The following is a 54,347-nucleotide window of genomic DNA, read 5'->3' as shown; positions in this document are numbered from 1 at the left end:
GCGCGAGAACGAACAGCGCATCGCGAGCGGCTCGGGCGGGACGCGCGACAAGGCGATGAAGCAGTACGAGCGCCAGGAGACGGAGTTCCTCACCAAGGGCGGTTACGCCGCCGAGGCCGAGGCCTCCACCATCGCCGCCGCGCTCAGCCTCCCCGACCGGGTGCTCGGCCAGCCCCTCCATACGCTCTCCGGTGGCCAGCGCCGCCGCGTCGAGCTGGCCCGCATCCTCTTCTCGGACGCCGACACCCTGCTCCTCGACGAGCCGACGAACCACCTCGATGCCGACTCCATCGTCTGGCTGCGGGACTACCTCAAGTCCTACCGCGGCGGCTTCATCGTGATCTCCCACGACGTCGACCTGGTCGAGACGGTCGTCAACAAGGTCTTCTATCTGGACGCCAACCGCGCCCAGATCGACGTCTACAACATGGGCTGGAGGCTCTACCAGCAGCAGCGCGAGTCCGACGAGAAGCGCCGCAAGCGCGAGCGTCAGAACGCCGAGAAGAAGGCCAGCCAGCTCCACTCGCAGGCCGACAAGATGCGCGCCAAGGCCACCAAGACCGTCGCCGCCCAGAACATGGCCAAGCGCGCCGACAAGCTCCTCGCCGGTCTTGACGAGGTCCGCCAGAGCGACAAGGTCGCCAAGCTGCGCTTCCCGGACCCCTCGCCCTGCGGCAAGACCCCGCTGATGGCCGAGGGACTCTCCAAGTCGTACGGCTCCCTGGAGATCTTCACGGACGTCGACCTCGCCATCGACAAGGGCTCACGCGTCGTCATCCTCGGCCTCAACGGCGCGGGCAAGACCACGCTCCTGCGCCTCCTCGGTGCCGCCGAGAAGCCCGACACCGGCCAGGTCATCGAGGGCCACGGCCTCAAGCTCGGCTACTACGCGCAGGAGCACGAGACCCTCGACCCGGAGCGCACGGTCCTGGAGAACATGCGCTCGGCCGCCCCCGACCTCGATCTCGTGGCGGTCCGCAAGACGCTGGGTTCGTTCCTCTTCTCCGGCGACGACGTCGACAAGCCGGCGGGCGTCCTCTCCGGCGGCGAGAAGACCCGGCTCGCGCTCGCGACCCTGGTCGTCTCCTCCGCCAACGTCCTGCTCCTGGACGAGCCCACGAACAACCTCGACCCGGCGAGCCGCGAGGAGATCCTCGGCGCCCTTCGCACCTACAAGGGCGCGGTCGTCCTCGTCACGCACGACGAGGGCGCGGTGGAGGCCCTCCAGCCGGAGCGGATCATCCTGCTGCCCGACGGCGTCGAGGACCTGTGGGGCCAGGACTACGCGGATCTGGTGGCGCTCGCCTGATCCGGGGCGCGCCCACGGCCCTGCCGTGGGGCGTCCACACTGGTTGATCGAATAACTGATCCACTGCGTATGGATCATTCGGCCGAGCCGTGATCCTTCATCTGTGTGAGGTCTCCTCGTACCGAAGTGTGGGATACACGGATTTCCTTGGCGGCAGCGGCCGCGTACCCCATCCTCATCTGTCACCGCGCTGACCTGGCACTTCGGCCCGCAACCCATTCAGCGGTATGGAATTCGACGAGCGGAATCGCCAATTCCGCTCGTGGTGTCGCCTTCTCCGGCGGGAAAGCTCGTCGTACGGACCTTGCCGAATGGGTGGCCAGGAAGCCCAGGAGGGGTGATCATGAGAAGTCCAGAGCGCACTTCCCACGAGGAGGCACGGGTGGCCGAGACTCTGAAGAAGGGCAGCCGGGTAACCGGCGCCGCGCGCGACAAGCTCGCGGCAGACCTGAAGAAAAAGTACGACGGCGGTGCGAGCATCCGGGCGTTGGCCGAGGAGACCGGCCGTTCGTACGGGTTTGTGCACCGCATGCTCAGCGAGTCCGGAGTCACGCTGCGGGGACGCGGCGGGGCGACGCGAGGCAAGAAGGCCGCAGCCGGCTGACGGCTGCGGGCGGCACACCGGCTCCGACGGTGGCCACCCGGTCGATCGCCTGATCGACCGGGTGGTTACTGTGCAGTCACTTACGGGCGTGTACGTGCGCCCCGACCGACCGCACACCACCATCGGAGGCCCCCATGGTTTCGCCCGGCAGTGAACTCGGCGGATCCGCACCGGTACTCGACAAGGACGGCGTACGCCTGACTGTCGACGAGGCCGTCGCCACGGTGACGCTGGCCAACCCGGCCAAGCGCAACGCCCAATCTCCCGCGCTGTGGAGGGCGTTGGCCGAGGCAGGCCGGATGTTGCCGGGCAGTGTCCGTGTCGTCGTGCTCCGCGGTGAGGGCAAGTCCTTCTCCGCGGGCCTCGACCGGCAGGCGTTCACGCCAGAGGGCTTCGACGGTGAGCCGTCCTTCATCGACTTGGCGCGCGGCGACGACGGCGTCCTCGATGCCACGATCGCCGAATACCAGGAGGCGTTCACCTGGTGGCGGCGCAGCGACATCGTGTCCATCGCCGCCGTCCAGGGGCATGCCATCGGCGCGGGCTTCCAGCTCGCGCTCGCCTGTGACCTGCGGATCGCCGCGGACGACGTGCAGTTCGCCATGCGCGAGACCAGCCTTGGCCTGGTGCCCGACCTCACCGGCACACACCCCCTCGTGGGGCTTGTCGGCTACGCCCGCGCGCTGGAGATCTGCGCCACCGGGCGGTTCGTCCACGCGCCCGAGGCCGAGCGGGTGGGCCTCGCCAACCTTGTCGTGCCCGTGGACCAGCTCGACGCTTCCGTGCGCGACCTGGCGGCGGCGCTCCTTGCCGCGCCGCGTGACGCGGTCATCGAGACCAAGGCGCTTTTGCAGGGCGTGTCCGGTCGTACGTACGAGGAACAGCGCACCGCCGAGCGTGCAGCGCAGGGACGCCGGCTGCGGGATCTCGCGGGGCTCGGCGACTGAGAGCAGCTCCTCGGCCAAGCGGACGCCTACTCGACCGCGGTGATCAGAACAGCCACCGACGGACGCTCCGGAAGCGCGCCGCCCACCGCCGTGCGGACCGCGAGCGCCACGTCCAGGGCGCGGTGTTCGCGGTCCGCCGCCAGTTCCACGCGGACGTGACGGCGCGGCAGCGTGGCGTCCGCCGCGGCGCGCTCCTCGATGTGCACGGCGCGGCCGAGACCGCCGAGTGCGCCGGTCAGCCGCCGTACGCCCGGCACTGCAAGGGCGGCGCTCGCCACCTTGGCCTCGTCACCGTCACCGTCCCCGGCCGCCGGTCGCGCCTCGTCGGGGGCTGTCTCCGTGTCCTGCGGTACGTCCCCGGGGTCCGGCCCGTCGTCGAGCAGCGCCGTCACGCCGAGGTCCACCTCCGCCACCGCCAGGCCCAGCTTCTCCTCGGCGGCGGCGAACAGGGCCGCCCGGAGCCGGGCCGCCGCCGCGGGGATCGGCTCGGCCGCCACGGCCGCGAACTCCGCGGTGATCCGCAGCGGACCCGGCGGCAGCGCGCTCGGCGGTGACGGCACGGCGGGGACGCCGGCCTCCGAGGGGTCGGCGAGCGCCACCCGCAGACCGTCGAGCCGCACACCGCTCACCCCCTTCGCCGCCCGGCGCAGCACTCTTTCCGCGGCCGACTCCGTCAGCCAGGAGCCGTCACGCGGTCCGCCAAGGGGCAGCACCCGGCCCAGGCCGAGCTGCCGCCGTACCGCATCGGTCCATCCGTCACCCGTCATTGCCCCAGCCTGCCGTATCCCTGGAGCGGGACCACGTAACCCGACTTAGTGTGGTCAAAAGGAGTAGATCCCCTTCCGAAAGGGACGGACGGCGATGACCGACACCGGAGAGCGGAACCGGCCTCAGGGAACCCTGACCAAGGGTTCACCCGACGAGGCAGGCAGCAGCGGATCGACCAGGAAGGGCGGCGGCGATCCGGCCACCCGTGGGCGCACCACCATCGCCGACGGCGTGGTCGAGAAGATCGCCGGACTCGCCGCCCGCGACGTCGACGGCGTGCACGCGATGGGCGGCGGACTCGCAAGGACCTTCGGGGCCGTACGCGACCGGGTGCCCGGCGGCTCGGGCTCCAAGTCCGTCTCGCGCGGCGTGAAGGCCGAGGTCGGCGAGGTGCAGACAGCACTCGACCTGGAGATCGTCGTCGAGTACGGCGTATCGATCGCCGACGTCGCACGCGACGTGCGGGAGAACGTCATCGGGGCGGTCGAGCGCATGACCGGACTCGAAGTCGTCGAGGTCAACATCGCGGTGAGCGATGTGAAACTCCCGGACGAGGAAGACGATGAGCCGCAAGGCCGCCTGCAGTGACAGCACTCCCGCAGGGGAGTACGCACATGTACGGGGATACGCACGCGTACATGAGATGGACAAGCCCCGCCTCAGCCGCGTCTTGCTAAGGAGCGCACGATGAGCATGGCCGTAATCGGCATGGTGGCCGGAATGGCGCTCGGCTTCGCCGGGTACTTCGGCGGATTCGGGGCTTTCCTGCTGGTGGCCGCGTTGGGCGCCATAGGGTTCGTCGCGGGCCGGTTCCTCGAGGGGGACCTGGACCCCGGCGACTTCTTCCGTAGCCGTGGCGACGACCGGCGGCGGTGAGCCGTGGCGGCACAGGTCGCGCCCGGGCAGCGCGGGGCGACCCGGATCGCCGACCGGGTCGTCGCGAAGATCGCCGCGCAGGCGGCGCGTGAGGCACTGACGGCGGTGCCCGTGGACGGTTCACCGCCGCACGCGACCGTCACCATTCGCCACGAAGTGGCCCGCGTCCGGGTCAGCGTCGAGCTCGACTACCCTTCCGACATCGGCGGGCAGTGCGGTGCCGTGCGTCGCCAAGTCACGGAGCGGGTAAAGGCGTTGGCGGGGATGGAAGTGCCCGAGGTCGCGGTCCAGGTCGAGCGGCTGCACTCGGCACAGGCGCGCGCCGCGGCGCAGGGGAGGACGCGATGAGCCAGGCTCAGGAGCCGGACGGCGGTGGCGGCACACAGCCGCTGCCCGTCATCGAACGGGCCGAGGGCGACCTCGACCAGTCCGCGTCCGCCGCGTCCTACGATCCGCCGCCCACGCTGGCCGACGACACCAAGGCGACCCGTTTCTGGTCACCGCGGCGAGTGCCCGCCGCGGTCGTGGCGCTGCTGGCACTCGGCGGCGCGGGGCTCGTGCTGTACGACATCGCCGCCGTGCGGGCCGGGCACGACGCCATGGGGTGGCGGGGCTCCCTCGCGGGTGAACTCGCCGAGCGGCCCCTGAAGGACACGGCGGTCCTCATCGGCGCCGGGGTGGCCGTGGCCGCCGGACTCTGGCTGATCGTGCTCGCCGCGACGCCCGGTCTGCGGGCGATCCTCGCGATGCGGCGCGGGGACGCCGACGTACGGGCGGGGCTGCAGCGCGGCGCCGCGGCGATGGTGCTGCGGGACCGGGCGATGGACGTGTCCGGCGTGCAGTCGGCACGGGTCCGCGTGAAGCGCTCCAAGGTGGATGTCCGCGCCGTCTCGCACTTCCGTGAACTCGACGACGTACGAAGCGACTTGGACGCCACGCTGGCCGACGGCATCCGGGATCTGGGCCTGGCCCGGACCCCCGCGCTCTCGGTCCGGGTGGCACGACCTGGCAGGAAGGGCTGAGCTCGCGATGCTGAAGACGGTCAACCGTGTGGTGCTCGGCCTGATCGGCCTGGTGCTCGTCCTCGGAGGCGGCTCGGTCCTCGCGGTCGGGCTCGGCGCATCGCCGCCGTCGTGGTGGGTGCACGACGGGAAGAATGACGTCCTGCTCAGCGACGCCGACCGGGCACGGTGGCGTGATGACGACTGGTTCTGGCCCGTCGTGATCGCCGCGCTCGCGGTGTGCGTACTGCTCGCCCTGTGGTGGCTCGTGGCGCAGCTGCGCCGGCGGAGGCTGGCCGAAGTCCTTGTCGAGACGGGCGACGGAGAGGGAGCGCTGCTCCGGGGCCGCGCCCTGGAGAGCGTGCTCGTGGGGGAGGCGGAGGCGCTGGAAGGCGTACAGCGGGCCGCGGTCTCCCTGACGGGCCGCCGCAACGCGCCCGAGGCGAAGGTGTCCCTGCTCCTGGAGCCGCACGCCACGCCCGATGAGGCCTTGCACCAGCTCTCCGCGGAGGCGCTGGCGCACGCCCGGGACTCCGCGGGGCTGGCCCGGCTGCCCGCGGTGGTGCAGCTGCGGGCGGTCAAGCACCGGGCCGAGCGCGTCAGTTGACGGCAGGGGCGCCGACCGTGCGGGCGGCGCCCCTGGCTCAGGGACAGGCCGGGATCAGAACCCGTGCCGCGCCCCGCCGTCCACCGGCAGCATGATCCCCGTCAGATACGAGGCCGCGGGCGACAGCAGGAACGCCGCCGCGTTGCCGAACTCCTCGGGGGCGCCGTAGCGCCGCAGCGGAATCCGCGTCTCGTTCGCCGCGCGCGTCGCCTCGGGGTCGGCGGAGAGCCCGTCGAGCTGCCGCACGCGATCGGTGTCGATCCGCGCCGGAAGCAGCCCGACCACGCGGATGCCACGCGGCCCGAGCTCGACCGAGAGCGACTTGGCGAAGCCCGCGAGGCCGGGCCGCAGGCCGTTGGAGATCGTCAGTCCCGGCACCGGCTCGTGCACGGAGGACGAGAGGACGAAGCCGATGACGCCGCCCTCGCCGAGTTCCGCCGCCGCGGCGCGGGCAAGGCGCACCGCACCGAGGAAGACCGACTCGAACGCCGACTCCCACTGCTCGTCCGTGTTGTCGGCGACGAAGCCGGGCGCCGGGCCCCCGACGCTGATCAGCACACCGTCGAAGCGCCCGAACCGCTCACGCGCGGCGGCGATCAGCCGGCCGGCGGCGGCGGGGTCGGCGTTGTCCGCCGCGAGACCGAGCGCGTCGGGGCCGAGTTCGGCCGCCGCATCGGCTGCCTTCTTCTCGTCCCGCCCGGTGATCACTACCTTCGCGCCGTCCGCGACCAGCGCACGCGCGGCGGCGTTGCCCAGGCCACGGGTGGCGCCGGTGACGACGTAGACACGGTCCTTCAATCCAAGATCCATGGCCCCCATCCTGCCGCGTCGCGGCGGCGGAACGCGAGGGCGCTGCCGCTACACCCCGGCGGGCGTCGCCTCAGGGGCGGGCGCCTGCGCGGCGGCCGCACGGTCCTTCCGCTCCCTGCGCACCAGGATCACCCAGCCGATGGGCACGCCGGTGCAGAACAGCCACCACTGGACGGCGTACGCCATGTGGGGACCGATGTCGTCGTGCTCGGGCTCACCGATCAGCTGGGGGGAGCCCCCGGGGGGCTCGGGCGAGGTCAGCTCGACGTAGCCGCCGAGCACCTCCTTGCCGAGGCTGTGCGCCTGCTGGCCGCTGCTGATCAGCATGATCTGACGGTCCGGCAGCCCCTGGACGTCCTTGATGCCGCTCTCCGCGGACGTCTCGTCGGCCATCAGGCGCCCGGTGACGGTGATCTCGCCCTTGGGTGCCGCGGGGACCTTCGGGAACGCGGTCTGCGGTCCGTTCGCCGGGATCCAGCCCCGGTTGACCAGCAGGACCTTGCCGTCGTCGAGGACGAACGGGGTCAGGACGTGGAAGCCGATCTCGTCGTCGGAGTTCGTCCGGCGCCGCACGACGACCTCGTCCTTGGTGTCGTACGTCCCCTGGGCGCTCACCCGGCGGTAGCGCTCGGCGTCTGTGACGGAGTGCCCGGGGGAGGTCAGCCGCTCGGCCGGCACCGGCTCGGCCTTCAGCGCCTTGGAGATCTCCGCGTTCTGCTTGACGCGGTGCTCGTGGCGGTGCAGCTGCCAGAAGCCCAGCTCGATCATCGTGGGGATGAGGACGAGCGCGATGAGGGTGAGGATCACCCACTGCCGGGTCAACAGGAAGCGGTACACCCCACGACGGTACAACTCGGTCGTGGGGTGCCTGGTGGTGGGGTCACACCCGGTCGACGATGCCCACCTGCCCCTCCGCCCGCGAGCAGTGCGCACCGCAGTACCACCGTCCGTCGGCCTCCACTCCCTGGCCGATGATCCGGCACCGGCAGTGCTCACAGATGGGCGCCATGCGGTGAATGGCGCAGGAGAAGCAGTCGAAGACGTGCACGGCGCCTTGCGCGTGCACTTCAAAGGACATGCCGTAGTCGTTTCCGCAGACCTCGCAACGTGCCATGCGCCACAGGGTGGGACGCGCGGCGCCCGCATGCGAGCGGGCAGGCGGGAGGCGGCCCGACAATCACCCGTCTGACACCCGCGGGTGGCTCAGCCCTCCGCCGCCGGAGCGACGTCCTGGAGGAGCTGGCCGAACGCGGCCTCGTCGATGACCGGCGTGCCGAAGGACCGCGCCTTGGTCGTCTTGGAGGTGCCCGAGTCCGGGTCGTTCGTGACGAGCAGGCTGGTCAGCCGCGACACGCTCGTCGCGATGTGCAGCCCGGCCTCGACGGCGCGGTCCTCCAGGAGCTCGCGCTCGACGGAGGTGTCCCCGGAGAACGCGACACGCATGCCCTGTTGGAGTGGTTTGCCCGGTTCGTACCGCCCGGGGTTGGGATAGGGGCACGCGGGGCGCTTGCGCGAGGGGCGCCAACTCGAAGGGCCGTACGACGAGTACGAGGAGGAGGCCGACCCCGGGCCCGTCGGCTGGCGGACGACGCGGGCCGGGCCGTCGGACCACTCGGTGAGCGGACGGCACTCCAGGAGCGGCAGCCGCACCCCGCCACCGGCCGCCGCCTTGAGGCTGGGCCTGAACGCCTCGGCGAGCACGCGCGCGTCGTCGAGGGCGTTGTGCGCGTTGCGCTGCTCGACCCCGAAGTGCGCGGCGAGGGACTCCAGCTTGTGGTTGGGCAGCGGGAGCCGCAGCTCCTTGGAGAGGGCGATGGTGCACAGGCGCTGGCGCACGGGGGCGGTGAGCTCCGCGCGTGCGTACTCCCTGGCGATCATCGACCAGTCGAAGACGGCGTTGTGCGCGACCAGGACGCGGTCCGCGAGGCGCGCGGCGAACTCCTCGGCGATGTCCTTGAAGAGCGGCGCACCGGCGAGCAGCTCGGTGGTGAGGCCGTGGATCCATACGGGTCCCGGATCGCGCTCGGGGTTGACCAGCGTGTACCAGTGGTCCTCCACCTCGCCCTGGGCGTCCACGCGGTAGACGGCAGCCGACACTATGCGGTCGTCGCGGGCGAGGCCTGTGGTCTCGACGTCGACGACCGCGTACCCCGTTGGGTACGCGACCGGCCAGGTGGCTGCGGGCGCTGCGGTCGTCTGGTCTTCGAGCATGGTCCCTGAGGATACGGGCCGCGACTGACAGTCAGGTCCCTGGGCCGTTCCCCCGGCCGAGGAGTCCGGACACCAGTGCCCTGACCGAAGTGGTGAACAGCGCCTCGGGATCGACCGGCCGGGCAAGGGCGCGGGCGAGCGCCGGGTCCTGTTCCGCCGTCCGCCCGCTCCACAGCTCCTCCTCGCCGGGCCGTTGCACCGGCGCGCGTTCGCGGTTGCGTTCGACCAGGACGTGGCCGACGACATGGACCTGGACGGCGCGTACGGCGTCGGCGGCGCGCGCGCCGCGCAGGCCCGCCGCGTGCACCTCGTGCACGAGGACCTGCTGGGCGGGCAGGAACATCCGCTCGGTGAGGCCGCGTTCGTGCACCATCGCGACGAGGTGCGGGTGCTCGCGCAGCTGGCGGCGCAGTGAGCGGGCCACGGAGACGACGCGCTGCTCGGGCGTGTGTCCTGTGGGGTGGATCTCGCCGAGGTCGGCGACGGTGCGTTCGACGAGCGCGTCCAGGAGCGACTCGCGGTTGCCGACGTGCCAGTAGATCGAGGTGACGGCGGTGCCGAGCTCGGCGGCGAGCTTCCGCATCGTCAGGGCCTGCGGGCCGTGCTGCTTCACGAGGGCGGTGGCGGCGGCGAGGACCTGTTCGCGATTCAGATGCGTACGCGTCTCTTCACTCTTCACGCCTCCTGTTGTAACTGTGTTACAGAACCGCCCGCAAGACCTCCGGTAGTCCTGACGAAGGGTGGTACGACATGGCACGCGTACGGTACGGAGCGCGCACCGAGGCGGAGATCGCCGCGGCGCGCACCGCGAGTTCGAAGCTGCCCGACATCTGGTCCACGGGCGTGGTGGCCGTCTGGGAGAGCGACCCGGACGCGGTGGCGGCCGTCCTGCCGCCCCCGCTCAAGCCCACGCAGCGGCCCCTGGTGCGGGCCAACATCAGCAAGGTCGACCTGCCCGGCTATCCGCTCGGCGCGGGCTCGGTGGCGGTCGCCGCCGAGCACGGCGGAGTTCAGGGCTGGTATCCGCTGGTCATGCCGATGACCCATGAGCGCGCGCTGATCGGCGGGCGTGAGGTCTTCGGGGAGCCGAAGAAGCTCGGCGAGGTCGAGGTGGAGCGCGACGGCCTGGTGGTCCGCGCCTCGCTGGCCAGGCACGGCATCGCCTTCGTCGAGGTGCGCGGCGCGGTCAGCGGCGCGCTGCCGCTCCCGGAGCCGGTCCAGAAGACCGACTTCTACTTCAAGTTCCTTCCCGCGGTGGACGGTTCGGGCTTCGACGCGGATCCGGTGCTCGTGCACTGCGTGCGCAACGAGAAGGTGCGCAAGCTGGAGGGCATCACCGGGGACGTCGTCCTGCGCGAGTCGATGTACGACCCGGTCGCCGACCTTCCCGTACGCCGGGTCGTCGAGATCACCATCGGCGAGAAGACGACCGACCAGCGGGGCCGGGTGGCCGAGCGCGTGAGCGCGCAGGCGCTGCTGCCCTACATCCACCAGCGCTACGACGACCCGCAGCAGATCCTCGACGGCCCGCCCGAGGGGAGCGTCTGAGATGGAGTTGCGGGAAGGGCAGGTCGCCGTCGTCACGGGCGCGGCGAGCGGTATCGGCCTCGCCATGGCACGGCGTTTCGCGGCGGACGGACTGAAGGTGGTCCTCGCGGACGTCGAGGAGGGCGCCCTGGAGAAGGCCGCCGCCTCCTTGCGCGGGGACGGGGCGAGCGTGCACGCGCGCGTGGTCGACGTCGGTTCGCGCGAGCAGGTCTTCGCGCTGGCCGACGCGGCGTACGAGACGTTCGGCGCCGTCCATGTGCTGTGCAACAACGCGGGTGTCGGCTCGGGAGCCGAGGGCCGCATGTGGGAGCACGAGCCGAACGACTGGAAGTGGGCCTTCGAGGTCAATGTGTGGGGCGTCTTCCACGGCATCCAGGCCTTCGTGCCCCGGATGCTCGCGGGCGGTGAGCCCGGCCATGTCGTCAACACCTCGTCCGGGGACGGCGGCATCGCGCCCCTGCCGACGGCGTCGGTGTACGCGGTCACGAAGGCGGCCGTGGTGACGATGACCGAGTCCCTGTACGCGCACCTGAAGGCGGACCGCGCGCGCGTGGGCGCCTCCGTGCTCTTCCCGGGGCCGCACATGCTGCGCACCGGGCTGTGGGAGTCGCACCGCAACCGCCCCGACCGGTACGCCAAGTCCCGCCCCCGCAAGGCTCCTTACCGCTCCCTCGACCAGTGGGAGTCCGCGATGAAGGACGCGGGCCAGGAGGTGGAGTTCACGCCCGTCGAACAGGTCGCGGACTTCGTGGCGGAGGGCATCGCGGACGGCCGCTTCTGGCTGCTTCCCGAGAGCGAGCACAGCGACCGGCAGATCAAGGCCAGGTCGCGGTCGATGCTGGAGCGCGCGAACCCGGCGTATCTGGAGAGCTTCATTCTTGACTGAAGGGCACGTGATGACCGACCAGGACCCCTACCTGATCATCTCCTCCGACTGCCATGCCGGGCTTCCCACCGAGGAGTACCGGCCTTATCTCGACAGCCGTTTCCACCACGAGTTCGACCGTTTCCTCGGCGAGCGCGACGTCCGTCGTGCGGAGGCGACCCGGCTCGGCATCCGCAACGACGCGTTCGCCGCCAAGTGGTTCCAGGACAACGAGGAGGGCTTGCGCGGCGGCTGGGACAGCGCGCAGCGCCTCAAGGAGCTCGACGGTGACGGAGTGGCCGCCGAGGTCGTCTTCCCCGACGCGGACGCCGTCGACAGCCAGACGGCCGCCCCCTTCGGGGTAGGTCTCGGCCTCTCCGGCGACCAGGACCCCGAGCTCGGCATGGCGGGCGCTCAGGCGCACAACCGCTGGCTCGCCGAGTTCGTCTCCCAGAACCCCGAACGGCACTGCGGTGTCGCCCTGCTGCCCATCACCGGAGAGGTCGACCGGGTCGTCGCCGAGGTCCACCGGGCCAAGGAGTCCGGGCTCGGCGCGCTGATGATCCCCTCCATGTGGGTCGACAAGGCGCCCTACCACGACCGGCGTTACGACCCCGTGTGGGCGGCGGCGGCCGAGTGCGCGATGCCCGTGGTGACGCACTCCGGGGCGGCGCCCCGCCACGAGTACGGGGACCACCTGGGGATCTACGTCTCCGAAGTGACCTGGTGGCCCGCGCGGCCCCTGTGGTTCATGCTCTGGTCGGGCGTCTTCGAGCGCCACCCGGGGCTGAGGTTCGGCGTCGCGGAGTCGGGTTGCTGGTGGCTGCCGAACCTCCTGTGGTTCATGGACCGCCTCTACCTGGGCGCGCACGGCGGCAAGAAGCTCTCCCCGTTCGCCGAGCTCAAGCGGCCCCCGCACGAGTACCTGGACCGCCAGCTCTTCGTCTGCGCCACCAACACCAAGCGCCGCGAGCTGGCCCAGCGCTACGAGATCGGCGTCGACAACATCCTCTGGGGCAGCGATTTCCCGCACCCCGAGGGGACCTGGCCCGACACGCGCGCGTGGCTGAAGAAGACCTTCCATGACATCCCGGTGGGGGAGAGCCGCAGGATGCTGGGTCTTGCGGCGGCGGACGTCTTCGGCTTCGACACCGAGAAGCTGGCCCCGCTGGCCCGCCGCATCGGCCCGACGCCCGCCGAACTCGGCCAGGCCACCGAGGGCGCGGCCCAGGCGGCCGTGGAGGCCTCCTGGGCGCGCTCGCGCGAGGTGGGCCGCCACTGGCTCACGGACCACGACTTCCCGGTACTGGGGGCGGACACATGAGTCAGCAGCGCGGGAGCGAGGATCGCATGAGTGAGCAGCACATGAGCGAAGAGCGCTACACCGTCATCTCCGCCGACTGCCACGCCGGTGCCGATCTCCTGGACTACAAGCCCTACTTGGAGTCGCGCCACCATGAGGCGTTCGACGCGTGGGCGGCCACGTACGTCAATCCGTACGAGGACCTGCTCGCCGACACCGCCGACCGCAACTGGAACTCGGAGCGCCGCGTCGCCGATCTCGAACAGGACGGCATCGTCGCCGAGGTCGTCTTCCCGAACACCATCCCGCCCTTCTTCCCGTCCGCCTCCCTGATGGCGCCGGCGCCATCGCGCGAGGAGTTCGAGCAGCGCTGGGCGGGGCTTCGCGCCCACAACCGGTGGCTCGCCGACTTCTGCGCGGCGGCTCCGGGCCGCAGGGCAGGCGTCTTCCAGATCCTCCTGAACGACGTGGCGGAGGCCGTCAAGGAGATCCACTGGGCGGCCGACGCGGGCCTGAGCGGCGGGCTCCTGCTGCCGGGCACACCGCCGGGCTCGGGCCTCCCGGAGCTCTACTCGGCGACGTACGACCCGATCTGGGCGGCCTGCGCCGGGCGGGGCGTGCCGGTCAACCACCATGCGGGGTCGGCCTCGCCGCCGCTGGGCGAGGAACCGGCGGCACGGGCGGTCTTCATGGTGGAGACGACGTGGTTCTCGCACCGGGCGCTGTGGCACCTGGTGTTCGGCGGCGCCTTCCGCCGCCACCCGGAGCTGCGGCTCGTGCTCACCGAGCAGGGTTCGGGCTGGATCCCGGGCGTGCTCGACATGCTGGACTACTACCACGGGCGGCTCGTCGCGGCGGCTTCGAAGGCGGACGGCACCGGGACGGCGGAGTCCAAGTTCGGTGCGGGGCTTGCCGATTCGATGGGCAAGGGGCCGTCCGAGGTGTGGCGCGACAACTGCTTCGTCGGCGCGAGCTTCATGCGTCCGCACGAGGCACGGATGCGGGAGCGGATCGGCCTCGACAAGATCATGTGGGGCAGCGACTACCCCCATGACGAAGGCACGCACCCCTTCTCGCGCGAAGGCCTCCGCATCGCCTACGCGGGCCTCCCGAAGGACGAGATCGCGGCCATGGTCGGCGGCAACGCGGCCCGGGTCTACGGCTTCGACCTGGAGCGCCTCGACGCGATCGCCGCGAAGGTCGGCCCGACCGTCCAGGAACTGGACGAACCCCTCATGGAGACACCGGCCGGGGCGACGAGCCCGGCGTTCGCTCCGGGAGGGTCGGTGCGCGTCTGGTGAGGTACCTCTCCGGGAGGGTCGGTACGCGTCCGGTGAGGCGGGCGGTGACATGCTCCCTGTGTGACTGAAGCGACGCACGACGAAGCGCACGGCGGCGCGCTCGCCTCGCGGCTCAACTGGCTGCGGGCCGCCGTGCTCGGGGCCAACGACGGCATCGTCTCCACGGCGGGTCTTGTCGTCGGCGTGGCGGGCGCCACGGGCGACCGCGGCACGCTGCTCACCGCCGGTCTCGCCGGACTGCTTGCCGGATCGATGTCGATGGCCGCCGGCGAGTACGTCTCCGTCTCCACGCAGCGTGACTCCGAGAAGGCCGCGCTCGCCATGGAGCGGCGCGAGCTGCGGGAGCAGCCCGAGGCCGAACTCGCCGAACTGACGGACCTGTTGGAGCAGCGCGGACTGAGCAGCGAGGTGGCGCGGGAGGCGGCCGAGCAGCTCACCGAGCGGGACGCGCTGCGGGCCCACGCGCGCGTGGAGCTCGGCATCGACCCGGATCAGCTCACCAACCCCTGGCACGCCGCCTGGGCCAGCTTCGTGGCCTTCACCGTGGGCGCACTCCTGCCGCTCCTGGCGATCATCCTGCCGCCCGCCGACTGGCGTCTTTGGGTCACCGTCGTCTCGGTCCTCGGCGCGCTCGCCCTCACGGGGTGGAGCAGCGCACGGCTCGGCTCGGCGGCGGCGCGGCCCGCCGTGCTGCGCAACATGGGGGGAGGAGCGCTCGCGATGGCGGTCACGTACGGGGCGGGGGCGCTGCTCGGGGCGGTCGGTGTCTGAGCGTCCGCTTTTGGCGGAGACCGCCAACAACTGCTTCCTTACCCCTGGTAATACTTGTCGGTAACTACGTCTAGCGGCGGCCCGCCGGGGGCCTTTACGGTGCACGCATGCCGCCGAACCTGCCCGATGTCGTGCTGTGGTCCATCCCCGCCTTCGTGCTGCTCACCATCGTGGAGATCGTGAGCCACCGGATCCATCCCGACGAGGACGACGCCGGGTACGAGACGAAGGACGCCGCCACCTCGATCACCATGGGGCTCGGCAGCCTCGTCTTCGACTTCCTGTGGAAAATCCCCATCGTCGCGATCTACACGGCGGTCTACGCCCTGACGCCGCTGCACATCCCCGTCCTGTGGTGGACGATCCCGCTGATGCTGCTCGCGCAGGACTTCTTCTACTACTGGTCGCACCGCGGACACCACGTCATCCGCATCCTGTGGGCCTGCCACGTCGTGCACCACTCCAGCCGCAAGTTCAACCTCACGACGGCGCTGCGCCAGCCGTGGACGAGCCTGACGGTCTGGCCGTTCTACGTTCCGCTGATCGCGCTCGGCGTGCATCCGGCGGCGCTCGCCTTCTGCTCGTCGGCGAACCTCGTCTACCAGTTCTGGATCCACACCGAGCGCATCGACAAGCTCCCGCGTGCCTTCGAGTACGTCTTCAACACGCCCTCGCACCACCGCGTCCACCACGCGTCGCAGGGCGGCTACCTGGACCGCAACTTCGGCGGCATCCTGATCGTCTGGGACCGGATGTTCGGCTCCTGGGTCGCGGAGACGGACCGTCCGGTCTACGGCCTCACCAAGAACATCACCACGCACAATCCGCTGCGGGTGGCCACGCACGAGTACGCGGCGATAGCCAAGGACCTCAGGAAGGCGACCAGTTGGCGCGAGCGGGGCGGCAGGCTGTTCCGGGGGCCGGGGTGGCAGCCGCAGCCACAGTCGGCGCCCGAGCCGGTGCCGGAGCCGGTGACGGAGAGCGCGGCGTGACTCCGGGCCCCGAACCAGAGGCGTCCCCCAAGGCAAAGCTGCTCCTCGCAGCGTTCGGCCTCGTCGCGGTCGCGGACCTGGCCGCACTGCTGGCGGGCTCAGACGCAGCCCACACCGTCTTCAAGCCCCTCCACATGCCACTCCTGGCGGCGTACGTCCTCACGGTCAAAGGCCCGCGCCCACTGACCGCGGCTCTCCTCTTCGGCTGGGGAGGAGACACCCTGCTCCTCTTCGACGCCGACCCCGCGTTCCTCGCCGGAATGGGCTCCTTCGCCGCGGGCCACGTCTGCTACCTCGCCCTCTTCAAGCGCCACGGCACGCCACGCGCGCGTGGCGCATGGCTGGTGGCCGCGTACGCCACTGCTCTCGTCGTCACGGTCGCCCTGCTCTGGCCGGACCTCCCCGTGGACATGCGGGGCCCGGTGGCGGGCTACAGCCTGCTGCTCACCGCGATGGCGTTCGCCGCGACGCGCCTCGGCCTCGTCGCGGCGGCAGGTGGCGCGCTGTTCCTCCTGTCGGACACCCTCATCGCGACCGGCGTCGCCGAGTGGCCGCAGGCACCGCGCCCCGACTTCTGGATCATGCTCACCTACATCGCCGCACAGTTCCTGCTGGTCAAGGGCGTACTGGCGGCGCGGTCCCGGCGGCCCCAGCAGCCCACGCGAGTCACCACCGGATCGGCAGCGGCAACGCCGTGAGCAGCGCCGACACCGCCACGACGGCGCCGAGCACGATGACCTCGCCGCGCGCGGGGGAGTACGCGGCGGCCGCCGCGACCGGATCGGCGGCCCTCCGCAACCGGCGGCGCGCGAGCAGGGCGAGGACGGCGACGGCCACCACAAGGAGCACCTTGGCCAGCAGAGTGCGCCCGTAGGCCGTGTCCGTCAGCTGGCCGAGCACCGTGCCCGGCGGCATCCGGCGCAGCGTGCTGCACACCCCCGTCACCGTGATCGCGGCGAAGAGAACCGCCGCCACGCGCGCGTACAGCCCCAGTACCGCGGCGCCCGCCTCCGGAGCGAACGTCCGCCACAGCCGCAGCATCCGAAGCACCTGCAGCAGGCCGCCCGCCCACAGCACCCCGCAGGTCAGATGCACCAGCGTCAGTCCGGTGCCGATGAGCGGGGTGTCCTCCACCGGAGGGTGCGCCCGCAGCGCCTCCGCCACGATGACCGCCGCCAGCGGCAGCGCGGCACCGGAGGGGCGGCGCGAGCGGGCGCAAAGGAGCGCCACGATGAAGGCGTTGACCTCCAGGAGCGCCAGCCTGCCGTCCCGCGACGCGTAGAGACCGCCGATATCCATGTCGGAGAGCCGCTGCGGCACCAGATTGCCGGTGGCCACGACCGAGGCAAGGCCGAGCGCGGCGACGATCCCCGCCACCGCCGCGTACGTGGACCAGCTCCGCGGCGCACGGTCCAGCGGCGCCCCCGGCACCCGGCGGGCCAGGCGCGTCGCGTACACCTCGCCCAACTGCACGCAGAGCGCGGCGAACATGACCGTCCGCAGGAACGTGATGCCGGCCGTGCCCGGCGCCTCGGCCTCCCCGGTGCCGTCAAGGGCCACCGAAGGGCCGAGCAGCGGGACGGCGGCGGCGACGGCCACCAGGACCAGCACGACGACGGCACGGGCCGTCGAGGGACGGCGCGGTGCGCGACGCGAGGCAACGGGCATGGGCACGGGCACGGGTGCGACCGCGTCCGGCGTCGGCTCGCCGCCGGGGTCGGCGGACGGCTGTATGGAACTCACCACAAGATCTTCACCAGGTGCGCCCTTAACGGGCAAGTCCTGGCAAACAACTGGCGGAATCCCATTCCGCCCGGAGGGTGCCTCTCAGGCCCATCCGGGCATATCGCCGCCCCAACGCCCCGGGGGACGCGCCCAGTTGTCCGGCCCGCCTGCGAAACTCACCGGAGGCAGCGCGTACCGCAGCCGGCCCAGCGGGCTCTCCGTCTCGGCCAGCCAGGGACCGGGATCGTACGGAACACCGGCGCCACCCGGGCCACCCGAACCGTCAAAGCCCCCCAGCAGCCACCCCGCCGTCCGCTCCAGAGCGAGCCGTACGAGGCGTGCCCCGCCCTCGCCCGCCACCTGCTCCGTGAGCGAGCGCAGGACCGCCGCCGCAAGGAGGTAGCCCGTGCCGTGGTCGAGCGCCTGTGCGGGCAGTGCTCCCGGCTGCTCCGGCGTGCCCTCGGCCGCCGCGATCCCCGTGGCGACCTGCACCAGGCTGTCGAATCCGCGCCGCCCGGCCCACGGCCCCTGCCCGCCCCACGCCGAAAGCTGCGCCACCACGACCCCGGGCCTGCGCTCGGCCAGCGCCTGTGGGGCGAGCCCGAACCGGTCGAGGGCGCCGGGCCGGTAGCCGGTGACGACGACGTCGGCCCGCGCGAGCAGCTCCTCGAACGTGCGCCGGTCCGCCCGCTCCGCCAGGTCGAGCGTCGCCGACCGCTTCCCGAAGCCGGTGTCGGCGTGCTGGTCCGGGAGTTCGGGCGGCCGGGGCGGGTCGACGCGCAGGACGTCCGCGCCGAGCAGCGCGAGCGTGCGCGTCGCCACGGGGCCCGCGATGACCCGGGTGAGATCGAGGACGCGGAGACCGGCGGCGGGCAGCGCGGGGTGGCCGGCGAGCGCGGGGAGGGCTCGTGCGGGCCCCTCACCTATCCTCTCGCGGCTCAGCAGCGGCTGCCCGGCCCCCGCGACCCCCTGCGGGTGTGCGGCCCACTCCTGGGGCGTACGCAGCGCCACGGCGAGGCCCCCGGCGGCGTACACGGCGTCTTCGACGTCCAGGGAGGACCGCTCCGCGAGCAGCCCGGCCGTCGCGTCCACGGAGTCGTCCGGGAGCCCAAGGGCGGCCAGCAGCGCCGCCCGGTGGTGCGGATAGTTGGCGTGCGTCCGCACCCAGCCGTCCGCGGTGCGCCAGAAGCGGGACAGGGGCGCGAAGGTGACGGGCGCGCGCCCGTCCACAAGAAGGTGCCGCTCACTGGTGAACGCGGCGGCCACGGCCCCGTCGTCGACCCGAACCCCCGGCACGGCCTGCCCGGTACGCGCCGCGGTCAGCTCCGCGGCGGCCAGCGCGCAGGCCCCCACGCAGCCACGGGCCAGCTCCCGCACGGGAAGCCGCGCGGGCAGCACGCCGTCCCGTACGACGTACGAGACACGGGAGAGGAGAGCGGGATCGCCGCCGAGCGCGGCCCAGGCCGCTCGCGTGCCGGGCATCAGCCGCTACTCCGAGGGGCGGCTGATGCCCATCCCAGCTTGATCTCCTTCTCCGGTTCGGACGGCTGGAGGTCCCAGCCCAGCGGGGTCGCGGCCCGCACCACGTAGGCGCCGCCGACACCGCGGTAGAACCGCAGCGGAACCACACACTCCGTGGGCAGCTCCGGGACCTTGGGGTCCTTCGGTGCCGACAGCTTCTTCGTCCACTTGTCGAGGTGCTTGTCGACCCGCGCGCGGTAGAAGTCGGCGTCCCCTTCGTGCCGCAGCTCGGGCCAGGTCACGGCCCACAGCGGCCACAGCTCCATGCGGCCGAGCGTCGCGTCCATGACCTTCTCGAAGCCGCGCTCGTAGCCGGGAATGATGTACGTGAAGATCTCCGTGATCATCGCGAACAGGATGAGGACGGCCGCGAACGCGAGCCACAGCACCCACCACACTGGCAGCACGATCACCGTGGCGACGAACTGGAGCGTCAGCCGCCAGGTGGGCCGGACGGGCCGTGGCACCCAGCTGTCGGTGTCGACGGAGCCGAGTGCGGGGTTCCGATACTCATACATGGGACGAGATCCTCTCGCGAAGGGCCGGGCGGTCCACAACCGCCCGGCCCGGCTCGCCTCGCGAACCCGCTACTTCCGTACGGCGTCCAGGGCGTCGATCATGCCCACTCCGTAGAAGCCGTTCTTGTTCTTGCCGCCCTCGCAGACCGCGTCGACCTTGCCGTCACCGTCGATGTCGTACGGGTCGGTGCACTTCATGGCGTCGGCCTCTCCGTAGAGCAGCGCCTTCACCATCGCCGACGACGCGTGCGGATGGGCCGACTTCACGAGAGCGGCGACGCCCGCGGCGTGCGGTGACGCCATCGACGTACCCGCCTTGTAGCCGAACTTCCCGCCCGGCAGCGTCGACAGGATGCGGCCGTCCGTGGCCGGTGCGTCCGGCTTCTGGAACTTCGTCGAGTCGCCGCCCGGCGCCGCGATGTCGATGACGCCCTTGCCGTAGTTCGAGTACGAGGACTTGATGCCCTTCGCGCCCGTGGCCGAGACGGTCACGACACCCGGAAGCTGCGACGGCAGGTCGAGACAGTCCTTCGTCTTGATCGTCCGCGGCACCGGAGTGGTGTCGTCAGGGCTCGAGTCGTCGACGATCTCGTCCTGCGAGAGGTCCGTCTCGGCGTTACCGGCCGCCGCGACGTTCACCGCGCCCTTGCGCTCCGCGTACCGCGTGGCGCGCCCGACGGCGTCGACGAGGGCCTTCTGGTCGTCGTCCGTCGTGCAGTTGAACAGCCACGGGTCGGTGTAGTAGCTGGAGTTGGTGACGTCGACGCCGTGATCGGCCGCCCACATGAAGCCGCAGACCACGGCCTCCGTGTAGTACATGCCGGTCGCGGGCTCGGCCACCTTCAGGCTCGCCACCTTCACGCCCGGAGCGACGCCGGTGACGCCGGTGCCGTTCTTCGCGGCGGCGATCGTGCCCGCCACGTGCATGCCGTGGTCGCTCTCCCCGCTCACCGGACGCCACGCGTTGTCCTTCTGCACGGGCACACCGCCCAGGCAGCTCGCGGACGCCTTCGCGTCGAAGTTCGGCGCGATGTCCGGGTGCGTGTCGTCCACGCCCGAGTCCAGGACGCCCACGGTGACCTTGGAGCTGCCGAGCGACACCTCGTGGGCCTTGTCCGCCTTGATGGCCGGCAGGTCCCACTGGAGCGGCTCCAGCTCGTCCTGGCCCGCGGCCGCCTGCCCGGCCGCCTGCTTCGCCTCGGCGGCGGTCAGCGGCCGGTCGGCCTCCACCGCGTCGTCGGACTGCGCGGACAGCGGCGCGGTGCGGGTGGCACCGGCGGACGCCACCCCGCGGACCGCGCGGATCTTCTCGGCGAAGTCCGCGTCCGACGCGTGGACGACGATCACGCCGATCCTGTCGTACGCGATGACGACGGTGCCGCCCGCCTCGGCGATGGCCCTCTTGACGTACGCCGATGTCTTGGCGGAAGGCGAACCGGCTTGCCCGGAGCGGACGTTGACCACGTAGCTCATCGACGTGCCGTCCGCGAGGGCGGACACGACGGGGGACACCGGGGAGCCCGGCTGAGCCGCGGCGTCGGGCTGTGCCGACGCCGTGCCCGGCAGGAAGGCGACGGCCGAGGCCACCGCCATGCCGAGCGGGAGTGCGAGCACGCGCCGCGAGCGCGTGAAAGGTGCGGTCATGTTGGTGGCGCCCTTCACTTCTTCACGGCGTCGAGCGCGTCGACGATGCCGTTGCCGTAGAAGCCGTTCTTGTTCTTGCCGCCTTCGCAGACCGCGTCGACCTTGCCGTCACCGTCCGGGTCGTACGGCGCCGTCGGGCAACCCGGGTTGTCCGCCTGCGCCTTGAGGAGCCGCTGCAGCTCGGCGGGGCTCGCCTTGGGGTGCGTGGACTTCAGGAGCGCGGCGACGCCCGCCGCGTGCGGCGAGGCCATCGAGGTGCCCTGCAGCCAGCCGTACTCGTTGCCCGGCATCGTGGAGAGGATGCGGCCGTTCTTCGAGGGCGTGTCTGCCGGGATCTGGTACTTGTCGCCGCCGGGGGCCGCGATGTCGATGACGCCCTTGCCGTACGTCGAGTAGTACGACTTGAGGTCCTGCACGCCCGTCGCGCTGACCGTGACGACACCCGGGAGCTGCGTCGGGACGTCGAAGCACTCGGACGGGTCGATGGTGCGCGGCACCGGCGTCGAGTCGTCGGGGCTTGAGTCGTCCAGGATCGCGTCCGAGGCGAGGTCGTGGTTGGAGTTGCCCGCCGACGCCAGGTTCAGGGTGCCCTTCTTCTGGGCGTACAGCTGGGCCCGGTTGACCGCGTCGACGATGGCCCGCTGGTCCGGGTCGTCCATGCAGTTGTAGAGCCAGGGGTCCACGTAGTAGCTGTTGTTCGTGATCTCGATGCCCTTGTCGGCCGCGAACACGAAGGCGCAGACGACGCTCTCCGGGTAGAACAGTTCGCTGACCGGGTCGGCCACCTTGATGCCGGCGACCTTCACGCCGGGCGCGACACCCGCGACGCCCACACCATTGCGGGCGGCGGCTATCTCGCCCGCCACGTGCGTGCCGTGGTAGTGCTCCTTCTGGGCCGGGCGCCAGGCGCCGGGCGAGGTGTCCGCCTTGCCGCCGACACAGCTCGCCGACTGCGACGCCGAGAAGTTGGGCGCGAGGTCGGGGTGGGTGTCGTCGACTCCGGTGTCGATGACTCCGACGGTGACCTTGGAGCTGCCCGGGTTGATCTTCGCTGCCTTGTCGGCGCCTATCGCGCGCAGATCCCACTGGTCGGCCTCGAGCGGCTCGGCGCCCGTGTCCGCCTTCTGGCCAAGGGACTTGGCCTCGCTCTTCGACAGGAAGGACGGGGCGCCCTCCTCCGTCGTGCCGGCGGCCGTCAGGGGCGAGGTGCGGGTCGCGCCCGCGGACTGGACGCCCTTGACCTTGCGTATCTGCTTGCCGAAGTCGGGGTTGGCCGAGTGCGCGACGATGACGCCGATCTTCGGGTACGCGACGACAACGGATCCGTCCGCCTTGGCGATCGCCTTCTTGACGTACGCGATCGTCTTGGAGTCCGTGCGGGTGTTGACGACGTACGCCAGCTTCGGGGCGTCGGCGGTGGCCGACGCGGTGGCGGGGGCGTCGGCGGGTACGGCCGACGCGATGCCCGGCGCGAAGCCGACAGAGGCCGCGAGCGCGATGCCGAGCGGCACCGTGAGCGCGATGCGGCGTCTGGAGCGCAGATGAGCCATGGGATCTCCACATCATCCGGATACGTGAACTGCCCGAACACAACTAGTGATCGGGCAGGTACATGACGGGTAGTGCAGGGTGAAGCTATCCCCCGAACTCCCAGGCCAGCAATGGATTCCGGAAGAAACCCGCGCGTCGCCCGGCGCCGGGCGTGCCGTCGTGACGTTGAACAGGTAACAGAAGCAACATCAACCCCCCTGTCGGATCACGTCCCGTGGCCTTAGCATCGCCATCCGTGGCTTGCGTGATCCGCGTCACTGCCGGATCGATGAGAGCCAATGGATCAGCTGTCCGTCCCCACCGCACCCGCACCACGAGGAGACTCCGTGGCCCCCGATGCATCCCCACCGTCCAAGGACGGAGAAACCCCCGCTCCCTACGCGCCGACCACGGAAGAATTCCTCCAGGAGCAAGCGAGTCCCGAGTTCGGTGAACTCCGCAAGGCGCACCGCTCCTTCGCCTTCCCGCTGACCGTCGCCTTCATCGTCTGGTACCTGGCCTACGTACTGCTCTCGAACTACGCGGGCGACTTCATGGGCACCCAGCTGTTCGGCAACATCAACGTCGCCCTGGTCCTCGGCCTCGCGCAGTTCCTGACCACGTTCCTCATCGCCTGGTGGTACTCCCGCCACGCGGCCACCCAGCTCGACCCCAAGGCCGATGCGATCAAGTCCCGTCTGGAGGGCGGCGCATGAGCCCCGCGCTGAACACCACCGTCCTGGCCGCGGGTGAGGCGAGCGAGCACCGGCCGCTGATCATCTCCCTGTTCGCCGTCTTCGTGGTGGCGACCCTGATCATCACCGTCTGGGCAGGCCGCCAGACCAAGAGCGCCGCCGACTTCTACGCGGGCGGCCGCCAGTTCACCGCCTTCCAGAACGGCCTCGCGGTCTCCGGCGACTACATGTCGGCCGCGTCCTTCCTCGGCATCGCGGGCGCCATCGCGCTCTTCGGGTACGACGGCTTCCTCTACTCGATCGGCTTCCTGGTCGCCTGGCTCGTGGCGCTCCTGCTGGTCGCCGAGCCGCTGCGCAACTCAGGGCGCTACACGATGGGCGACGTCCTCGCCTACCGGATGCGCCAGCGTCCGGTGCGCACGGCCGCGGGCACGTCCACCATCGTCGTGTCGATCTTCTACCTGCTCGCGCAGATGGCGGGCGCGGGTGTTCTCGTATCGCTCCTTCTCGGCATCACGTCCGACGCGGGCAAGGTCGGGATCGTCGCCCTCGTCGGCGTACTGATGATCGTGTACGTCACCATCGGCGGCATGAAGGGGACCACCTGGGTCCAGATGGTGAAGGCCGTCCTGCTCATCGCGGGCACGCTGCTCCTGACCTTCCTGGTCCTCCTGAAGTTCGACTTCAACGTCTCCGACCTGCTCGGCACGGCCGCCTCCAACAGTGGCCAGGGCACCAAGTTCCTCGAGCCCGGGCTGAAGTACGGCGCCACGTCCACCTCGAAGCTGGACTTCATCTCGCTCGGCATCGCCCTGGTCCTCGGCACCGCGGGCCTGCCGCACATCCTGATCCGCTTCTACACGGTGCCGACCGCGAAGGCGGCGCGTAAGTCCGTGAACTGGGCGATCGGCATCATCGGCGCCTTCTACCTGATGACGATCGCGCTCGGCTTCGGCGCAGCCGCGCTCATCAAGCCGGCCGAGATCATCGCCTCCAACCCCGCGGGCAACACGGCGGCACCACTGCTCGCACTCCATCTGGGCGGCGTCGACTCCTCGTGGGGCGCGATCCTGCTCGCCACGATCTCGGCGGTCGCCTTCGCCACGATCCTCGCGGTCGTCGCCGGCCTGACCCTCGCCTCGTCCTCGTCGTTCGCGCACGACATCTACGCCAACGTCATCAAGAAGGGCCAGGCCACCGAGAAGCAGGAGATGAAGGCGGCCCGCTGGGCGACGGTCTTCATCGGCATCGTCTCCATCGCGCTCGGCGCGCTCGCCCGCGACCTGAACGTGGCCGGCCTGGTCGCGCTCGCCTTCGCCGTCGCGGCCTCCGCCAACCTGCCGACGATCCTCTACAGCCTCTTCTGGAAGCGGTTCACCACGCAGGGCGCGCTGTGGTCGATCTACGGCGGCCTCTTCACCGCGGTCTTCCTGGTGCTGTTCTCGCCGGTCGTCTCGGGCAACCCGAAGACGTCGATGTTCAAGGGCATGGACTTCCACTGGTTCCCGCTGGAAAACCCGGGCCTCATCTCGATCCCGGTCGGCTTCCTGCTCGGCTGGCTCGGCACGATGCTGTCCAAGGAGGAGCCGGACAAGGGCAAGTACGCGGAGCTGGAGGTACGGTCCCTGACCGGTACCGGCGCTCACTGAGCCCCTCCGTCCACCACTGAACACGCACGTCAGCGGCCGCGTCGTAGATCGTCTGGTAGATCTCTACGACGCGGCCGTGCCGCTCCTCGTGGGATCGGGCCCGTCTCGATGTCAGTCCTGTCACGTAGGCTCGTCAGTATCTGAACCGAATTGGCTGAACAGGATCAGGGAGGGGGCCCACGTGCTCATCGACACCTACGGCCGAGTGGCCACCGATCTGCGGGTTTCGCTGACCGACAAGTGCAATCTGCGGTGCACGTACTGCATGCCCGAAGAGGGCCTGCAATGGCTGTCCAAGTCCGAGCTCCTCAGCGACGACGAGATCGTGCGTCTCATCCGGATCGCCGTGACCCAGCTCGGCATCACCGAGGTCCGCTTCACCGGCGGCGAGCCGCTCCTGCGCCCCGGCCTCGTCGGCATCGTCGAGCGCTGCGCCCAGCTGGAGCCGCGCCCCAGGATGTCCCTGACGACGAACGGCATCGGCCTCAAGCGCACCGCCGCCGCCCTCAAGGCCGCGGGCCTCGACCGGGTGAACGTCTCCCTGGACACGCTGCGCCCTGACGTCTTCAAGACCCTCACCCGCCGCGACCGCCACAAGGACGTCCTGGAGGGCCTCGAAGCGGCCCGTGACGCGGGCCTGACCCCGGTCAAGGTCAACACGGTCCTGATGCCGGGCCTGAACGACGACGAGGCCCCGGACCTCCTCGCCTGGGCCGTCGAGAACGACTACGAACTGCGGTTCATCGAGCAGATGCCGCTGGACGCCCAGCACGGCTGGAAGCGCGACGGAATGATCACCGCCGGTGACATCCTGACCTCGCTGCGTACGCGTTTCGAGCTCACCGAAGAAGGCTCCGGCGAGCGCGGCTCCGCGCCGGCCGAGCGCTGGACCGTGGACGGCGGACCGCACCGCGTCGGCGTCATCGCCTCCGTCACCCGCCCGTTCTGCTCGGCCTGCGACCGCACCCGCCTGACGGCGGACGGCCAGGTCCGCACCTGTCTGTTCGCCACCGAGGAGACCGACCTGAGGGCGGCCCTGCGGGCGAACGACGAAGGCAGCTCCGAGGGCTCCGACGAGTCGATCGCGCGCATATGGAAGCTCGCGATGTGGGGCAAGAAGGCGGGCTCGGGCCTCGACGACCCGGCGTTCCTGCAGCCGGAGCGCCCGATGTCGGCGATCGGCGGCTGACTCCCGCTAGCTCTCCGGGGTTTCCCACTCGGCGAGCGCCACGACGTCCTTCAACATGCCGCGTACGCCGAGGAATTGGGAGAGGTGCTCGCGGTGTTCCGCACAGGCGAGCCACGTCTTGCGCCGCTCCGGAGTGTGGATCTTCGGGTTGTTCCACGCGAGCACCCACACGGCGTCGGCGCGGCAGCCCTTGGCGGAACAGATCGGTGTCTCGTCGCTCACGAATAACGTCCAAGTGCGTTCAAAACAAGGCGACGCCGAGCAGCCACGGGGGGAGCTGCCCGGCGTCGGTCTGTCGCTCCGACGGGGGATGCGGAGCGCGTACGAAGTATGTCACGGGGGACCCGGTGCCCGGCACCGGAACTACATGATTGATCTGAGCTTTTCTTGAGCTTGGCGCAACGTCGACGGTCAGCCGGGATGGCCGGAAGGGGCACTGGGCTCGCCGGGCGCGGGGCCCATGCCGGCTTCCGGGACGGGTTCCGCGGACTCGCTCCGCGCCACCGGTGGCGCGAGGATCGGCCGGGACGGCGCCGGTATGAAGGTCGACGGCAGCGAAGGGGTGTTCTCCCGGCCCGCGTTGGCGATCACGACGGAGACGTACGGCAGGAGGATGCCGAGCACCAGTGCGACGAAGGCGACGTGCCGCTCGACGTTCCACAACACCGCCGCGGCGATGACCGAAAGCGTTCGGACCGACATCGAGATCACGTACCGCCGCTGCCTGCCGCGAACGTCCTCCTCAAGACCCTGCCTGGCCCCTGTGATCCGGAAGACCTGGGCGCCGCTCTGCTTCCGCATCACATTCCACCGCCTGCTCACAAGACGCCGGACGCTCCCCGGCCCGGACCTCCTCAACGTTACGCCGGGGCTGCGCAGCCTACGAGACCGGGGCAGGCCCCTTCTCGGCGTACTTCCTGCGTCATGCCACGTATGGGCGTGCCCGACATGCGCCGTATGGAGGACCGGTCGACACTTGCCGTAATGCTCACGTTGAGCCGGATGAGGAGGCAGCTATGAGCTGGTTGTGGGCCATCGTCGTGGGTTTCGTGCTGGGTCTGATCGCGAAGGCGATCCTGCCCGGCAAGCAGCACAGCCCGCTCTGGCTGACCACGATCTTCGGCATCATCGGCGCGATCATCGGCAATTCGCTCGCCTCGGCGTTCGGCATCGATGACACCAGGGGTATCGACTGGGGCCGGCACGCCCTGCAGCTGGTGGCGGCTCTCGTCGTCGTGGGCGTCGGAGACATGGCGTACAAGATGATCAAGGGTAATCGGCGAACGACCTGAACACGCCGCGGAACCCACTTGACCTGCGGATTCGCGGCACGCGAGAGGGGCCGGTCCACAGGGACCGGCCCCTCTCGTGCGTGGCGGGAACAGCGGGTCAGCCCGCGGTGACCTCGACCGCCGCAAGGTTCTTCTTGCCCCGGCGCAGCACCAGCCAGCGCCCGTGCAGCAGCTCGTCGCGGGACGGAACGGCGTCCTCGGACGCCACCTTCGCGTTGTTCACGTAGGCACCGCCCTCCTTGACCGTCCTGCGGGCCGCGGACTTGCTCGCCACCAGGCCGACCTCCGCCAGGAGGTCGACGACCGGGCCGAGCTCGGTGACCTGGACGTGCGGCAGCTCGGAGAGGGCCGCGCTCAGCGTCGCCTCGTCGAGGTCGCCGAGTTCGCCCTGGCCGAAGAGCGCCTTGGACGCGGCGATGACCGCGGCGCACTGGCCGGCGCCGTGCACCAGGGTCGTCAGCTCCTCGGCGAGCGCGCGCTGGGCCGCACGGGCCTGCGGGCGCTCCTCGGTGAGCTTCTCGATCTCCTCGAGCTCCTCGCGGGACTTGAAGCTGAGGATGCGCATGTACGTCGAGACGTCCCGGTCGTCCACGTTCAGCCAGAACTGGTAGAACGCGTACGGGGTGGTCATCTCCGGGTCGAGCCAGACGGCGCCGCTCTCGGACTTGCCGAACTTGGTGCCGTCCGCCTTGACCATCAGCGGGGTGCCGACGGCGTGCACCGCGGCGTCCGGCTCCAGGCGGTGGATCAGGTCGATGCCCGCCGTGAGGTTGCCCCACTGGTCACTGCCGCCGGTCTGCAGCGTGCACCCGTGGCGGCGGTAGAGCTCCAGGAAGTCCATGCCCTGGAGCAGCTGGTAGCTGAACTCCGTGTAGGAGATGCCCTCCTGGGACTCCAGGCGCCGGGCGACCGAGTCCTTGGTCAGCATCTTGTTCACGCGGAAGTGCTTGCCGATGTCCCGCAGGAACTCGATCGCGGACATGCCCGCGGTCCAGTCCAGGTTGTTGACCATCATCGCGGCGTTCTCGCCCTCGAAGGACAGGAACGGCTCGATCTGCGAGCGCAGCCGGGACACCCAGTTCGCGACCGTCTCCGGGTCGTTCAGGGTGCGCTCGGCGGTCGGCCTCGGGTCGCCGATCTGGCCCGTGGCGCCGCCCACGAGGGCGAGCGGACGGTGCCCGGCCTGCTGGAGGCGGCGGACCGTGAGGACCTGCACCAGGTGTCCGACGTGCAGGCTGGCCGCGGTCGGGTCGAAGCCGCAATAGAACGTGACGGGACCGTCCGCGAGCGCCTTGCGCAGTGCCTCTTCGTCAGTGGACAGGGAGAAAAGGCCCCGCCACTTCAGCTCGTCGACGATGTCCGTCACGGTCTTGTGTCTCCTTGAAGGGATTCTGGGAAAGGTTTCTGGCCGGTACCGGCTCCGGTCCCGGCTGGCACCGGCCAGTCTATGGGCGTCACACGCCTTGGCTGACCGAACTCATGTTGAAGTCGGGGATGCGCAGGGCGGGCATCGCCGCCCTGGTGAACCAGTCGCCCCACTCCCGGGGCAGCGTCTTTTCCGTCCGCCCGGCCTCGGCGGCCCGCGCGAGCAGGCCGACCGGCGACTCGTTGAAACGGAAGTTGTTCACCTCGCCCACGACCTCGCCGTTCTCGACGAGATAGACACCGTCCCGGGTGAGCCCGGTGAGCAGCAGGGTCGCCGGATCGACCTCGCGGATGTACCAGAGGCAGGTAAGGAGCAGCCCCCGTTCCGTGCTCGCGACCATCTCCTCCAGGGAGCGGTCGGTGCCGCCGTCGAGGATGAGGTTGTCGATGGCCGGGGCCACCGGCAGGCCGGTCAGGCCCGCGCTGTGCCGGGTGCTGGTCAGATGGGCCAGCTCGCCCTCGCGTACCCAGTCGGTGGCGGTCAGCGGGAGGCCGTTGTCGAAGACGGACGAGTCGCCGCCCGAGGCGTGCGCGAGCACGAACGGGGCGGACTCCAGGCCCGGCTCGTGCGGGTCGCTGCGCAGCGTCAGGGGCAGTTCGGCGAGCCGGTCACCGACGCGGGTGCCGCCGCCCGGCTTGGAGAACACCGTGCGGCCCTCGGCCGCGTCCCGGGCCGACGCCGACCACAGCTGGTAGATGAGCAGGTCGGCGACGGCGGTCGGCGGCAGCAGCGTCTCGTAGCGTCCGGCCGGCAGTTCGATCCGCCGCCGGGCCCATCCCAGGCGCTGCGCCAGCTCCGCGTCAAGGGCCCCGGGGTCCACGTCCTTGAAGTCCCGCGTGGACCGCCCCGCCCACGCCGACTTCGTGCGGTCCGGGGACTTGGCGTTGACCTCAAGGGTTCCGTTGGGCTGGTCGTGCCGCAGGCGCAGCCCCGTCGACGTACCGAGATAGCTCGATACGAGTTCGTGGTTCGCGAAGCCGTACAGCTCCCGCCCGCCCGCGCGGGCGGCGGCGAACGCCTCGCCGAGCGCGGGGGCGAAGTCCGCGAAGACCGCGGAGGACGTCTCGGCGGGCGCGTCCCTGAAGTCCGCGCTCTCCTTGGCCCCGCCGACCAGCGGCTGCGCGTCCTCGGCGGGCCCCGCCCCGCGGGCGGCGTGCTCTGCGGCGCGGACGAGTGGCTCAAGGTCGGCGGCGGTCACGGCCGAGCGCGAGACGACTCCGGAGGCGGTGCCCTCCTTGCCGTCGACGGTGGCGATGACGGTGAGGGTGCGGCCGCGGGTGACGCCGTTGGTGGTCAGGGCGTTGCCCGCCCAGCGCAGGTTCGCGGTCGAGTGCTCGTCCGCGATGACGACGCAGCCGTCGGCGGTGGACAGTTCGAGGGCGCGCTCGACGATCTCGTAAGGCTTGCTGCTACGGCTCATCGACCCGCCTCCTGCGTGGTGTTGAGGATGTTCACGCCTCGGAACAGCGCTGACGGGCAGCCGTGCGAGACCGCCGCGACCTGGCCCGGCTGGGCCTTGCCGCAGTTGAAGGCGCCACCGAGTACGTACGTCTGAGGGCCACCGACCGCGGCCATCGAACCCCAGAAATCGGTGGTCGTCGCCTGGTACGCGACATCGCGGAGCTGACCGGTGATGCGGCCGTTCTCGATGCGGTAGAAGCGCTGCCCGGTGAATTGAAAGTTGTACCTCTGCATGTCGATCGACCAGGAGCGGTCACCGACGACATAGATGCCCCGGTCCACGCCCGCGATCAGATCCTCCGTGGCGAGCCCGCCCGGATCCGGCTTGAGCGACACGTTCGCCATGCGCTGCACCGGCACATGCCCGGGGGAGTCCGCGTAGGCGCAGCCGTTGGAGCGCTCGAAGCCGGTGAGCTTCGCGATGCGGCGGTCCAGCTGGTAGCCGACCAGGGTGCCGTCCTTCACCAGGTCCCAGGACTGGGCGGCCACGCCTTCGTCGTCGTACCCGATGGTCGCCAGACCGTGCTCGGCCGTCCTGTCGCCCGTCACGTTCATGGCCGACGAGCCGTACGCGAGCTTGCCGAGCTGGTCGAAGGTGGCGAACGACGTTCCCGCGTACGCGGCTTCATAGCCGAGCGCGCGGTCCAGCTCGGTGGCGTGGCCGATCGACTCGTGGATGGTCAGCCAGAGGTTGGACGGATCGACGACCAGGTCGTACGTGCCCGCCTCCACGCTCGGCGCCCGCATCTTCTCGGCGAGATGCTCGGGGATGCGCTCCAGCTCGGCGTCCCAGTCCCAGCCGGTCCCGGTGAGGTACTCCCAGCCGCGCCCGGCCGGCGGCGCGATGGTCCGCATCGAGTCGAACTCACCGCTCGTCGCGTCGACCGCGACCGCGGTGAGCTGCGGGTGCAGCCGGACCCGCTGCTGCGTGGTCACCGTCCCCGCCGTGTCCGCGTAGAACTTGTTCTCGTGCACGGTAAGCAGCGAGGCGTCGACGTGCGAGACGCCCTCGGCGGCGAGGAGCCGTGAACTCCACTCGGCGAGCAGCCCGCTCTTCTCCTCCTCCGGCACGGAGAAGGGGTCGATCTCGTACGCCGAGACCCAGGTCTTCTCCGCGTGCACCGGTTCGTGGGCGAGCTCCACCCGCTCGTCGGAGCCCGCGGCCTTGATGACCTTGGCCGAAAGCTTCGCCATCGCCACGGCCTGGGACGCGACCTTCGCCGCCGCGTCCATCGTCAGGTCGACCCCTGAGGCGAACCCCCAGGTGCCGCCGTGCACGACGCGGACCGCGTAGCCGAGGTCCGTGGTGTCCGATGTGCCGGACGGTTTGGCGTCCCGCAGCCGCCAGGACGCGCTGCGCACCCGCTCGAAGCGGAAGTCCGCGTGGTCGGCGCCCAGGGCACGCGCGCGGGCCAGCGCGGCGTCGGCGAGAGCCCTGAGCGGCAGCGCCGTGAAGGCTTCATCGATGGAATGAGGCACGGATGTCTCCCTGCTGTCGGCACCGGTCGGTCAGATCATGTCGCGCGCGAGGGCCCGGCGGCCAGAGATTTCTGTAGGGACCCGACAGTGAGTCCGGTAAGCCACTGTCGGTCGTCGATTCTCCGTATGGAGCACCGTACCGATAGGTTTTCGAGGTACCAGACCGCTATCGAAAGGGTGATCCGTTGAGCCGCTCGGTTCTCGTCACCGGAGGAAACCGGGGCATCGGCCTCGCCATCGCCCGCGTCTTCGCCGACGCAGGCGACAAGGTCGCGATCACCTACCGCTCGGGTGAGCCGCCTCAGGTCCTCACGGAGCTCGGCGTCCTCCCCGTCAAGTGCGACATCACTGACGCGGAGCAGGTGGAGCAGGCCTACAAGGAGATCGAGGAGAAGCACGGTCCGGTCGAGGTTCTGGTCGCCAACGCCGGGATCACCAAGGACCAGCTCCTCATGCGGATGTCCGAGGAGGACTTCACGTCCGTCCTCGACACCAACCTCACCGGCACTTTCCGTGTCGTCAAGCGCGCCAACCGAGCCATGCTGCGGGCCAAGAAGGGCCGCGTCGTGCTGATCTCCTCGGTCGTCGGTCTGATGGGCGGCCCGGGACAGGCGAACTACGCCGCCTCCAAGGCCGGCCTGGTCGGCTTCGCGCGCTCGCTCGCCCGTGAGCTCGGGTCGCGCAACCTCACCTTCAACGTCGTCGCGCCCGGTTTTGTCGACACCGACATGACCAAGGCGCTGACGGACGAGCAGCGGTCGAACATCATGGCCCAGGTGCCGCTCGGCCGTTACGCGCAGCCCGAGGAGATCGCCGCCGCGGTGAAGTTCCTCGCCTCGGACGACGCTTCGTACATCACTGGAGCCGTCATCCCGGTTGACGGCGGATTGGGCATGGGTCACTGATCACCATGAGCGGAATTCTCGACGGCAAGAAGATCCTGATCACGGGCGTCCTGATGGAGTCCTCGATCGCCTTCCACGCGGCCAAGGTCGCGCAGGAGCAGGGCGCCGAGGTCATCCTCACCGCCTTCCCGCGCCCGACGCTCACCGAGCGCATCGCCAAGAAGCTCCCCAAGCCGGCCAAGGTCATCGAACTCGACGTGACCAACCAGGAGCACCTGGACCGTCTCGAAGGCCTCGTCCGTGAGGAGCTCGGCGGCCTGGACGGCGTCGTCCACTCCATCGGCTTCGCCCCGCAGGACGCGCTCGGCGGCAACTTCCTGAACACGCCCTTCGAGTCGGTCGCCACGGCCATGCACGTCTCGGCGTTCTCCCTGAAGTCGCTTGCCATGGCCTGCCGCCCGCTGATGAGCGACGGCGCCTCGATCGTCGGCCTCACCTTCGACGCGCAGTTCGCCTGGCCGCAGTACGACTGGATGGGCCCGGCCAAGGCCGCCCTAGAGGCCACCTCGCGCTACCTCGGGCGTGACCTCGGCAAGGACAACATCCGCTGCAACCTCATCTCGGCCGGACCGATCGGCTCGATGGCCGCCAAGTCCATCCCGGGCTTCTCGGAGCTGGCCGACGTGTGGAACACCCGTTCCCCGCTGGCGTGGAACATGGCCGACCCGGAGCCCGCGGGCCGCGGCATCGTCGCGCTGCTCTCGGACTTCTTCCCGAAGACCACGGGCGAGATCATCCACGTCGACGGCGGCGTGCACATGATGGGCGCCTGACCAGGCATTCCGTACGTTGTTGACGCCCCGTTCCCCGCTTCGCGCGGGGGGACGGGGCGTCACCCGTTCGGCCCACCGGCCAGGCGGGGGCGGGTCAGGAGCGCGCACCCTGAGGTGTGCGCCCGTCACCTCCTGCGGTGCTCGCCGCTCTCACCCTGCTGATCGCCCTGCCGTACGGCGCCGCGTCGCATGCCGTCGAAGAGGCGAAGCCGCCCCACGCGCGCGTGGAGGACGCCGAACCCCGGCCGTTCGGCTCGGAGTGCCGCACCAGCGTCCAGGGCTCGGACGCGGTCGCCTACTGCCACAACCCGTACCCCGAGACCGACCGGGTCCGGCTGCACCTGGAGTGCGAGCAGTGGTGGGACATCGACAGCGACGGGCTCTCCGTAGAGGCCGGTCCCGCGCAGACCGTGCGACTCTCCGGGCGGTGCTGGAAGGAGATCCGGGCGGTCTGGATCAGCCACGAGAGGTAACGGGCTGCCGGGTCACGGCCGCGCGTCGTCCTCGAACAGTTCCGGGCGGCACATGAAGGGGTAGCCCGCGGCTTCCTTGGCCGCGGCCTCCGCGTCGTTCTCGCGGATCGCGTCGACGAGCCGGGCATGGTCCATGTGGCTCTCGGGGGTCAGCTTCTCGCCCACGTCCTCACGCAGCCAGTCCCGCATGACCTCGCCGAGGTCCGCGTACATCGCCGTCATCACGTCGTTGTGGGACGCGGCCACGACCGCCAGGTGGAAGGTCGCGTCGGCCGCCACGAAAGCCTCCGCGTCGCCCGATGCCCAGGCCTCCTCACGGCGCTCCAGGAGGGCGTCGAGCTGCTTGAGGTCGCGCTCCGTGCGCCGCTGCGCGGCCAGCTTCGCCGCGCTCGACTCCAGCGTGCTGCGCAGCTCCGCGATGTGCCGCGGGTCCGCGTCGGCGAACCTGCGCTGCATCACGCCGGCCAGCTCGCTCGTCGCGACCACATAGGTGCCCGAGCCCTGGCGGATGTCGAGCAGGCCGTTGTGCGCGAGGGCACGGACCGCCTCCCGGACGGTGTTGCGGGCCACGCCCAGCTGCTCGACCAGCTCGGGCTCGGTCGGGATGCGGGAGCCGACCGGCCACTCTCCCGACGAGATCTGGTTGCGCAGCTCGGAGATGACCTGCTCGGAGAGCGCTGAGCGGCGAGGGGTGGTCAGCGGCATGACGTTCCTTCGTGCGCGAGATGAGAGACGGCGTGACGGGTGACTAGCGGTGTGACGGATTCTGATTGGACAGCCAATCATCCCATGATTCTATGATGGCTCCATGGCCAGTGAGGAAACCAGGACGATGACACCCACTCCGACGACAGCGATACGTGCCGACGCGGCGAACGGGGCAGCGGAGAAACAGCCCCCCACGCGCGCGTGGGCGACGCGTCTCGTCATCGTCGGCATCGTCCTCGCCGCCCTCAACCTCCGCCCGGCCATCACCAGCCTCGGCTCCCTCCTCGAAGAGGTGCGTGACGGGCTCGGCATGAGCGGCACGCTCGCCGGACTGCTCACCTCGGTCCCGCCGCTCTGTTTCGCGGTCTTCGGAGTGATGGCACCGCGGCTCGCCCGCAGGTTCGGCCCCAGCGCGGTGGTCTGCGCGGGCATGGTCGCGATCGCCGCGGGCCTGGTGATGCGCCCCTTCCTGGGCGGCACCGTCGGCTTCCTCGCCGCGAGCGCGCTCGCCCTCATGGGCATCGCGGTCAGCAACGTCCTGATGCCGGTGATCGTCAAGCGCTGGTTCCCCGACCGGGTCGGCTCGATGACCGGGCTCTACTCGATGGCGCTGGCCCTCGGCACGTCGATGGCGGCCGCCGTCACGGTGCCCATGACCGATGCGCTGGGCGGCAGTTGGCGGACCGGGCTCGCCGTGTGGGCGGCGCTCGCCGTCGTCGCCGTCGTGCCCTGGGTGCCGCTCGTGCGTGACCGCGGCGCCGCCTCCGCCGCCCCGGAGCACATCAGCTCCGCGGTGCGGCAGGAAGACGCCGGGCTTCGCATCACCCGTAGCCGTACGGCGTGGGCGCTCGCCTGCTTCTTCGGGCTCCAGGCCACCGCCGCGTACATCACGATGGGCTGGATGCCGCAGATCTTCCGTGACGCCGGGGTTCCCGCGGGGGAGGCCGGCGTGCTCCTCGCCGTCACCATGGCGATGGGCGTGCCGCTGGCCTTCGTCATCCCGCGGGTCGCCACGCGGCTGCCGAACCAGGGCCCCGTGGTGGTCGTGCTCGGCGCGTGCGGTCTCGCCGGATACGCGGGCCTCTATCTCGCCCCCGAGGGCGGCGCCTGGGTGTGGGCCCTGCTGCTCGGCATCTCGAACTGCGCCTTCCCGCTGGCCCTGACGATGGTCGGCATGCGGGCCAAGAGCAGCGTGGGCGTCGCCAAGCTCTCCGCCTTCGCGCAGAGCACGGGCTACCTGATCTCGATCCCGGGGCCGCTCCTGGTGGGCGTGCTCTACCAGCACAGCGGCGGCTGGGGGCTGCCGATCGCGCTCATGGCGGGCCTGATGGTGCCGCAGATCGTGGTGGGCATCCTGGCGGGCCGCAACCGCACGGTCGAGGACGAGGTCGCTGCGGCGGCCTGACCCCGGCGGTCGATGCGGCGGCCTGACCCCGGCGATGACCCCGCGGACAAAGGGTGCGAGACTCTCCCCATGCCAGTGCTTGACCCGAACCCCCAGAACGGCCAGAAGAAGCTGCTCATCGTGCTCGGCGCGATGCTGGCCATCACCGTGATCATCGGCATCATCGCCTCCATCGCCTCGCCGTGAACTGACCCCGGCGGGGCGGATGGTGGGGTTAGCACCACCATCCCCTAGGGGGCCAGTGTCAGGGGTAAGTGGGTGGATCACCGGATGTGCTGAGGGTCGCCGGATCCGTACCTTCGAGATGTGGCCGCGAGGACGCGGCCCGCAGGACTCGAAGACCACGGAGGCGGCATGTCGGCCCGTTCGCACACTCGGCGCCACCCGGGAGCCCCCCAGGACTCAGCGAGCGTCGAGATCCAGCTTCCGTGGTGGGCGATCGCCCTCCCCGCCATCGCCTTCGCGGCCCTGCTCCTGCTGATACTGAACCCGGCCGGCGCCCACGCCGCGAGCGGCGATCCGGTCGTCACCCACGTGCTCGAGCGCATCCAGGAGACGGTCTTCCGCACGGCCCCCTGACCTGCCCCCGGTGGACGCCGTCACCCTCGCCGGGGGAGCGCGCCAACTACCCGCGCCCACTGGCGCGTTTCATGCGAAGCTGGGACGCATGAGCGTCGCAGAACCCCGCAGGATTGTCCTTTTCCGTCATGCGAAGGCCGACTGGCCACAGGTGGCCGACCATGAGCGGCCTCTCGCGGAGCGCGGCCGCAAGGACGCGCCCGTCGCCGGACGCAGACTGGCCGACAGCGGAATCGCCTTCGATCTGGCCCTCTGCTCGACCGCCGCCAGGACCCGCGAGACATGGAAGCTCGCCGTCCATGAGCTGCCCCAGAGGCCGAAGACCGTCTACGAGGATCGGCTGTACGAAGCTTCTCCGGGCGAGCTGATCGCCGTGCTCAACGAAACCCCGGACGACGCGCAAGACGTCGTACTGATCGGTCACAACCCCGGAATCCAGGGGCTCGCCGACATTCTCGCCAAAGACTCCGAGGGCGACGCCCGTACGCGGATGGAGCGCCGCGGCTTCCCCACATCGGCCTTCGCCGTCCTGACGTACGCCGGCTCCTGGAAGGCTCTGGAGCCGGGCGTCGCCACACTCGTCGACTACTGGGCGCCGTCCGAGTAGCTCCTGCCGACTCCCTGAGCGGACCTTGACCGACGTACGCCGATGGGCCCTGACACCGCGGTGGTATCAGGGCCCATCGTCATGTCGCGCAGCCGGCGCGGTCGTCGCCGTCAGTCGGTGTGCGTGTTCGCCGCCTCGACCTCTTCGCGGGTGACGCCGAGGAGGTAGAGGACGGTGTCGAGGAAGGGGACGTTCACCGCGGTGTGGGCGGCCTCGCGGACGACGGGCTTCGCGTTGAAGGCGACACCGAGGCCGGCCGCGTTCAGCATGTCGAGGTCGTTGGCGCCGTCGCCGATCGCGACGGTCTGCTCCAGCGGGACCCCCGCCTCCTCGGCGAAGCGGCGCAGCAGACGTGCCTTGCCCGCGCGGTCCACGATCTCGCCGGTCACCTTTCCGGTGAGCTTGCCGTCGACGATCTCCAGGGTGTTGGCCTGGGCGAAGTCGAGGCCGAGACGTTCCTTCAGATCATCCGTCACCTGGGTGAAGCCGCCCGATACGACGCCCACTTGGTAGCCGAGGCGCTTGAGCGTGCGGATGAGGGTGCGGGCGCCCGGGGTGAGGCGGACCTCGGTGCGGACCTTGTCGACGACCGAGGCGTCGAGCCCGGCGAGGAGTTCCACGCGGGCGTGCAGGGACTGCTCGAAGTCCAGCTCGCCGCGCATCGCGGCCGCGGTCACCTCGGCGACCTTGTCCTCGCAGCCGGCGTGCGCCGCGAAGAGTTCGATCACCTCGTCCTGGATGAGGGTCGAGTCGACGTCCATCACGACGAGCCGCTGGGCGCGGCGGTGCAGACCCGCCGCCACGACGGCCACGTCCACACCGAGCTTCGCGGCCTCCAGGGCCAGGGCGGTGCGCAGCGGCTCGGTCTCCGTGCCGGAGACGGCGAACTCCACTGCGGTGACCGGGTACTTGGCGAGCCGGAAGATCCGGTCGATGTTGCCGCCGGTCCCGGTGATGCTGGCCGCGATGGAGGCGGTCGACTCGGCGGTCAGCGGATGGCCGAGCACGGTGACGTGGGACCGGCCGAGGCCGCGGGGGCGGTTGTCACCGATGCCCGAGATGATCTCGGCCTGCATCTTCAGGGAGTCGGCCCAGCTGTGCACGGTGGACCGAAGGTCGCCCTCCAGGCCGGCCGGCGGCTCGGTCACGAGCGCGCACAGCACGATGCGGCCACGGGTGACGACCTGCTCGATGTCGACCACGTCGACGGAGTAGGCGGCGAGGGTGTCGAAGAGGCCTGCGGTGATGCCGGGACGGTCCTTGCCGAAGATCTTGACGAGGAGCGTGGGGACATCGGCGGGCTGCGGGGGCTGCGAAGCGCTCATGGTGGGCCCACCGTATCCGGCTGCCCTGCGCGGGCGGCGGGGTGGTCCGCTTGCCGGACACCCCCCTGGGCCGGGGCGCTTCTTCGCCTGCTGTCCGGTGGGGCGCCTTTGTCCCGCCGCTGCGCGGCGGATCTTTCCCACCCACCCACCCGATTGCCCTGCGGCGCGGGAGCTTCTTGCCGGGGCTAGCGCCCTCGGCCCCCCACCGAGCCGATGGCCCCGCGGCGCGCGAAGACCCCGCCGCTGCGCGACGGAACTCTCCCGCCCACCCACCCGATGGCCCCGCGGCGCCTACCGTCCCACCTGATTCCGCTGCGGCGCGCGAAGACCCTGCGGCTGCGCGGTGGCTCTTTCCCGCCCGCCCGATTGCCCAGCGGCATGGCTGTCCCGAACCGCTGCGGGGTAATCGGGTGGGTGGGCGGGAGACATCCGCCGCGAAGCGGCGGGACAGGGCGCCCCGCCGCCGGAGCACGGATGCCATTGGGTGAGCGGCGCTACCGCCCCCGCCCCGGCGGGGGCGGCGGAGGCGGCGGCCAGTCGCCGTTGCCCGAGGAGCGGGGGCGTGGCTTCGGCTTCGGCTGGCGTGGGGGAGTGATCGGGCCCACCACAGTCGGCGTACCCGAGACGTCGCCTGGTGGCCGAAGGTACGGGTTGGTGTCAGGGTTCGCGGGCCGGTAGGGCGCACCGGGGCTGTACGGCCCCGCCGCCCCACCGGAGGCGTACCGCCCCGCCGCCCCCTCCGCCGGAGGCACCCCCTCCACCAAGGCCAGCGGCGCCACCCGTCCCCCCGCGGCCCCACTCGCCACCGCCAGCAGCGCCCCCACCGCTCCCGCCCCGGCGCCCCACACCGCGCCGAGCGCCAACGCCATCCCCAGCTGTCCGCGCAGCTCGATGCCCGCGCCGAACGCGTCGAAGCCGAGCACCGAGAGCGAGGCGTCCGCGGAGACCGCCGTCAGGTGCACCATCAACGTCAGCCCGAGCGCCGTCACCACACCGAGTCGCACCGCACACCGCCCGGCGAAGCCGAACACGCCTGTCTCGCCGCGTGAGTAGGGGGAGCGGACAGCGGTGAGCACCCCGGCGAACAGGATCATCAGCGCCGCCGCGACGCCCAGCAGCCAGACCCTCCCGTCCAGTTCGGCCAGCCGCCCCAGCGACACCGCCCCGTTCCCCGAAGCCCCTGAAGTCCCTGAAGCCCCCGAAGCCCCCGACCCCGTCAGGAGATCGTCCAGCGGATCCGGCAGCAGCTTCGCCAGCTCACCCGTCGCCTTGCCGTCCCACGGTACGAAGAGCCCGAGCGGCACCCCGAGCCACACCCCGTTGGGTGCCCCGAGCAGCGCGGCCCCCGCGATGCGCTTGGGATGGGCGTCGCCGACCATCGCGTACAGCGCCGCCGCGAGCCCGGCGAGCACCGCCACGAGCGCCACCGTGACCAGCGCGGACGCGGCCGGCCTTGCCACGCGGTGCAGGGCGTCCCACCCACGCGGAAGCGGCGTACGCCGCGAGGCGAGCAGTGCGATCAGCAGCACGCCGATCACCCACATCGCGCCCCCGAGCAGCGTCGGCGCCGTGTCCACGGTGAAGCCGACCGCCGCCTTCGCCTGCGCGAGGTCGCCGAGCCGGTCGGGCAGCAGACCGCCGACGTCACCGAGCCCGTCGGGCAGCTTGTCCGTGATGTCGGCCGGAAGCTGGTCGAGCCCTTTGTCGATGCCCTTGTCGATCCCCAGCTGGGAGCCGTCGATCGTGATGATGTCGTGACCCGCCCACGCGAGCCCCCCGAGCATCGCCAGAAAGAGGACGACCACCGCACCCGCGCGCGCCGCCAGTTCGCCCGAGGTGATCACAACTCCCCCCCCGCGCAAGGAGCGTAGGAAGAAATACGCCAGGAGCACCGCTCCCGCGAGGCCGACGCCCAGCGGCGCGATGTCGATCGCGGTGGACGCCTCCGCTCCGTCGAGTCCGAACGCCGAGACGTCGCCGGACGGCGTGACCGAGCCACCGGCGCCGAGCGCCACGACCGCAGCCGTCATCGGCCCCAGCGACCCCACCGCATCCGCGCCGAGAAGATGCAGGCCGAGCGCCGCCGTGCCCGCCATGCCGACCAGTGCCCAGCTCACAGCGGCGATCGCGGAGAGCAGGACATCGCCCCACCGCACACCGCCCCGGTCTTCGACAGTTTTCCCGCCGGTCTCCATCAGGACCCCCCGACTCGCACCGCGTTGCCCGTTTCATACGTGATGTGTGCAATGCGCATGATCCGTAGGCACTCATGGGCGGTTACTACTCTCCGGGGCGATTTCTGCCCAGTCAACGGGGCGGTCGCCAAGGCCCCGTACGCAGTCTTCACAAGGCCCGACTTTCGGTCAGAGGCCTCAGCCTGAAATAGTTCCTCCCGATGTTCGACATCCCTAGACTCCCCATATGGGGGCTAGCTCGGGGGACAACTCAGTGGGGCTGGAGTGCCGGAACTCGTACTGGAATTGAATGGAAGGACCTGGACGCTCGATCCGTCCAGGTCGTACACCCTCGGACGTGATCCGCAGGGAGATCTCTCGCTTGACGACGCCAGGGTCTCCTGGCGGCACGCCACGATCAGCTGGAGCGGCCGTAGTTGGGTCATCGAGGATCACGGCAGCACCAATGGCACCTTTGTGCAGGGCCAGCGGATCCATCAGATGGAAATCGGCCCCGGCTCGGCGGTGAACCTCGGCAACGCGACCGACGGCCCGCGGCTGAACGTGTCCGGCAGCGCCGCCGGCGCCGGCGCCGCCGCCGTGTCCGCACCGCAGCAGGCCGCCCATCAGGCACCCGCCCATCAGGCACCGGCCCAACAGGCGCCGCAACACCAGGCACCGCAGCACCACGCGCCGCAGCAGGGTGCTCCCGGCTGGGCCGCTCAATCTCCTCAGCAGCAGACCCCCCAGCAGCAGGCGCCGCAGTACCAGGCACCGCAGCAGATGCCGCAGCAGCAGGGCTGGCCGCAGCCTCAGCAGGCTCAGCAGCACCAGAAGCCTCAGCAGCCGCAGGTCCCGCAGCAGCAGGGCCCCGGCGCGGGTTCCGGCGGTGTCGCGGGGGCCCCGCCGGTCTACGGCGACCGCAGCCCGACGACGTTCCACCAGCTCTCGCTCGGCCGCAAGATGCGCATCGGCCGCGCCCTGGAGAACGAACTGGTCGTCTCCGACCTCCAGGTCTCACGCCACCACGCCGAGTTCACGGCCACCCCCGACGGCCGCTTCGAGATCCACGACCTCGGCTCGCACAACGGCACGTACATCAACGGCCAGCCGGTCGCGAAGTCCGGCACGGCCCTCATCGGCCCGAACGACATCGTCAGCGTCGGCCACTCGACGTTCCGGCTCGTCGGCGACCGGCTCGAGGAGTTCGTCGACACCGGCGAGATCTCCTTCTCCGCCCGCCACCTCACGGTGACGGTCGACGGCGGCAAGGACATCCTCAAGGACGTCTCCTTCGGCGTCCCCGAGAAGTCGCTCATCGCGGTCATCGGCCCCTCGGGCTCCGGAAAGTCCACCCTGCTCAAGGCGCTCACCGGCTACCGGCCCGCCAACAAGGGTGACGTCCTCTACGACAACCGGAACCTGTACAAGCAGTTCGCCGAGCTGCGCCAGCGCATCGGTCTGGTCCCGCAGGACGACATCCTGCACAAGGAACTGACCGTCAAGAAGGCCCTCAAGTACGCCGCCAAGCTGCGCTTCCCCTCGGACACCAGCGAGCAGGAGCGCGAGCAGCGCATCGGCGAGGTCCTGCGCGAGCTCAAGCTGGACATCCACAAGGAGAAGAAGGTCACCTCCCTCTCCGGTGGCCAGCGCAAGCGCGTGTCCGTCGCCCTTGAGCTGCTCACGAAGCCGTCGCTGATCTTCCTCGACGAGCCGACCTCCGGCCTCGACCCGGGCATGGACCGCGACGTCATGCAGCTCCTGCGCGGCCTCGCGGACGACGGCCGTACGGTCCTGGTCGTCACGCACTCGGTCGCCGAGCTGGCGATCTGCGACAAGCTCCTGGTGATGGCGCCCGGCGGCTCGGTCGCGTACTTCGGTCCGCCGGAGGAAGCGCTCAACTTCTTCGGCTACGACACGTGGGCGGACGTCTTCTCGGCGTTCGAGAACTACCGCGACTACGACTGGGCGGGCCGCTGGAAGGGCTCGCAGCACTACCAGATGTACGCCGCCGACATCGACGCCGTGGCCGCGCAGTCGGTCCACATGCCGCCGCCGCAGTCGATCAAGCCGCCCAAGCCGCAGGGCTGGGGCTCACAGCTGTGGACCCTGATCCGCCGCTACACCTCGGTGATCGCGTCCGACAAGGGCTTCATGGGTCTGATGGTGATCCTGCCCGCGGTCCTCGGCATCGTCAGCGTCGTCATCCCGGCGGACTTCGGGCTCGCCCCGCCCAAGCCGCCGTCCAAGTTCAACGGCGACGCCGGCACGATCATGCTGATCCTCGCGGTCGGCATGTGCTTCTCCGGCGCGGCCAACTCCGTACGAGAACTGATCAAGGAACGGGTCATCTACGAACGGGAGCGGGCCACCGGCCTTTCCCGCTCGGCGTACCTGATGTCCAAGGTCATCGTCCTCGGTGTGATCACGGCCATCCAGGGCGTCATCATCTGCGGCATCGGCTTCGCGACGCGCGACATGCCGGAAGAGGGCCTGATCATGCCCCCGGCCGCCGAGATCTGCCTGACGATCATCGCCCTCGGCTTCACCTCGATGATGTTCGGCCTGGTCATCTCCTCGCTGGTCAAGACCTCCGAGAAGACCATGCCGCTCCTGGTGATGTTCGCGATCGTCCAGGTCGTCTTCACCGGTGTGCTCTTCCAGGTCTACGGCTCACCGGGCCTTGAGCAGTTCGCCTGGCTGATGCCGTCGCGCTGGGCCATCGCCGGAGCGGGCTCCACGCTCGACCTGGCGCACCTCATGCCGCCGTGGGACCCGAAGAACCCCACCGATCTCGACCCGCTGTGGGAGCACTCGGCGGGCCAGTGGGGCATGAACATCACGATCCTGCTCCTGATCGGCATCGCCTGCGGCTTCGCTGTCGCACGGCTGCTGCGCCGCCACGAGCCTGAGGTCATGCGCAAGTAAGCACGTCCTGCCTCTGGGCGGACGAGAAGGGCGGCACCCGGTGGGGTGCCGCCCTTCGGCGTCTGCAGAGCCTCGGTGAAGAGGTCCGTTGATCAGGAGATCAGGCTCAGTAGGCGCTGTTCACGTTGTCCATCGAGCCGTAGCGGTCCGCGGCGTAGTTGGCCGCGGCCGTGATGTTGGCGACCGGGTCGTAGATGTTCGTGGACGTGCCCTCTACGTGGTACGCGTTGAACGTCGGCTGGATGACCTGGAGCAGGCCGACCGAGGGGGTGCCGTTGATCGCGTTGATGTCCCAGCCGTTCTTGGCGTTCGGGTCACCGGCGGACTCACGGATGATGTTGCGGTGCAGGCCCTCGTACGAGCCGGGGATGCCCTTGGCCTTCATGATGTCCAGGGACTGGCGGATCCAGCCGTCGAGGTTGTTGGCGTAGACCGGCTTGCGCGCGGCGGCCCGGCTAGCGGCCTCCTTGGCCTTGCGCTCGTCCTCGGCCTTCTTCTTGGCCGCGGCCTCGTCGGCGCGCTTCTTGGCCGCGGCCTGCTCGTCGGCCTTCTTCTGCGCGGCGGCGGCGGCGTCCTTGGCGCGCTTGTCGGCGTTGGACAGCTGCTTGGAGACGTTGGCGTGGACCGTCTGCTGCGCGTCGGCGTTGTGCGTGAAGGCGACGGGGGCGGCGGAGATGTCCTGGTTTCCGGTTCCGGCATCGGCGCTGCCCGGCACGAGGGAGAAGGCGAGGGCAGCGGCGCCGAGCGTGGCGACACCGGCGATCGAGAACTTCTGGGTCTTGGTCAGCGCGGGGCGACTATGACCAGGGGTGCTGTGCTGGGACATGGGAGATGGACCTCTTCGAATCGCGGAGGTCGCTCGGCCGGCGGGGACATTTGCTTCTCCGGCACAAACGCCGCGGTGCGAGACCGCGGCGCTGAGCGACGGATGCAATTCTTAGCGGGCGCAAAATTCTGTGGCAAAGCAGTGACGTACGATGCCGGGTAGTGGATCAGGGGTACGCAAGGACTTCCGGCGGGTGATGTCCCCTTTGCCCGTATGGGCACCTTATCAACTAGGCATCTTCGTACGTGACGTGAGTCCTATGCCCGGGCTCACATCGGACACGTAACAGTCTCACCAACAGTTGCCACAGCAACTCTGTGCGTGAGCAGTCCGTGAGTAGCCCCTCCTTCGTAAGAAGAGGGGCCCTTGGGCCTACGTCCACGGCCCTAGGCGGTGGCCGCCACAGGTCCGATACGCACTGTCACACCCCGCCGGTACGGTGAGGCAATGAGTCAAGGTCCCCGGTCGGGTCTGAACGCGGTGAGCTCCGCGCTCCTCGCCATGAGCGAGCAGCTGGAGGTGCGCGACGTCCTCAAGACGATCGTGGCCTCGGCCCGCGAACTGCTCGACGCGGAGTACGCGGCGCTCGGCGTCCCCGATGACCACGGCGGTTTCGCCCAGTTCGTCGTCGACGGCATCAGTGAGGAGCAGTGGCGCGCCATCGGCCCGCTGCCCCGCCAGCACGGCATCCTCGCCGCGATGCTGCACAAGGCGGAGCCCGAGCGCCTCGCCGACGTGCGCGAGGACCCGCGCTTCGAGGGCTGGCCGTCCGCCCACCCGGAGATGTCCGACTTCCTGGGCCTGCCGATCCTTTACGGGGACGAGACGCTCGGCGCGCTCTTCCTCGCGAACAAGCGGTGCCCCAAGCCGGAAGGCGGCTGCGGCTTCACCGCGGACGACGAGGAACTCCTCACCATCCTCGCCCAGCACGCCGCGATCGCCCTGACGAACGCCAGGCTCTATGAACGCAGCCGCGAGCTGACCATCGCCGAGGAGCGCTCCCGTCTCGCCCATGAACTGCACGACGCGGTCAGCCAGAAGCTGTTCTCGCTGCGCCTGACGGCCCAGGCCGCGGCCGCCCTGGTGGACCGCGACCCGCCGCGCGCCAAGGGCGAGATCCAGCAGGTGGCCGTGCTCGCGGCCGAGGCGGCTGACGAACTGCGGGCCGCCGTTGTGGAGTTGCGCCCTGCCGCGCTCGACGAGGACGGCCTGGTGGCCACCCTGCGCACGCACACGCAGGTCCTGGACCGCGCGCACTCCGCCGAAGTCACCTTCGAGAGCCGCGCGGTGCGCGCCCTGCCGGCGGCACAGGAGGAGGCGATGCTGCGGGTCGCGCAGGAAGCCCTGCACAACGCCCTGCGCCACTCCGGGGCGGAACGCGTCCGCGTGACCCTGGTGCGCAGGGGAGCGGGGGCCGTGCTGCGCGTCACCGACGACGGCAGCGGCTTCGAACCGCGCGCGATCAAGCGTGCGGGGCGGCACTTGGGCCTGGTCTCCATGCGGGACAGGGCCGGCGGGGTCGGCGGAGGGCTGACCGTGGAATCGGAGCCCGGAAAGGGCACGACGATCGAGATGGAGGTCCCCGGTGGCTGACGCTGTGTTCCACGCCAAGAAGACAGGGATCCGGGTGCTGCTGGTCGACGACCACCAGGTGGTCCGCCGCGGTCTGCGTACGTTCCTCGAAGTGCAGGACGACATAGAGGTCGTCGGTGAGGCGTCGGACGGCGCCGAAGGGGTCGAGCAGGCCGAGAAGTTGAAACCGGACGTCGTCCTCATGGACGTCAAGATGCCGGGCATGGACGGGGTCGAGGCGCTGCGCAAGCTCCGCGAACTGGCCAACCCCGCGCGCGTGCTCATCGTCACCAGCTTCACCGAGCAGCGCACGGTCGTCCCGGCCCTGCGCGCCGGCGCCGCGGGGTATGTCTACAAGGACGTCGACCCGGACGCCCTCGCGGGCGCCATCCGCTCCGTGCACGCGGGCCATGTGCTGCTGCAGCCCGAGGTGGCGGGGGCGCTGCTCTCCCAGGAGGTGGCCAACACCGGGCAGGGGAGGGGCGGTTCGCTCACCGAGCGCGAGCGCGAGGTGCTCGGGCTCATCGCCGACGGCCGCTCGAACCGCGAGATCGCCCGCGCCCTCGTGCTCTCCGAGAAGACCGTCAAGACCCACGTCTCGAACATCCTGATGAAGCTGGACCTCGCCGACCGCACGCAGGCCGCCCTGTGGGCCGTACGACATGGTGTGACCGGCTGATCCACGCTCCGGCGCACTCCGTCAACCGGCAGACCGGAACGTCGTGTTCCGGACTGAGATTCATACCGTCGTGTGGATGTCCCCCGTTTGGCGCAACCTCATGGCCGCCCGGCCGTTCTCCAGTGCGTGCCGCGGCGGCTGGCCGCGGCGATCGCTAGGAGGGTCCAGAAGTGAAGAACCTGAAGAAGGCCGCTGCTGTCACGATGGTGGCGGGTGGCCTCGTCGTCGCCGGTGCCTCTCTCGCCTCCGCCACGGACGGAGCGCACGCGGGCGGCAAGGCCGTGCACTCGCCGGGCGTCGGATCGGGCAACCTCGTCCAGGCGCCGGTGCACGTTCCCGTGAACGCCGTGGGCAACACCGTGTCCGTCATCGGTGCGCTCAACCCGGCCTTCGGGAACGACGGCGTCAACGTCTGAGGCACGCCCCAGGCGCGGCAGTGACTACCGGCCTCCCGGGTGTTTCCCGGGGGGCCGGTCTGCTGTGCCCCGGGAAACACCCGCGGTCAGAAACGAACACCCGCAGCCCCGAGCGAAGCACCGCCGCCGAACAGAGCCCCCCGCCGCGAAGCGGCTGCCGCCGGGCACCGGGACTGCCAAGGCGCCGCCGGGCTACCGCTCCCGCTCCTCCACGTACGCGTTATAGGCGGCCACCTGTGCCCGCCGAGCCGTCCGTTCCACCGGCCGCAGCACCTCACCCCTCGCCGCCATCTCCGAGGCGCTCACAGCCCCGCCATGGCCGTTTTCGTACGCCACCGAGATCAGCAGGCCGACCCGCTGCGCCAGCTCCAACACCCGCACCGCCCGCGGCGGATACCCGGGCGCCAGCGCCTCGCGCCCCCGCTCGGCCCGCGCCCGGTAGGCGTCGATCGCCGCCTCGGCGACCGGCCCGGAGCCCGCGACATCGAGCTGCGAGAGCATCGCCGTCGCGTCCCGCAGCGCCTCGGCGAGCTCACGTTCCGCCTCGCCCAGTGAGGGCACGTCGGCGGGCGGCGCCTCCCGCACGGGCAGGCAGTGCCAGACGACCTCCACGTGCACGTCTCCGGCGGGCCCCGCCTCGGACACCTCCGGCACGAACCCGTACGGGGCTCCGTAGGCGAGGACCGCCTCCCGCGCGTCCAAGGCGCGCGCGTTGAACGCGGGCGGTCCGCTCAGACCGAGCGGATGCCCCGGCGCGGGCAGCGCGACCCGGAGCCCGGTCACCCCGAGCGTGCGCAATCGTCCGAGGGCGAGCGTGAGACCGACAGGTCCCGACTCGCCGGGGAGACCTTCGACCCGGTGCAGGGCGTCGTCGCCGACCACCGCGAGTACCGCGTCATCCGGCGAGACAAACCCGGCAAGAAGGGCATTTCCCCATGCCGCCAAGCGTCCTGAGCGTGGTTCCGAGAGCATGCGTACAGCCTAAGGACCGGGCTAAGGACGGGAGCGCTCGACCGGTGGCGTAGGTTTTCTCCCAGGGGACTGCGTCCACAGACGCAAGCGAATGCCGAGACTGCAATGGGAGACAACGCGCTCATGAGCGATGTACTGGAGCTGGAGGACGTATCCGTGGTCCGCGAGGGCCGGGCTCTGGTGGACCAGGTCTCCTGGTCGGTCAAGGAAGGGGAGCGCTGGGTCATCCTCGGTCCGAACGGCGCGGGCAAGACCACCCTCCTGAACATCGCGTCCAGCTACCTCTTCCCGAGCACTGGAACCGCCACGATCCTCGGCGAGACCCTCGGCAAGCCCGGCACGGACGTATTCGAACTGCGCCCGCGCATCGGCGTCGCCGGAATCGCGATGGCCGAGAAGCTGCCCAAGGCCCAGACCGTGCTCCAGACGGTGCTCACCGCCGCGTACGGCATGACCGCCGGCTGGCACGAGAACTACGAGGACATCGACGAGCAGCGCGCCCGCGCCTTCCTCGACCGCCTCGGCATGACCGACTACCTGGACCGCAAGTTCGGCACCCTCTCCGAGGGCGAGCGCAAGCGCACCCTGATCGCCCGCGCCCTGATGACCGACCCCGAGCTGCTCCTCCTGGACGAGCCCGCCGCGGGCCTCGACCTCGGTGGCCGCGAAGATCTCGTACGCCGGCTCGGACGCCTCGCCCGCGACCCGATCGCCCCCTCGATGATCATGGTCACGCACCACGTCGAGGAGATCGCCCCCGGCTTCACCCACGTCCTCATGATCCGTCAGGGCAAGGTCATGGCCGCGGGCCCGCTGGAGCTCGAACTGACCTCCCGCAACCTCTCGCTCTGCTTCGGCCTGCCTCTGGTGGTCGAGGAGCGGGGCGAGCGCTGGAGCGCCCAGGGCCTCCCGCTCGGCTGACACCGGCGCGAACGCCCCGGCCCACTCCGGCCGGTAGATCACGTGCCCTGTGCGAGAAGGGCCCGCGGTCCTACCATGACCGTGTGGACATCGACGCATGGGTGTGGTGGCTGATCGGAGCCGCCGCGCTCGGAATCCCGCTCGTACTGACCGCGATGCCGGAGTTCGGCATGCTCGCCGTGGGCGCCGTCGCGGGCGCCGTGACCGCCGGCCTCGGCGGCGGCACCGTGCTCCAAGTCGTCGTCTTCGCCGCGGTGTCGGTCGCGCTCATCGGGGTCGTACGCCCCGTGGCGGCCCGGCACCGGGACCAAAGGCCCTCGCTGGCCACGGGAGTCGAGGCGCTGAAGGGCAAGTCGGCCGTCGTCCTGGAACGGGTCGACGGCTCCGGCGGACGCATCAAGCTCGCCGGCGAGATCTGGTCGGCCCGCGCCCTGGACACCGACCAGAGTTACGAGGCGGGGCGCGAGGTGGACGTCGTCGAGATCGACGGAGCGACGGCCATCGTCATGTGAATGCCCCACGGGGTGTGCGAGGGTCTGACAGACTCGACCAGCAAGATCTTCGGCGGCGCGTCGTGAGGCTCCGCGGATCTTCCGGAGACACCGAGGCAAGAGGGGTACGGGGAACCAGATGGAACCAATCATCATCGTCCTGATCATCCTGGTGGTGCTGGTCTTCATCGCCCTGATCAAGACGATCCAGGTCATCCCGCAGGCCAGCGCTGCGATCGTCGAGCGCTTCGGCCGCTACACACGGACGCTGAACGCGGGCCTGAACATCGTCGTCCCGTTCATCGACTCGATCCGCAACCGCATCGACCTGCGTGAACAGGTCGTCCCCTTCCCGCCCCAGCCGGTGATCACCCAGGACAACCTCGTGGTGAACATCGACACCGTCATCTACTACCAGGTGACCGACGCCCGCGCCGCGACGTACGAAGTCGCCAGCTACATCCAGGCAATCGAGCAGCTCACCGTCACGACGCTCCGCAACATCATCGGTGGCATGGACCTCGAACGGACCCTGACCTCCCGCGAGGAGATCAACGCGGCCCTGCGCGGCGTCCTCGACGAGGCCACCGGCAAGTGGGGCATCCGCGTCAACCGCGTCGAGCTCAAGGCGATCGAGCCGCCGACCTCCATCCAGGACTCGATGGAGAAGCAGATGCGCGCCGACCGCGACAAGCGCGCCGCGATCCTCCAGGCCGAAGGTGTACGGCAGTCGGAGATCCTGCGCGCCGAGGGTGAGAAGCAGTCCGCGATCCTGCGCGCCGAAGGTGAGGCCAAGGCCGCCGCCCTGCGGGCCGAGGGTGAGGCCCAGGCGATCCGCACGGTCTTCGAGTCCATCCACGCCGGCGACGCGGACCAGAAGCTCCTCGCCTACCAGTACCTCCAGATGCTCCCGAAGATCGCCGAGGGCGACGCGAACAAGCTCTGGATCGTGCCCAGCGAGATCGGCGACGCTCTCAAGGGCCTCGGCGGCGCGTTCGGCAACTTCAACCCGACGGGCGGCGGCTCGGGCGGCGCCCCCAAGGAGCGCCGCGAACAGCCGCCGATCGACTGAACGCCCCCGAAGGGGCTATGCCGCAGGCTGCGCCAGCCAGCCAGGCAGTTCCGCCAATTCGTGCCTGCCGAGCGACAAGAGCATCGCGTCAGCCGGCGTCGGCTCGAACGGCTGCCGCAGCAGCGGCATGCCCGCCTCCTCCGGCGTACGGTCCGCTTTGCGGTGATTGTCCATCGCGCACGAAGCAACCGTGTTCAGCCAGGAGTCCCTGCCACCCTGCGCCCGCGGCACCACGTGGTCCACGGTCGTCGCCCGCCTCCCGCAGTACGCGCACTTGTGCTGATCCCGGACGAGAACACCGCGCCGCGACCACGGAGCCCGTCTTCGGAAGGGCACCCGTACATATCTGCAGAGTCTGATCACCCGGGGCACCGGTATCTCGACCGCCGCCGCGCGCACTCGGAGTCCGGGGTGGGCCTGCTCGACGACTGCCTTGTCCTGCAGCACCAGCACGACGGCACGGTTCAGCGTCACCGTCGACAGCGGCTCGAAGCTCGCGTTCAGCACCAGCGTGTCCCGCATCTCGCCCACCTCCCGTATGCACACCGACCCACCCCCTGGCGGGCTGGGATCAACTCTGGCCGGGCACGCCGAGATGGACAACGCAATAAAAAAGATGCCCGCCCCTGATCAATTCCATGACCAGGGGCGGGCAAACGTTCAGTGAACGCTCAGCTGTCGGCGGGAGCCGCGTACTCGGCGAGCACCTGCGCGCGCCCGAGCGTGTGGAACCGGAGGTTGAACCCGACCACGGCAGGCGAAGCGTCGGAGTCCGGCCCGAGCTTCTCCTGGTCCACCGCGTACACGGTGAACACATAACGGTGGGCCGGGTCGCCGGGCGGCGGCGCCGCACCGCCGTACTCCTTCGTCCCGTAGTCGTTGCGCACCTGCACCGCGCCGTCGGGCAGCCCCTCGAACTTGCCGCTGCCCGCACCGGTGGGCAGCTCCGTGACCGACACCGGGATGTCGATGACGGACCAGTGCCAGAACCCGCTGCCCGTAGGGGCGTCAGGGTCGAAGCACGTCACGGCGAAGCTCTTGGTCTGAGGCGGGAAGCCTTCCCACCGCAGGTGCGGCGAGGTGTTCCCGGCCGCCTGGACCTGAGCGTCCTTGAGGACCGCACCCGGCTCGAAGTCCTCGCTCACGACCGTGAACGACGGCACGCTCGGATGGAAGTCATGGGGAAGCGGCGGCCTCTTGAGGTCGGTCACGTCGGCACCTCCTGATCGGTTCCTGCTCGGCGGTAGCTCTACAGCTCTTCCCTACCGAGCCTAGAACCAGTTGCGCTTGCTGCCGACCTGCGACAGCCACTCGTTGAGGTACGCCGCCCAGTCCGTGCCCTGGAAGTCGTTCAGCCCCACCTTGAAGGAGCGGAACGAGTCGCTGCCCTCACTGAAGAGGCCCGGCTTCTTGTCCATCTCCAGGATGACGTCCATCTCGCGGTCGTCGGCCACGAAGCTCAACTCGACCTGGTTCAGACCGCGGTACTGCTGCGGCGGGAAGAACTCGATCTCCTGGTAGAACGGCAGCCTCTGCCGCGTGCCACGGATGTGACCGCGCTCCATGTCGGCACTCTTGAAGCGGAAGCCGAGCTGGATGAAGGCATCCAGGATCGCCTGCTGCGCCGGCAGCGGGTGCACGCTGATCGGGTCCAGGTCACCGGAGTCCACGGCGCGCGCGATCTCGAGCTCGGTGGTCACACCGATGTTCATCCCGCGCAGCTGCTGCCCGTCGATCGACGTGATCGGCGTCTCCCAGGGAATCTCGAGCCCGAACGGCACCGCGTGCACCTGCCCGGCCTGGAGCGTGAAGGCCCCACCGAGGCGCAGCTTGGTGAACTCGATGTCCTGCTTCGTCTCCTGGTCGTTGCCCTCGACCTCGACCCGCGCCTGCAGACCGACGGAGAGCCCCTCGATCTCCTGGTCGACGGACCCGCCCTGGATTCGCACCTCACCCTGGACGACACCACCGGGTACGACGTTGACCTCGGTCAGCACCGTCTCCACCGAAGCACCGCCGGCCCCCAGACTCGCAAGCAGCTTCTTGAACCCCATGACTCTCCTCCCCAGGCCCAGCCTGTGGCTCGACACGACTTTGAATCCTTGATCCATACAAACGCGGTGAACCCACGTCCGGTTCCGCGCCCTCACCCTGGCAATCCGCACGGCAGGTGACCACCCACCCGTACAGACCGTCTCAAGTACGCTCGGACGGCATGATCGCGAGCACTGACCGTACGCCTCTACCACGTGAGTTCTTCGACCGCCCTGTTCTCGAGGTCGCCCCGGATCTTCTCGGCCGCGTCCTCGTACGCTCCTCCCCGGACGGCCCGATCGAACTGCGCCTGACAGAGGTGGAGGCGTACGCGGGCGATGTGGACCCCGGTTCACACGCCTATCGCGGTCCCACCGCCCGCAACGGCGTGATGTTCGGTCCGCCCGGACACGCGTACGTCTACTTCACCTACGGCATGTGGCACTGCCTCAACGTGGTGTGCGGCCCGGAAGGCATGGCGAGCGGAGTCCTGCTCAGGGCGGGAGAGATCACGACGGGCGCCGAGCTCGCCCGCAAACGACGACTCTCGGCCCGCAACGACAGAGAACTGGCCAAAGGCCCGGCACGCCTGGCCACAGCCCTGGACGTGGCCCGTGACCTCAACGGCGCGGACTTCTGCGAGAGCCCGGACGCTCCCCTTACTCTCCTCACGGGCACCCCCGTCCACGCCGACCAGGTCAGCGCCGGTCCGCGCACGGGAGTCGGCGGCGATGGAGCCGTCCACCCCTGGCGCTTCTGGATCTCCAACGACCCGACGGTGAGCCCCTATCGGGCCCATGCGCCCCGACGCCGCCGAACTTGACTCGGCCTGGGCCCGAACGTAATGTAGTCCGAGCCGCTTGACCCGGGTACGGCAATCTGCCAGCAGCCGGAAGCGGCCAACCACTACCTACGACTTCCCCTCAGCGGGGGCGCATTTCGCATGCTCGCATGTCGGAATTCGAACTCGCGGAACTCGATTATGAGTTGCAGAGGGAATCCGCTAACGTAGTGAACACGCCGAAAGGCAAAGGCCCTCCAACGGCCACCGGAAATGAAATCCGAACCGGAAACGGAACGGAAAACGGATCTGGTAAGGTTGGAAACACGAAATACCGAAGGGAAGCGCCCGGAGGAAAGCCCGAGAGGGTGAGTACAAAGGAAGCGTCCGTTCCTTGAGAACTCAACAGCGTGCCAAAAGTCAACGCCAGATATGTTGATACCCCGTCTCCGGCCGTCATGGTCGGGACGAGGTTCCTTTGAAGAAAACATCAGCGAGGACGCTGTGAACGGCCGGGATTATTCCTCCCGACCGTTCCGCTCTCGTGATGTGCACCGGATTACCGGTAAACATTCACGGAGAGTTTGATCCTGGCTCAGGACGAACGCTGGCGGCGTGCTTAACACATGCAAGTCGAACGATGAACCACTTCGGTGGGGATTAG

The 54,347-nt window shown here is 70.2% G+C and carries 58 protein-coding genes and 1 rRNA gene (1 of these 59 running past the window's edge); 35 read left to right on the top strand and 24 right to left on the bottom strand.

The window, feature by feature from the left end; genetic code table 11:
- From ACGFX9_RS00295 to ACGFX9_RS00285, 3 genes are all read left to right on the top strand, one after another.
- On the top strand, positions 1 to 1,309 hold the 3' portion of the coding sequence (locus ACGFX9_RS00295) for an ABC-F family ATP-binding cassette domain-containing protein (protein WP_393462955.1). The gene continues 290 nt to the left of window position 1, outside the view; the window shows 1,309 of its 1,599 coding nt (coding positions 291-1,599); the start codon falls outside the window, past its left edge; its stop codon occupies positions 1,307 to 1,309.
- 382 nt (positions 1,310 to 1,691) lie between these two features.
- Positions 1,692 to 1,913: a helix-turn-helix domain-containing protein gene (locus tag ACGFX9_RS00290; RefSeq protein ID WP_055550175.1), complete on the top strand. Its 222-nt coding sequence runs from the start codon at positions 1,692 to 1,694 to the stop codon at positions 1,911 to 1,913.
- Positions 1,914 to 2,047: 134 nt separating this feature from the next.
- Positions 2,048 to 2,860, top strand: a complete 813-nt coding sequence (locus tag ACGFX9_RS00285) for an enoyl-CoA hydratase/isomerase family protein (RefSeq protein ID WP_393462954.1) — start codon at positions 2,048 to 2,050, stop codon at positions 2,858 to 2,860.
- 26 nt (positions 2,861 to 2,886) lie between these two features.
- On the opposite strand, the gene ACGFX9_RS00280 is transcribed toward ACGFX9_RS00285, so the two are convergent.
- Positions 2,887 to 3,627 carry a nucleopolyhedrovirus P10 family protein gene (locus ACGFX9_RS00280; protein ID WP_393462953.1) on the bottom strand — a complete coding sequence of 247 codons (741 nt, stop codon included), beginning with the start codon at positions 3,625 to 3,627 and terminating at the stop codon, positions 2,887 to 2,889.
- A gap of 94 nt (positions 3,628 to 3,721) precedes the next feature.
- Here ACGFX9_RS00280 and ACGFX9_RS00275 point away from each other — a divergent pair, with 94 nt between their 5' ends.
- The 5 genes from ACGFX9_RS00275 (at position 3,722) to amaP (ending at position 6,112) form a co-directional block, all read left to right on the top strand.
- Entirely contained in the window at positions 3,722 to 4,216 is a 495-nt protein-coding gene (locus tag ACGFX9_RS00275) for an Asp23/Gls24 family envelope stress response protein (RefSeq protein WP_393462952.1), read from the top strand.
- 99 nt (positions 4,217 to 4,315) lie between these two features.
- Positions 4,316 to 4,504 carry a hypothetical protein gene (locus ACGFX9_RS00270; RefSeq protein ID WP_393462951.1) on the top strand — a complete coding sequence of 63 codons (189 nt, stop codon included), beginning with the start codon at positions 4,316 to 4,318 and terminating at the stop codon, positions 4,502 to 4,504.
- A gap of 3 nt (positions 4,505 to 4,507) precedes the next feature.
- Entirely contained in the window at positions 4,508 to 4,852 is a 345-nt protein-coding gene (locus ACGFX9_RS00265; RefSeq protein ID WP_393462950.1) for a hypothetical protein, read from the top strand.
- On the top strand, positions 4,849 to 5,526 hold the full coding sequence (locus tag ACGFX9_RS00260) for a DUF6286 domain-containing protein (protein ID WP_393462949.1): 678 nt from the start codon (positions 4,849 to 4,851) through the stop codon (positions 5,524 to 5,526). Before ACGFX9_RS00265 ends, ACGFX9_RS00260 begins: the two co-directional genes overlap by 4 nt.
- Positions 5,527 to 5,533: 7 nt before the next feature.
- Positions 5,534 to 6,112: an alkaline shock response membrane anchor protein AmaP gene (amaP, locus tag ACGFX9_RS00255; protein ID WP_393462948.1), complete on the top strand. Its 579-nt coding sequence runs from the start codon at positions 5,534 to 5,536 to the stop codon at positions 6,110 to 6,112.
- A gap of 54 nt (positions 6,113 to 6,166) precedes the next feature.
- On the opposite strand, the gene ACGFX9_RS00250 is transcribed toward amaP, so the two are convergent.
- The 5 genes from ACGFX9_RS00250 to ACGFX9_RS00230 form a co-directional block, all read right to left on the bottom strand.
- Positions 6,167 to 6,922, bottom strand: coding sequence for an SDR family oxidoreductase (locus ACGFX9_RS00250; protein WP_393462947.1), 756 nt, complete (start codon positions 6,920 to 6,922; stop codon positions 6,167 to 6,169).
- A 48-nt stretch (positions 6,923 to 6,970) separates the two neighbouring features.
- The gene (locus tag ACGFX9_RS00245) at positions 6,971 to 7,759 is read right to left on the bottom strand and encodes an SURF1 family protein (RefSeq protein WP_393462946.1); all 789 of its coding nucleotides are present in this window, start codon (positions 7,757 to 7,759) and stop codon (positions 6,971 to 6,973) included.
- 43 nt (positions 7,760 to 7,802) lie between these two features.
- Positions 7,803 to 8,036 (bottom strand): hypothetical protein, encoded by a 234-nt coding sequence (locus ACGFX9_RS00240; protein WP_363313022.1) that lies wholly within the window; start codon positions 8,034 to 8,036, stop codon positions 7,803 to 7,805.
- An 89-nt stretch (positions 8,037 to 8,125) separates the two neighbouring features.
- A complete protein-coding gene (locus tag ACGFX9_RS00235) occupies positions 8,126 to 9,133 on the bottom strand; it encodes a DEDDh family exonuclease (protein ID WP_393462945.1) in 1,008 nt (335 codons plus the stop codon).
- A 31-nt stretch (positions 9,134 to 9,164) separates the two neighbouring features.
- Positions 9,165 to 9,812, bottom strand: a complete 648-nt coding sequence (locus ACGFX9_RS00230; protein WP_393462944.1) for a TetR/AcrR family transcriptional regulator — start codon at positions 9,810 to 9,812, stop codon at positions 9,165 to 9,167.
- A gap of 71 nt (positions 9,813 to 9,883) precedes the next feature.
- Here ACGFX9_RS00230 and ACGFX9_RS00225 point away from each other — a divergent pair, with 71 nt between their 5' ends.
- From ACGFX9_RS00225 to ACGFX9_RS00195, 7 genes are all read left to right on the top strand, one after another.
- Complete coding sequence (locus ACGFX9_RS00225; protein ID WP_393462943.1) at positions 9,884 to 10,681, top strand: acetoacetate decarboxylase family protein; 798 nt, start codon at positions 9,884 to 9,886, stop codon at positions 10,679 to 10,681.
- A 1-nt stretch (position 10,682) separates the two neighbouring features.
- Positions 10,683 to 11,567 (top strand): SDR family NAD(P)-dependent oxidoreductase, encoded by an 885-nt coding sequence (locus tag ACGFX9_RS00220; protein ID WP_393462942.1) that lies wholly within the window; start codon positions 10,683 to 10,685, stop codon positions 11,565 to 11,567.
- Between the two features lie 10 nt (positions 11,568 to 11,577).
- Positions 11,578 to 12,870 carry an amidohydrolase family protein gene (locus tag ACGFX9_RS00215; RefSeq protein ID WP_393462941.1) on the top strand — a complete coding sequence of 431 codons (1,293 nt, stop codon included), beginning with the start codon at positions 11,578 to 11,580 and terminating at the stop codon, positions 12,868 to 12,870.
- A gap of 41 nt (positions 12,871 to 12,911) precedes the next feature.
- Positions 12,912 to 14,150 (top strand): amidohydrolase family protein, encoded by a 1,239-nt coding sequence (locus tag ACGFX9_RS00210; RefSeq protein WP_393465472.1) that lies wholly within the window; start codon positions 12,912 to 12,914, stop codon positions 14,148 to 14,150.
- 60 nt (positions 14,151 to 14,210) lie between these two features.
- The gene (locus tag ACGFX9_RS00205; protein WP_393462940.1) at positions 14,211 to 14,921 is read left to right on the top strand and encodes a VIT family protein; all 711 of its coding nucleotides are present in this window, start codon (positions 14,211 to 14,213) and stop codon (positions 14,919 to 14,921) included.
- A gap of 107 nt (positions 14,922 to 15,028) precedes the next feature.
- Entirely contained in the window at positions 15,029 to 15,913 is an 885-nt protein-coding gene (locus ACGFX9_RS00200) for a sterol desaturase family protein (protein WP_393462939.1), read from the top strand.
- Positions 15,910 to 16,611: a lysoplasmalogenase gene (locus tag ACGFX9_RS00195; protein ID WP_393462938.1), complete on the top strand. Its 702-nt coding sequence runs from the start codon at positions 15,910 to 15,912 to the stop codon at positions 16,609 to 16,611. Before ACGFX9_RS00200 ends, ACGFX9_RS00195 begins: the two co-directional genes overlap by 4 nt.
- Here the strand turns inward: ACGFX9_RS00195 and ACGFX9_RS00190 are convergent.
- The 5 genes from ACGFX9_RS00190 to ACGFX9_RS00170 form a co-directional block, all read right to left on the bottom strand.
- On the bottom strand, positions 16,580 to 17,581 hold the full coding sequence (locus tag ACGFX9_RS00190) for a CopD family protein (protein WP_393465469.1): 1,002 nt from the start codon (positions 17,579 to 17,581) through the stop codon (positions 16,580 to 16,582). The two genes, ACGFX9_RS00195 and ACGFX9_RS00190, sit on opposite strands and share 32 nt — an antisense overlap.
- A 159-nt stretch (positions 17,582 to 17,740) precedes the next feature.
- Positions 17,741 to 19,120, bottom strand: a complete 1,380-nt coding sequence (locus ACGFX9_RS00185) for a CoA transferase (protein ID WP_393462937.1) — start codon at positions 19,118 to 19,120, stop codon at positions 17,741 to 17,743.
- Positions 19,120 to 19,677, bottom strand: a complete 558-nt coding sequence (locus ACGFX9_RS00180; RefSeq protein WP_393462936.1) for a hypothetical protein — start codon at positions 19,675 to 19,677, stop codon at positions 19,120 to 19,122. The genes ACGFX9_RS00185 and ACGFX9_RS00180 overlap by 1 nt, the downstream gene beginning before the upstream one ends.
- Positions 19,678 to 19,746: 69 nt before the next feature.
- Positions 19,747 to 21,321: a S8 family serine peptidase gene (locus tag ACGFX9_RS00175; RefSeq protein ID WP_393462935.1), complete on the bottom strand. Its 1,575-nt coding sequence runs from the start codon at positions 21,319 to 21,321 to the stop codon at positions 19,747 to 19,749.
- A gap of 14 nt (positions 21,322 to 21,335) precedes the next feature.
- Entirely contained in the window at positions 21,336 to 22,871 is a 1,536-nt protein-coding gene (locus ACGFX9_RS00170; RefSeq protein WP_393462934.1) for a S8 family serine peptidase, read from the bottom strand.
- Between the two features lie 279 nt (positions 22,872 to 23,150).
- Here ACGFX9_RS00170 and ACGFX9_RS00165 point away from each other — a divergent pair, with 279 nt between their 5' ends.
- The 3 genes from ACGFX9_RS00165 to moaA all read left to right on the top strand — a co-directional run bounded on the left by ACGFX9_RS00165 (position 23,151) and on the right by moaA (position 26,384).
- A complete protein-coding gene (locus tag ACGFX9_RS00165) occupies positions 23,151 to 23,567 on the top strand; it encodes a DUF485 domain-containing protein (protein ID WP_393462933.1) in 417 nt (138 codons plus the stop codon).
- Positions 23,564 to 25,195, top strand: a complete 1,632-nt coding sequence (locus ACGFX9_RS00160; protein WP_393462932.1) for a cation acetate symporter — start codon at positions 23,564 to 23,566, stop codon at positions 25,193 to 25,195. Before ACGFX9_RS00165 ends, ACGFX9_RS00160 begins: the two co-directional genes overlap by 4 nt.
- A 181-nt stretch (positions 25,196 to 25,376) precedes the next feature.
- On the top strand, positions 25,377 to 26,384 hold the full coding sequence (gene moaA, locus ACGFX9_RS00155; protein ID WP_393462931.1) for a GTP 3',8-cyclase MoaA: 1,008 nt from the start codon (positions 25,377 to 25,379) through the stop codon (positions 26,382 to 26,384).
- A gap of 6 nt (positions 26,385 to 26,390) precedes the next feature.
- On the opposite strand, the gene ACGFX9_RS00150 is transcribed toward moaA, so the two are convergent.
- Positions 26,391 to 26,606 (bottom strand): hypothetical protein, encoded by a 216-nt coding sequence (locus ACGFX9_RS00150; protein WP_393462930.1) that lies wholly within the window; start codon positions 26,604 to 26,606, stop codon positions 26,391 to 26,393.
- A 189-nt stretch (positions 26,607 to 26,795) separates the two neighbouring features.
- Positions 26,796 to 27,185 (bottom strand): DUF3099 domain-containing protein, encoded by a 390-nt coding sequence (locus ACGFX9_RS00145; protein WP_393462929.1) that lies wholly within the window; start codon positions 27,183 to 27,185, stop codon positions 26,796 to 26,798.
- A 215-nt stretch (positions 27,186 to 27,400) separates the two neighbouring features.
- On the opposite strand from ACGFX9_RS00145, the gene ACGFX9_RS00140 reads away from it, so the two are divergent.
- Complete coding sequence (locus ACGFX9_RS00140) at positions 27,401 to 27,676, top strand: GlsB/YeaQ/YmgE family stress response membrane protein (RefSeq protein WP_393462928.1); 276 nt, start codon at positions 27,401 to 27,403, stop codon at positions 27,674 to 27,676.
- A gap of 97 nt (positions 27,677 to 27,773) precedes the next feature.
- Here the strand turns inward: ACGFX9_RS00140 and tyrS are convergent, their stop codons facing one another.
- The 3 genes from tyrS to ACGFX9_RS00125 all read right to left on the bottom strand — a co-directional run bounded on the left by tyrS (position 27,774) and on the right by ACGFX9_RS00125 (position 32,042).
- Positions 27,774 to 29,042, bottom strand: a complete 1,269-nt coding sequence (tyrS, locus tag ACGFX9_RS00135; RefSeq protein WP_393462927.1) for a tyrosine--tRNA ligase — start codon at positions 29,040 to 29,042, stop codon at positions 27,774 to 27,776.
- Between the two features lie 88 nt (positions 29,043 to 29,130).
- A complete protein-coding gene (locus ACGFX9_RS00130) occupies positions 29,131 to 30,522 on the bottom strand; it encodes a metallopeptidase TldD-related protein (RefSeq protein ID WP_393462926.1) in 1,392 nt (463 codons plus the stop codon).
- Positions 30,519 to 32,042: a TldD/PmbA family protein gene (locus ACGFX9_RS00125; protein ID WP_393462925.1), complete on the bottom strand. Its 1,524-nt coding sequence runs from the start codon at positions 32,040 to 32,042 to the stop codon at positions 30,519 to 30,521. Before ACGFX9_RS00125 ends, ACGFX9_RS00130 begins: the two co-directional genes overlap by 4 nt.
- 185 nt (positions 32,043 to 32,227) lie before the next feature.
- On the opposite strand from ACGFX9_RS00125, the gene fabG reads away from it, so the two are divergent.
- The 3 genes from fabG (at position 32,228) to ACGFX9_RS00110 (ending at position 34,193) form a co-directional block, all read left to right on the top strand.
- Positions 32,228 to 32,947 (top strand): 3-oxoacyl-[acyl-carrier-protein] reductase, encoded by a 720-nt coding sequence (fabG, locus tag ACGFX9_RS00120; protein WP_393462924.1) that lies wholly within the window; start codon positions 32,228 to 32,230, stop codon positions 32,945 to 32,947.
- 5 nt (positions 32,948 to 32,952) lie between these two features.
- Positions 32,953 to 33,720: an enoyl-ACP reductase FabI gene (gene fabI, locus ACGFX9_RS00115; protein WP_393462923.1), complete on the top strand. Its 768-nt coding sequence runs from the start codon at positions 32,953 to 32,955 to the stop codon at positions 33,718 to 33,720.
- Positions 33,721 to 33,857: 137 nt separating this feature from the next.
- Complete coding sequence (locus tag ACGFX9_RS00110; RefSeq protein ID WP_393462922.1) at positions 33,858 to 34,193, top strand: hypothetical protein; 336 nt, start codon at positions 33,858 to 33,860, stop codon at positions 34,191 to 34,193.
- A gap of 12 nt (positions 34,194 to 34,205) precedes the next feature.
- On the opposite strand, the gene ACGFX9_RS00105 is transcribed toward ACGFX9_RS00110, so the two are convergent.
- Positions 34,206 to 34,898: a FadR/GntR family transcriptional regulator gene (locus ACGFX9_RS00105; protein WP_393462921.1), complete on the bottom strand. Its 693-nt coding sequence runs from the start codon at positions 34,896 to 34,898 to the stop codon at positions 34,206 to 34,208.
- Positions 34,899 to 35,001: 103 nt separating this feature from the next.
- On the opposite strand from ACGFX9_RS00105, the gene ACGFX9_RS00100 reads away from it, so the two are divergent.
- The 4 genes from ACGFX9_RS00100 (at position 35,002) to ACGFX9_RS00085 (ending at position 37,492) form a co-directional block, all read left to right on the top strand.
- The gene (locus ACGFX9_RS00100) at positions 35,002 to 36,306 is read left to right on the top strand and encodes a CynX/NimT family MFS transporter (RefSeq protein WP_393462920.1); all 1,305 of its coding nucleotides are present in this window, start codon (positions 35,002 to 35,004) and stop codon (positions 36,304 to 36,306) included.
- A gap of 69 nt (positions 36,307 to 36,375) precedes the next feature.
- On the top strand, positions 36,376 to 36,492 hold the full coding sequence (locus tag ACGFX9_RS00095) for an SGM_5486 family transporter-associated protein (protein WP_107059069.1): 117 nt from the start codon (positions 36,376 to 36,378) through the stop codon (positions 36,490 to 36,492).
- A 168-nt stretch (positions 36,493 to 36,660) separates the two neighbouring features.
- Complete coding sequence (locus ACGFX9_RS00090) at positions 36,661 to 36,885, top strand: hypothetical protein (protein WP_393465466.1); 225 nt, start codon at positions 36,661 to 36,663, stop codon at positions 36,883 to 36,885.
- A gap of 88 nt (positions 36,886 to 36,973) precedes the next feature.
- Positions 36,974 to 37,492 (top strand): SixA phosphatase family protein, encoded by a 519-nt coding sequence (locus ACGFX9_RS00085; RefSeq protein ID WP_393462919.1) that lies wholly within the window; start codon positions 36,974 to 36,976, stop codon positions 37,490 to 37,492.
- A 110-nt stretch (positions 37,493 to 37,602) separates the two neighbouring features.
- On the opposite strand, the gene serB is transcribed toward ACGFX9_RS00085, so the two are convergent.
- Both serB and ACGFX9_RS00075 read right to left on the bottom strand, forming a co-directional pair.
- The gene (gene serB, locus ACGFX9_RS00080) at positions 37,603 to 38,817 is read right to left on the bottom strand and encodes a phosphoserine phosphatase SerB (RefSeq protein WP_393462918.1); all 1,215 of its coding nucleotides are present in this window, start codon (positions 38,815 to 38,817) and stop codon (positions 37,603 to 37,605) included.
- A gap of 494 nt (positions 38,818 to 39,311) precedes the next feature.
- Positions 39,312 to 41,012 (bottom strand): streptophobe family protein, encoded by a 1,701-nt coding sequence (locus ACGFX9_RS00075; protein ID WP_393462917.1) that lies wholly within the window; start codon positions 41,010 to 41,012, stop codon positions 39,312 to 39,314.
- Positions 41,013 to 41,276: 264 nt separating this feature from the next.
- Here ACGFX9_RS00075 and ACGFX9_RS00070 point away from each other — a divergent pair, with 264 nt between their 5' ends.
- On the top strand, positions 41,277 to 43,919 hold the full coding sequence (locus tag ACGFX9_RS00070; RefSeq protein ID WP_393462916.1) for an FHA domain-containing protein: 2,643 nt from the start codon (positions 41,277 to 41,279) through the stop codon (positions 43,917 to 43,919).
- Positions 43,920 to 44,025: 106 nt separating this feature from the next.
- Here ACGFX9_RS00070 and ACGFX9_RS00065 read toward each other — a convergent pair whose 3' ends face one another.
- The gene (locus tag ACGFX9_RS00065; RefSeq protein WP_393462915.1) at positions 44,026 to 44,745 is read right to left on the bottom strand and encodes a transglycosylase SLT domain-containing protein; all 720 of its coding nucleotides are present in this window, start codon (positions 44,743 to 44,745) and stop codon (positions 44,026 to 44,028) included.
- 447 nt (positions 44,746 to 45,192) lie between these two features.
- On the opposite strand from ACGFX9_RS00065, the gene ACGFX9_RS00060 reads away from it, so the two are divergent.
- The 3 genes from ACGFX9_RS00060 (at position 45,193) to ACGFX9_RS00050 (ending at position 47,412) form a co-directional block, all read left to right on the top strand.
- Complete coding sequence (locus tag ACGFX9_RS00060) at positions 45,193 to 46,338, top strand: GAF domain-containing protein (RefSeq protein WP_393462914.1); 1,146 nt, start codon at positions 45,193 to 45,195, stop codon at positions 46,336 to 46,338.
- Positions 46,331 to 46,996: a response regulator gene (locus ACGFX9_RS00055; protein WP_393462913.1), complete on the top strand. Its 666-nt coding sequence runs from the start codon at positions 46,331 to 46,333 to the stop codon at positions 46,994 to 46,996. The genes ACGFX9_RS00060 and ACGFX9_RS00055 overlap by 8 nt, the downstream gene beginning before the upstream one ends.
- Positions 46,997 to 47,166: 170 nt before the next feature.
- Positions 47,167 to 47,412: a chaplin gene (locus tag ACGFX9_RS00050; protein ID WP_393462912.1), complete on the top strand. Its 246-nt coding sequence runs from the start codon at positions 47,167 to 47,169 to the stop codon at positions 47,410 to 47,412.
- 192 nt (positions 47,413 to 47,604) lie between these two features.
- Here the strand turns inward: ACGFX9_RS00050 and ACGFX9_RS00045 are convergent, their stop codons facing one another.
- Complete coding sequence (locus ACGFX9_RS00045; RefSeq protein WP_393462911.1) at positions 47,605 to 48,384, bottom strand: hypothetical protein; 780 nt, start codon at positions 48,382 to 48,384, stop codon at positions 47,605 to 47,607.
- Positions 48,385 to 48,507: 123 nt separating this feature from the next.
- Between ACGFX9_RS00045 and ACGFX9_RS00040 the strand changes: the two genes are divergently transcribed.
- The 3 genes from ACGFX9_RS00040 (at position 48,508) to ACGFX9_RS00030 (ending at position 50,868) form a co-directional block, all read left to right on the top strand.
- On the top strand, positions 48,508 to 49,305 hold the full coding sequence (locus tag ACGFX9_RS00040; RefSeq protein WP_393462910.1) for an ABC transporter ATP-binding protein: 798 nt from the start codon (positions 48,508 to 48,510) through the stop codon (positions 49,303 to 49,305).
- A gap of 83 nt (positions 49,306 to 49,388) precedes the next feature.
- The gene (locus tag ACGFX9_RS00035; RefSeq protein WP_393462909.1) at positions 49,389 to 49,817 is read left to right on the top strand and encodes an NfeD family protein; all 429 of its coding nucleotides are present in this window, start codon (positions 49,389 to 49,391) and stop codon (positions 49,815 to 49,817) included.
- A gap of 118 nt (positions 49,818 to 49,935) precedes the next feature.
- A complete protein-coding gene (locus ACGFX9_RS00030; RefSeq protein ID WP_393462908.1) occupies positions 49,936 to 50,868 on the top strand; it encodes an SPFH domain-containing protein in 933 nt (310 codons plus the stop codon).
- Positions 50,869 to 50,883: 15 nt separating this feature from the next.
- Here the strand turns inward: ACGFX9_RS00030 and ACGFX9_RS00025 are convergent, their stop codons facing one another.
- From ACGFX9_RS00025 to ACGFX9_RS00015, 3 genes are all read right to left on the bottom strand, one after another.
- On the bottom strand, positions 50,884 to 51,390 hold the full coding sequence (locus ACGFX9_RS00025) for an HNH endonuclease (RefSeq protein ID WP_393462907.1): 507 nt from the start codon (positions 51,388 to 51,390) through the stop codon (positions 50,884 to 50,886).
- 149 nt (positions 51,391 to 51,539) lie between these two features.
- Entirely contained in the window at positions 51,540 to 52,079 is a 540-nt protein-coding gene (locus tag ACGFX9_RS00020; RefSeq protein WP_393462906.1) for a YbhB/YbcL family Raf kinase inhibitor-like protein, read from the bottom strand.
- A gap of 60 nt (positions 52,080 to 52,139) precedes the next feature.
- Positions 52,140 to 52,922, bottom strand: coding sequence for a sporulation protein (locus ACGFX9_RS00015; RefSeq protein ID WP_393462905.1), 783 nt, complete (start codon positions 52,920 to 52,922; stop codon positions 52,140 to 52,142).
- A gap of 161 nt (positions 52,923 to 53,083) precedes the next feature.
- On the opposite strand from ACGFX9_RS00015, the gene ACGFX9_RS00010 reads away from it, so the two are divergent.
- Both ACGFX9_RS00010 and ACGFX9_RS00005 read left to right on the top strand, forming a co-directional pair.
- On the top strand, positions 53,084 to 53,725 hold the full coding sequence (locus tag ACGFX9_RS00010) for a DNA-3-methyladenine glycosylase (protein WP_393462904.1): 642 nt from the start codon (positions 53,084 to 53,086) through the stop codon (positions 53,723 to 53,725).
- Positions 53,726 to 54,255: 530 nt separating this feature from the next.
- Positions 54,256 to 54,347 (top strand): 16S ribosomal RNA (locus ACGFX9_RS00005); the annotation flags it as partial.

This window comes from Streptomyces sp. NPDC048436 (assembly GCF_043200355.1).
Lineage (GTDB): Bacteria > Actinomycetota > Actinomycetes > Streptomycetales > Streptomycetaceae > Streptomyces.
The sequence above is the reverse complement of the archived record's forward strand: the minus strand, read 5'-3'. Positions and strand labels throughout refer to the sequence as shown.

Excerpts from the sequence above, each read along its gene's own strand:
- ACGFX9_RS00100 (WP_393462920.1), top strand. The coding sequence starts at position 35,002 with ATGGCCAGTGAGGAAACCAGGACGATGACACCCACTCCGACGACAGCG.
- ACGFX9_RS00185 (WP_393462937.1), bottom strand. The coding sequence starts at position 19,120 with ATGCCCGGCACGCGAGCGGCCTGGGCCGCGCTCGGCGGCGATCCCGCT.
- ACGFX9_RS00175 (WP_393462935.1), bottom strand. The coding sequence starts at position 21,321 with ATGACCGCACCTTTCACGCGCTCGCGGCGCGTGCTCGCACTCCCGCTC.
- ACGFX9_RS00210 (WP_393465472.1), top strand. The coding sequence starts at position 12,912 with ATGAGCGAAGAGCGCTACACCGTCATCTCCGCCGACTGCCACGCCGGT.
- ACGFX9_RS00250 (WP_393462947.1), bottom strand. The coding sequence starts at position 6,922 with ATGGATCTTGGATTGAAGGACCGTGTCTACGTCGTCACCGGCGCCACC.
- ACGFX9_RS00145 (WP_393462929.1), bottom strand. The coding sequence starts at position 27,185 with ATGCGGAAGCAGAGCGGCGCCCAGGTCTTCCGGATCACAGGGGCCAGG.
- ACGFX9_RS00090 (WP_393465466.1), top strand. The coding sequence starts at position 36,661 with ATGTCGGCCCGTTCGCACACTCGGCGCCACCCGGGAGCCCCCCAGGAC.
- ACGFX9_RS00235 (WP_393462945.1), bottom strand. The coding sequence starts at position 9,133 with ATGCTCGAAGACCAGACGACCGCAGCGCCCGCAGCCACCTGGCCGGTC.
- ACGFX9_RS00095 (WP_107059069.1), top strand. The coding sequence starts at position 36,376 with ATGCCAGTGCTTGACCCGAACCCCCAGAACGGCCAGAAGAAGCTGCTC.
- ACGFX9_RS00010 (WP_393462904.1), top strand. The coding sequence starts at position 53,084 with ATGATCGCGAGCACTGACCGTACGCCTCTACCACGTGAGTTCTTCGAC.
- ACGFX9_RS00130 (WP_393462926.1), bottom strand. The coding sequence starts at position 30,522 with ATGAGCCGTAGCAGCAAGCCTTACGAGATCGTCGAGCGCGCCCTCGAA.
- ACGFX9_RS00015 (WP_393462905.1), bottom strand. The coding sequence starts at position 52,922 with ATGGGGTTCAAGAAGCTGCTTGCGAGTCTGGGGGCCGGCGGTGCTTCG.
- amaP (WP_393462948.1), top strand. The coding sequence starts at position 5,534 with ATGCTGAAGACGGTCAACCGTGTGGTGCTCGGCCTGATCGGCCTGGTG.
- ACGFX9_RS00170 (WP_393462934.1), bottom strand. The coding sequence starts at position 22,871 with ATGGCTCATCTGCGCTCCAGACGCCGCATCGCGCTCACGGTGCCGCTC.
- ACGFX9_RS00225 (WP_393462943.1), top strand. The coding sequence starts at position 9,884 with ATGGCACGCGTACGGTACGGAGCGCGCACCGAGGCGGAGATCGCCGCG.
- ACGFX9_RS00260 (WP_393462949.1), top strand. The coding sequence starts at position 4,849 with ATGAGCCAGGCTCAGGAGCCGGACGGCGGTGGCGGCACACAGCCGCTG.
- ACGFX9_RS00240 (WP_363313022.1), bottom strand. The coding sequence starts at position 8,036 with ATGGCACGTTGCGAGGTCTGCGGAAACGACTACGGCATGTCCTTTGAA.
- ACGFX9_RS00180 (WP_393462936.1), bottom strand. The coding sequence starts at position 19,677 with ATGTATGAGTATCGGAACCCCGCACTCGGCTCCGTCGACACCGACAGC.
- ACGFX9_RS00140 (WP_393462928.1), top strand. The coding sequence starts at position 27,401 with ATGAGCTGGTTGTGGGCCATCGTCGTGGGTTTCGTGCTGGGTCTGATC.
- ACGFX9_RS00220 (WP_393462942.1), top strand. The coding sequence starts at position 10,683 with ATGGAGTTGCGGGAAGGGCAGGTCGCCGTCGTCACGGGCGCGGCGAGC.
- ACGFX9_RS00200 (WP_393462939.1), top strand. The coding sequence starts at position 15,029 with ATGCCGCCGAACCTGCCCGATGTCGTGCTGTGGTCCATCCCCGCCTTC.
- serB (WP_393462918.1), bottom strand. The coding sequence starts at position 38,817 with ATGAGCGCTTCGCAGCCCCCGCAGCCCGCCGATGTCCCCACGCTCCTC.
- ACGFX9_RS00085 (WP_393462919.1), top strand. The coding sequence starts at position 36,974 with ATGAGCGTCGCAGAACCCCGCAGGATTGTCCTTTTCCGTCATGCGAAG.
- ACGFX9_RS00060 (WP_393462914.1), top strand. The coding sequence starts at position 45,193 with ATGAGTCAAGGTCCCCGGTCGGGTCTGAACGCGGTGAGCTCCGCGCTC.
- ACGFX9_RS00190 (WP_393465469.1), bottom strand. The coding sequence starts at position 17,581 with ATGCCCGTTGCCTCGCGTCGCGCACCGCGCCGTCCCTCGACGGCCCGT.
- ACGFX9_RS00105 (WP_393462921.1), bottom strand. The coding sequence starts at position 34,898 with ATGCCGCTGACCACCCCTCGCCGCTCAGCGCTCTCCGAGCAGGTCATC.
- ACGFX9_RS00280 (WP_393462953.1), bottom strand. The coding sequence starts at position 3,627 with ATGACGGGTGACGGATGGACCGATGCGGTACGGCGGCAGCTCGGCCTG.
- ACGFX9_RS00275 (WP_393462952.1), top strand. The coding sequence starts at position 3,722 with ATGACCGACACCGGAGAGCGGAACCGGCCTCAGGGAACCCTGACCAAG.
- ACGFX9_RS00030 (WP_393462908.1), top strand. The coding sequence starts at position 49,936 with ATGGAACCAATCATCATCGTCCTGATCATCCTGGTGGTGCTGGTCTTC.
- ACGFX9_RS00160 (WP_393462932.1), top strand. The coding sequence starts at position 23,564 with ATGAGCCCCGCGCTGAACACCACCGTCCTGGCCGCGGGTGAGGCGAGC.
- ACGFX9_RS00075 (WP_393462917.1), bottom strand. The coding sequence starts at position 41,012 with ATGGAGACCGGCGGGAAAACTGTCGAAGACCGGGGCGGTGTGCGGTGG.
- ACGFX9_RS00285 (WP_393462954.1), top strand. The coding sequence starts at position 2,048 with ATGGTTTCGCCCGGCAGTGAACTCGGCGGATCCGCACCGGTACTCGAC.
- fabI (WP_393462923.1), top strand. The coding sequence starts at position 32,953 with ATGAGCGGAATTCTCGACGGCAAGAAGATCCTGATCACGGGCGTCCTG.
- ACGFX9_RS00270 (WP_393462951.1), top strand. The coding sequence starts at position 4,316 with ATGAGCATGGCCGTAATCGGCATGGTGGCCGGAATGGCGCTCGGCTTC.
- ACGFX9_RS00045 (WP_393462911.1), bottom strand. The coding sequence starts at position 48,384 with ATGCTCTCGGAACCACGCTCAGGACGCTTGGCGGCATGGGGAAATGCC.
- ACGFX9_RS00025 (WP_393462907.1), bottom strand. The coding sequence starts at position 51,390 with ATGCGGGACACGCTGGTGCTGAACGCGAGCTTCGAGCCGCTGTCGACG.
- ACGFX9_RS00065 (WP_393462915.1), bottom strand. The coding sequence starts at position 44,745 with ATGTCCCAGCACAGCACCCCTGGTCATAGTCGCCCCGCGCTGACCAAG.
- ACGFX9_RS00040 (WP_393462910.1), top strand. The coding sequence starts at position 48,508 with ATGAGCGATGTACTGGAGCTGGAGGACGTATCCGTGGTCCGCGAGGGC.
- ACGFX9_RS00215 (WP_393462941.1), top strand. The coding sequence starts at position 11,578 with ATGACCGACCAGGACCCCTACCTGATCATCTCCTCCGACTGCCATGCC.
- ACGFX9_RS00165 (WP_393462933.1), top strand. The coding sequence starts at position 23,151 with ATGGATCAGCTGTCCGTCCCCACCGCACCCGCACCACGAGGAGACTCC.